47 protein-coding genes (2 of these 47 cut by a window edge) are annotated in these 57,671 nt (G+C 42.4%); 17 read left to right on the top strand and 30 right to left on the bottom strand.

The window, feature by feature from the left end; all coding sequences use genetic code 11:
* The 5 genes from FTU37_RS03525 to FTU37_RS03505 all read right to left on the bottom strand — a co-directional run.
* On the bottom strand, positions 1 to 975 hold the 5' portion of the coding sequence (locus FTU37_RS03525) for a hypothetical protein (protein WP_180089635.1). The gene continues 186 nt to the left of window position 1, outside the view; 975 of the gene's 1,161 nt are visible here — the first part of the coding sequence; it begins with the start codon at positions 973 to 975; the stop codon falls past the left edge of the window.
* A 98-nt stretch (positions 976 to 1,073) separates the two neighbouring features.
* The gene (locus tag FTU37_RS03520) at positions 1,074 to 2,522 is read right to left on the bottom strand and encodes a hypothetical protein (protein ID WP_180089633.1); all 1,449 of its coding nucleotides are present in this window, start codon (positions 2,520 to 2,522) and stop codon (positions 1,074 to 1,076) included.
* 11 nt (positions 2,523 to 2,533) lie between these two features.
* Positions 2,534 to 2,713 carry a hypothetical protein gene (locus FTU37_RS03515; protein WP_078189814.1) on the bottom strand — a complete coding sequence of 60 codons (180 nt, stop codon included), beginning with the start codon at positions 2,711 to 2,713 and terminating at the stop codon, positions 2,534 to 2,536.
* A 351-nt stretch (positions 2,714 to 3,064) separates the two neighbouring features.
* Complete coding sequence (locus FTU37_RS03510; protein ID WP_111885834.1) at positions 3,065 to 3,253, bottom strand: hypothetical protein; 189 nt, start codon at positions 3,251 to 3,253, stop codon at positions 3,065 to 3,067.
* A gap of 234 nt (positions 3,254 to 3,487) precedes the next feature.
* Positions 3,488 to 3,736: a glycine zipper domain-containing protein gene (locus FTU37_RS03505; RefSeq protein WP_218946142.1), complete on the bottom strand. Its 249-nt coding sequence runs from the start codon at positions 3,734 to 3,736 to the stop codon at positions 3,488 to 3,490.
* A gap of 237 nt (positions 3,737 to 3,973) precedes the next feature.
* Here FTU37_RS03505 and FTU37_RS03500 point away from each other — a divergent pair, with 237 nt between their 5' ends.
* On the top strand, positions 3,974 to 4,174 hold the full coding sequence (locus tag FTU37_RS03500; RefSeq protein WP_067761311.1) for a dodecin family protein: 201 nt from the start codon (positions 3,974 to 3,976) through the stop codon (positions 4,172 to 4,174).
* 76 nt (positions 4,175 to 4,250) lie between these two features.
* Here FTU37_RS03500 and FTU37_RS03495 read toward each other — a convergent pair whose 3' ends face one another.
* From FTU37_RS03495 to ompR, 5 genes are all read right to left on the bottom strand, one after another.
* On the bottom strand, positions 4,251 to 4,937 hold the full coding sequence (locus FTU37_RS03495) for a DsbA family protein (RefSeq protein ID WP_111885832.1): 687 nt from the start codon (positions 4,935 to 4,937) through the stop codon (positions 4,251 to 4,253).
* Between the two features lie 148 nt (positions 4,938 to 5,085).
* A complete protein-coding gene (locus FTU37_RS03490; protein WP_180007058.1) occupies positions 5,086 to 5,505 on the bottom strand; it encodes a GNAT family acetyltransferase in 420 nt (139 codons plus the stop codon).
* A 127-nt stretch (positions 5,506 to 5,632) separates the two neighbouring features.
* Positions 5,633 to 7,150 carry an acetyl-CoA hydrolase/transferase family protein gene (locus FTU37_RS03485; protein ID WP_180123789.1) on the bottom strand — a complete coding sequence of 506 codons (1,518 nt, stop codon included), beginning with the start codon at positions 7,148 to 7,150 and terminating at the stop codon, positions 5,633 to 5,635.
* A gap of 206 nt (positions 7,151 to 7,356) precedes the next feature.
* Positions 7,357 to 8,817 (bottom strand): ATP-binding protein, encoded by a 1,461-nt coding sequence (locus tag FTU37_RS03480; protein WP_111885830.1) that lies wholly within the window; start codon positions 8,815 to 8,817, stop codon positions 7,357 to 7,359.
* 285 nt (positions 8,818 to 9,102) lie between these two features.
* Positions 9,103 to 9,867 (bottom strand): two-component system response regulator OmpR, encoded by a 765-nt coding sequence (gene ompR / locus FTU37_RS03475; RefSeq protein ID WP_078189809.1) that lies wholly within the window; start codon positions 9,865 to 9,867, stop codon positions 9,103 to 9,105.
* A gap of 335 nt (positions 9,868 to 10,202) precedes the next feature.
* Here ompR and FTU37_RS03470 point away from each other — a divergent pair, with 335 nt between their 5' ends.
* The 3 genes from FTU37_RS03470 (at position 10,203) to FTU37_RS03460 (ending at position 17,033) form a co-directional block, all read left to right on the top strand.
* Positions 10,203 to 12,563, top strand: a complete 2,361-nt coding sequence (locus tag FTU37_RS03470; protein WP_180007060.1) for a Tex family protein — start codon at positions 10,203 to 10,205, stop codon at positions 12,561 to 12,563.
* Between the two features lie 89 nt (positions 12,564 to 12,652).
* The gene (locus FTU37_RS03465) at positions 12,653 to 14,620 is read left to right on the top strand and encodes a DUF2075 domain-containing protein (RefSeq protein ID WP_180007251.1); all 1,968 of its coding nucleotides are present in this window, start codon (positions 12,653 to 12,655) and stop codon (positions 14,618 to 14,620) included.
* Positions 14,621 to 14,852: 232 nt separating this feature from the next.
* Positions 14,853 to 17,033 (top strand): SulP family inorganic anion transporter, encoded by a 2,181-nt coding sequence (locus tag FTU37_RS03460; protein ID WP_180123788.1) that lies wholly within the window; start codon positions 14,853 to 14,855, stop codon positions 17,031 to 17,033.
* Between the two features lie 70 nt (positions 17,034 to 17,103).
* Here the strand turns inward: FTU37_RS03460 and FTU37_RS03455 are convergent, their stop codons facing one another.
* From FTU37_RS03455 to FTU37_RS03425, 7 genes are all read right to left on the bottom strand, one after another.
* Positions 17,104 to 17,418: a hypothetical protein gene (locus tag FTU37_RS03455; protein WP_078189807.1), complete on the bottom strand. Its 315-nt coding sequence runs from the start codon at positions 17,416 to 17,418 to the stop codon at positions 17,104 to 17,106.
* A gap of 72 nt (positions 17,419 to 17,490) precedes the next feature.
* Positions 17,491 to 18,570: a patatin-like phospholipase family protein gene (locus tag FTU37_RS03450; RefSeq protein ID WP_180048786.1), complete on the bottom strand. Its 1,080-nt coding sequence runs from the start codon at positions 18,568 to 18,570 to the stop codon at positions 17,491 to 17,493.
* Positions 18,571 to 18,676: 106 nt separating this feature from the next.
* Complete coding sequence (locus FTU37_RS03445; RefSeq protein WP_180010239.1) at positions 18,677 to 19,084, bottom strand: hypothetical protein; 408 nt, start codon at positions 19,082 to 19,084, stop codon at positions 18,677 to 18,679.
* A gap of 111 nt (positions 19,085 to 19,195) precedes the next feature.
* Entirely contained in the window at positions 19,196 to 20,815 is a 1,620-nt protein-coding gene (locus FTU37_RS03440; RefSeq protein ID WP_180123782.1) for an AarF/ABC1/UbiB kinase family protein, read from the bottom strand.
* A gap of 18 nt (positions 20,816 to 20,833) precedes the next feature.
* Entirely contained in the window at positions 20,834 to 21,502 is a 669-nt protein-coding gene (locus FTU37_RS03435) for an SCP2 domain-containing protein (protein ID WP_180066180.1), read from the bottom strand.
* A 16-nt stretch (positions 21,503 to 21,518) separates the two neighbouring features.
* Complete coding sequence (gene ubiE, locus FTU37_RS03430) at positions 21,519 to 22,463, bottom strand: bifunctional demethylmenaquinone methyltransferase/2-methoxy-6-polyprenyl-1,4-benzoquinol methylase UbiE (protein WP_078189802.1); 945 nt, start codon at positions 22,461 to 22,463, stop codon at positions 21,519 to 21,521.
* A gap of 225 nt (positions 22,464 to 22,688) precedes the next feature.
* A complete protein-coding gene (locus FTU37_RS03425) occupies positions 22,689 to 23,402 on the bottom strand; it encodes a hypothetical protein (RefSeq protein ID WP_180026789.1) in 714 nt (237 codons plus the stop codon).
* Positions 23,403 to 23,607: 205 nt separating this feature from the next.
* Here FTU37_RS03425 and FTU37_RS03420 point away from each other — a divergent pair, with 205 nt between their 5' ends.
* Positions 23,608 to 25,026, top strand: coding sequence for a phosphate--AMP phosphotransferase (locus FTU37_RS03420; RefSeq protein WP_180123781.1), 1,419 nt, complete (start codon positions 23,608 to 23,610; stop codon positions 25,024 to 25,026).
* A 138-nt stretch (positions 25,027 to 25,164) separates the two neighbouring features.
* Here FTU37_RS03420 and FTU37_RS03415 read toward each other — a convergent pair whose 3' ends face one another.
* Complete coding sequence (locus FTU37_RS03415) at positions 25,165 to 25,686, bottom strand: hypothetical protein (RefSeq protein WP_180024754.1); 522 nt, start codon at positions 25,684 to 25,686, stop codon at positions 25,165 to 25,167.
* A 179-nt stretch (positions 25,687 to 25,865) separates the two neighbouring features.
* On the opposite strand from FTU37_RS03415, the gene FTU37_RS03410 reads away from it, so the two are divergent.
* The 6 genes from FTU37_RS03410 to FTU37_RS03385 all read left to right on the top strand — a co-directional run bounded on the left by FTU37_RS03410 (position 25,866) and on the right by FTU37_RS03385 (position 40,246).
* On the top strand, positions 25,866 to 29,651 hold the full coding sequence (locus tag FTU37_RS03410; protein ID WP_168377971.1) for an exodeoxyribonuclease V subunit gamma: 3,786 nt from the start codon (positions 25,866 to 25,868) through the stop codon (positions 29,649 to 29,651).
* A complete protein-coding gene (locus FTU37_RS03405) occupies positions 29,648 to 33,418 on the top strand; it encodes a UvrD-helicase domain-containing protein (RefSeq protein WP_168377970.1) in 3,771 nt (1,256 codons plus the stop codon). Before FTU37_RS03410 ends, FTU37_RS03405 begins: the two co-directional genes overlap by 4 nt.
* Before the next feature lie 134 nt (positions 33,419 to 33,552).
* On the top strand, positions 33,553 to 35,340 hold the full coding sequence (gene recD, locus FTU37_RS03400; protein WP_373686266.1) for an exodeoxyribonuclease V subunit alpha: 1,788 nt from the start codon (positions 33,553 to 33,555) through the stop codon (positions 35,338 to 35,340).
* An 868-nt stretch (positions 35,341 to 36,208) separates the two neighbouring features.
* Positions 36,209 to 36,478 carry a 30S ribosomal protein S15 gene (gene rpsO / locus FTU37_RS03395; protein ID WP_005007057.1) on the top strand — a complete coding sequence of 90 codons (270 nt, stop codon included), beginning with the start codon at positions 36,209 to 36,211 and terminating at the stop codon, positions 36,476 to 36,478.
* A gap of 273 nt (positions 36,479 to 36,751) precedes the next feature.
* Complete coding sequence (gene pnp, locus FTU37_RS03390; RefSeq protein WP_171262611.1) at positions 36,752 to 38,839, top strand: polyribonucleotide nucleotidyltransferase; 2,088 nt, start codon at positions 36,752 to 36,754, stop codon at positions 38,837 to 38,839.
* A 138-nt stretch (positions 38,840 to 38,977) separates the two neighbouring features.
* Positions 38,978 to 40,246, top strand: coding sequence for a magnesium transporter CorA family protein (locus FTU37_RS03385; RefSeq protein WP_168377969.1), 1,269 nt, complete (start codon positions 38,978 to 38,980; stop codon positions 40,244 to 40,246).
* Positions 40,247 to 40,281: 35 nt separating this feature from the next.
* On the opposite strand, the gene FTU37_RS03380 is transcribed toward FTU37_RS03385, so the two are convergent.
* From FTU37_RS03380 to FTU37_RS03335, 10 genes are all read right to left on the bottom strand, one after another.
* On the bottom strand, positions 40,282 to 40,731 hold the full coding sequence (locus FTU37_RS03380; protein ID WP_168377968.1) for a DUF2147 domain-containing protein: 450 nt from the start codon (positions 40,729 to 40,731) through the stop codon (positions 40,282 to 40,284).
* A 171-nt stretch (positions 40,732 to 40,902) separates the two neighbouring features.
* Positions 40,903 to 41,166, bottom strand: coding sequence for a YdcH family protein (locus tag FTU37_RS03375; RefSeq protein WP_168377967.1), 264 nt, complete (start codon positions 41,164 to 41,166; stop codon positions 40,903 to 40,905).
* A gap of 69 nt (positions 41,167 to 41,235) precedes the next feature.
* The gene (locus FTU37_RS03370) at positions 41,236 to 41,574 is read right to left on the bottom strand and encodes a chaperone modulator CbpM (RefSeq protein ID WP_078189792.1); all 339 of its coding nucleotides are present in this window, start codon (positions 41,572 to 41,574) and stop codon (positions 41,236 to 41,238) included.
* Positions 41,575 to 41,584: 10 nt separating this feature from the next.
* Positions 41,585 to 42,547 (bottom strand): DnaJ C-terminal domain-containing protein, encoded by a 963-nt coding sequence (locus FTU37_RS03365; protein WP_168377966.1) that lies wholly within the window; start codon positions 42,545 to 42,547, stop codon positions 41,585 to 41,587.
* A 141-nt stretch (positions 42,548 to 42,688) separates the two neighbouring features.
* Entirely contained in the window at positions 42,689 to 43,153 is a 465-nt protein-coding gene (locus tag FTU37_RS03360; RefSeq protein WP_168377965.1) for a DUF2147 domain-containing protein, read from the bottom strand.
* Positions 43,154 to 43,341: 188 nt separating this feature from the next.
* Entirely contained in the window at positions 43,342 to 43,806 is a 465-nt protein-coding gene (locus FTU37_RS03355; RefSeq protein WP_168377964.1) for a DUF2147 domain-containing protein, read from the bottom strand.
* Positions 43,807 to 44,090: 284 nt separating this feature from the next.
* Positions 44,091 to 44,543, bottom strand: a complete 453-nt coding sequence (locus FTU37_RS03350) for a DUF2147 domain-containing protein (RefSeq protein WP_168377963.1) — start codon at positions 44,541 to 44,543, stop codon at positions 44,091 to 44,093.
* 245 nt (positions 44,544 to 44,788) lie between these two features.
* Entirely contained in the window at positions 44,789 to 45,664 is an 876-nt protein-coding gene (gene hslO, locus FTU37_RS03345) for an Hsp33 family molecular chaperone HslO (protein WP_168377962.1), read from the bottom strand.
* Positions 45,665 to 45,714: 50 nt separating this feature from the next.
* Positions 45,715 to 47,556, bottom strand: coding sequence for a monovalent cation:proton antiporter-2 (CPA2) family protein (locus tag FTU37_RS03340; RefSeq protein WP_168377961.1), 1,842 nt, complete (start codon positions 47,554 to 47,556; stop codon positions 45,715 to 45,717).
* A 78-nt stretch (positions 47,557 to 47,634) separates the two neighbouring features.
* Positions 47,635 to 49,857, bottom strand: a complete 2,223-nt coding sequence (locus FTU37_RS03335; protein WP_168377960.1) for a primosomal protein N' — start codon at positions 49,855 to 49,857, stop codon at positions 47,635 to 47,637.
* Positions 49,858 to 50,007: 150 nt separating this feature from the next.
* Between FTU37_RS03335 and gspF the strand changes: the two genes are divergently transcribed.
* The 4 genes from gspF (at position 50,008) to FTU37_RS03315 (ending at position 52,866) form a co-directional block, all read left to right on the top strand.
* Positions 50,008 to 51,213: a type II secretion system inner membrane protein GspF gene (gene gspF / locus FTU37_RS03330; protein ID WP_168377959.1), complete on the top strand. Its 1,206-nt coding sequence runs from the start codon at positions 50,008 to 50,010 to the stop codon at positions 51,211 to 51,213.
* 36 nt (positions 51,214 to 51,249) lie between these two features.
* Complete coding sequence (gene gspG, locus FTU37_RS03325) at positions 51,250 to 51,687, top strand: type II secretion system major pseudopilin GspG (protein ID WP_078189784.1); 438 nt, start codon at positions 51,250 to 51,252, stop codon at positions 51,685 to 51,687.
* Positions 51,688 to 51,970: 283 nt separating this feature from the next.
* Positions 51,971 to 52,306: a hypothetical protein gene (locus FTU37_RS03320; RefSeq protein ID WP_168377958.1), complete on the top strand. Its 336-nt coding sequence runs from the start codon at positions 51,971 to 51,973 to the stop codon at positions 52,304 to 52,306.
* A 221-nt stretch (positions 52,307 to 52,527) separates the two neighbouring features.
* On the top strand, positions 52,528 to 52,866 hold the full coding sequence (locus FTU37_RS03315) for a tRNA-binding protein (RefSeq protein WP_111885638.1): 339 nt from the start codon (positions 52,528 to 52,530) through the stop codon (positions 52,864 to 52,866).
* A gap of 83 nt (positions 52,867 to 52,949) precedes the next feature.
* On the opposite strand, the gene lnt is transcribed toward FTU37_RS03315, so the two are convergent.
* Together lnt and FTU37_RS03305 are read right to left on the bottom strand one after the other, a co-directional pair.
* Positions 52,950 to 54,509 carry an apolipoprotein N-acyltransferase gene (gene lnt, locus FTU37_RS03310; protein WP_168377957.1) on the bottom strand — a complete coding sequence of 520 codons (1,560 nt, stop codon included), beginning with the start codon at positions 54,507 to 54,509 and terminating at the stop codon, positions 52,950 to 52,952.
* Entirely contained in the window at positions 54,506 to 55,345 is an 840-nt protein-coding gene (locus FTU37_RS03305) for an HlyC/CorC family transporter (protein WP_078189781.1), read from the bottom strand. The genes lnt and FTU37_RS03305 overlap by 4 nt, the downstream gene beginning before the upstream one ends.
* A gap of 200 nt (positions 55,346 to 55,545) precedes the next feature.
* Here FTU37_RS03305 and tusA point away from each other — a divergent pair, with 200 nt between their 5' ends.
* On the top strand, positions 55,546 to 55,803 hold the full coding sequence (tusA, locus tag FTU37_RS03300) for a sulfurtransferase TusA (RefSeq protein WP_168377956.1): 258 nt from the start codon (positions 55,546 to 55,548) through the stop codon (positions 55,801 to 55,803).
* A 133-nt stretch (positions 55,804 to 55,936) separates the two neighbouring features.
* Positions 55,937 to 57,671: the 5' portion of a type VI secretion system Vgr family protein gene (locus tag FTU37_RS03295; protein WP_168377955.1), read on the top strand. It continues 1,124 nt past the right edge of the window; only the first 1,735 of its 2,859 coding nucleotides appear in the window; its start codon is at positions 55,937 to 55,939; its stop codon lies off the right edge, out of view.

The following is a 57,671-nucleotide window of genomic DNA, read 5'->3' as shown; positions in this document are numbered from 1 at the left end:
TAGGCCATAGCTGAAGCGGTTGCCTTTAAAAAATTGGTGTTGGCGAAAACTGAAGTTATCCCATTTCAAATCATCATCCTGCGTATCGGCATAGGTCAGGTTGAATTGGTTCGAGATAAAGGATTGGCCTGGGCGGGCATGGGTTAATTCTAAATTGGTTCTTAGATAATTTTCACTGTCGATGCCATAGCGATAAATCTGTTCTGCTAAAAAACGAAAGTCATTGTCGAGTTGCCATTTTTTAGCTGCTTTTAAGCGGACATATAGGTCATCACCAGAACGTAAACCGAGATCAACGTCAGTTTCGAAGGGCAGTCGATCTGAAATTTCTGACCAACGTAAAGCCAGTGAACTGTTATCTTCACGGGTTTGCTTATTGTCATAATTTTTATCACTACGCCCCGCAGGGTTTTCATTGGTAATTGCAGCATTATTTTCTAATTCATTATCAAGTGAGTCATCACCAAAGACCACACTCAATTTTTTTTCTAAAGTGGGAAGCTTAATTTTACCGCGAATACGTGGCTTAATTTCGTATTCATCGTGCTTATTCCAACTGTTGTCTAAAATCACCCTAAGGGTAGCATTGGCTGGTTTATCAGGCTCACTTTGCCCAAACCAATTATCCATGCGAACGGCCGTTCGATCTGCCCAATTTCGGACTTTCTTCTGTTGTCGATCGGTCCAGCTATTATTTTCCGTTTGTTCTGTTGTCGGAACAATGGGGTGATCTGATTGTTCAGGTAAGAAGGTCGGTGTTGCATCAATCCAACGTGGAATTTGATCTAAAAAATCATAGGTCTTTGGCGTGATATACGATGAATTTTGGTCAGTTTCAGGCACATCCTGCGAATGTTCACCCTCAGTTTCATTGACGACAGCATCAGTTTCATTGGCCCAAGCAACTTGATACATCAAGCTCATTGATGCGGAAAAAAGCAAAGTCCGAATAAAGTACTGTTGTTTTTTATGCATATGTTTTGGCTCTATTTAATTATCATCTGAGTATCCTGCATCTGTAGTTTTGTTATTTTTGTCGGATAAATGCAAGCCAAACTACAAAATAAATGCAATTAATCTTCGGTCATTTGCTTAAGTGCTTGATAAAGCGAAATCACATCAATGGGTTGAGCCAATTGTTGGATCACATTTTGGATGCTTTGCCAATTTAAACCTTGCTGTCGATGGAGGATCAAATAGGGAAGGGCTTGTTCAGTACGCAAGAGTGCCATGCGTTTTTGACCGTGGATTAAACGTATTTTTTGACGTTCTTGTAATAATAACAGCGGGGTATGTAGCGTCGGTTCAGGTTCATCAAAATGAATGAATTTTTGCGTATGAACTAACTGTACCGGGATAAATGGATAATAGTCGTTTTGCGACCAAATCATTTCAGCATGCTGAGACTGTTGATAGAGCTGATCAGGTGCAGCACAGAGTTGCTCTAGACTGTCCCATGATATGACTTTAATCGCGGCAAGTTCATGTTGATGTTGTTGGCAAAACAGCTGAGAGAGTCGAATGGCTTCCATCTGCGTTTGCGCACCAAACAACAAGAGATATTTGATGAAGCGACCTTCGGTATTGATTTGCTCTGCTAAATACAGTGGCTGGTTTTTCCAATCTGTACCATCTGTTGTATGTAATAGAACATCAAGTTGCGTTGTGAGTTCAGGCTGATCTATAAACTGCAATTCATACAAGGCCAATTGCGCATCGATGTTTTGCAGCGTTTGAACGCGAGCGGTATATTGAGCGATTTGAACCTGTTCAGGAAATTCAACGCCTGCCATTGTCGAGTTGAGATGTTCCTCCGATGGCGCATGTGTTGGCTGCTCAATTAGAACAAGAGGAACGGTATCAGGTGCAGAAAGCTCCGGTTTATTTGTATTTGAGTTATCAAGCAACGTATCCGCTTTATTGATTTGCTTATCGCAATGATCTAGATCAACAGATCCGTCTTTATTTATCGCTTCAATTGGCAGTAGGTTGTCCACACTTGCTGCAACACAGCTTGGCGCTGAGATGATTTCATCCTTTAGGCGTAAGGCATGTAGACGTAGATCGGTATCACTGATTAAACATTTATATAGCTGTTGTTGTTCAATTAACCAATCATAGCATTCGCTAAAATTGCCCCATTCACTGAGTAAAGCCGTGCGCTGTTTGGCTGGAATCATCCACACTTGCCAACCTAATTCATGGTCATGCAGCAAGGCCCAACCCATCTCTGGATATTGATATAAAGCATTTTCAAGTGCAGCATCATGGTTAAAATAGCCACGAAATAACCATGAATATGGCGTTTGTTTGGAAAATTCAGTTGCAGCCATTTGTGGCTTAGTTAATGCGCGATAACTTAATATTTGCTTTTGAAAAATTGGTTCATCGCATAAGGCAAAAATTTCATGAATCCGACGTTTAGAAAGCGCCGTTTCATAAAAACTTAAAGCACGATGTTCAAGTTGATGGGTCAGTACATGGATTTCTTTTATTAATTGTACTTTCTCTTGTAAATTCATTTGTCCGCTTCCTAAAGGACTTTTTGTGCTTTTTCTAAATATTTAGCCAATACAATATTGGTTGCAAGTTCTACTAATTTATATTCAGCCGAATTCGGGTTTCGATATGTATTGGCCAATTCAATCAGGCGTTCAATATCGATGACCTGCGGTGAAATTTTTCCTTGTATCAGTGCCTGAAGTTCTTGCATAGGACAATGTAAATTTAAAAATAAAGAAGTCGATTAGTTCATTTGATTATAGAGATTTCATTAAAAAAAACATGGAAATAAATGTCAGCTTCTACAAATTAAGTGTTGAATATGACAATTAATGCGCATTTTGTTTAAAAATAATACCAAATCATCAGCTTAAAGATACGCTTTGCAAATTTTATCGCGGCATAGTTGGATCAATTTTTTTGAAGTCATCATCAGCGATTGAGCGCTTTTAGATGTTCATTTTTAATGTTAAGTAAAGAATAAAGCCCAAAGTAAAGGCACATAAAATAAAAAACCGATGGTGGGAGCCATCGGTTTTTTTATGGAAAAATCAGCTAAAAATTAAGCTTTTTTTTCTGTGTTTGTGATAACTTCAGTTGTATCAGCAGCTGGAGCTTGGCTCTCTGCATTGGCAGTTTCAGCAGTTACAGCTTTTTTTACTGGAAAATCTGGTACGTAAACGATTTGTGCAGAAACAGTTGCAGAAAGCGCCATCACAGCAACAGCCATAGCATATTTGATTGCGTTCATTTGTGTATTCCTATCAATCATTAGTAACTCAAAAATTGAGTCAGGGAGAAAATTAATCACTTGAATTTATGTGAAAATAATATCAAAAAATAATCAATTAAAAATGATCGATTCGGCAACACAAGATAAATGGTAGGATTTAATATTCATATAAAACAGTCTATTAGAGTTATTGCTCTAGAGTTTTTAGTGGCTGAGTGACAGCGGCGTATCACTCAGATATAGATGAAAAATCTATGAATGTTTGGCACATTTCTTTTCATAGACTTTGCCTGCGATACCACCAATAATGGCACCACTAATCGTACCAAAAACAGGTAATATACTGCCTGCAACAGCTCCGATCGCAGCACCTTTGACGGTCGGAGAAAAACGTGAGAGAAAGCTATTCTTCCCTGTTTGGGACTCGTTGGTGGTTGTTTGAGGGGTTGTATTGGTAGATAGTTCGGTTTCAGCAGAAGTTGCTTGAGGTTCAATAGTCATGACATTACTCCCGAGCATGATCGTTTGAAGAATGAAGCTTTTAGCCTAATCGGTAGTGGCCTTGGCTTAAACAGAAAGCATGTAATAAATGATGGTCAGTTTGTAATCCCTCGAAGTGGAATTCACTCCTGTGTAAGACATGTAATATTTTGCTGTTTTGATGTTTGAAAAATAACCAAAATAAGTGACTTAATCATATGATGAAGATTCAAAATCATAACAATGAGGATAAATACAATGTCTGTTGCTAAAGTCGTTGAAGTAAATGCAAGTAGCACAAAAAGTTTTGAAGATGCCATCCAAACGGGAATTAATAAAGTCACTGAAACCGTAAAGAACGTTCAGGGTGCATGGATTAATGAACAAAAAGTTGTGGTGAAAGACAATAAAATTGCGGAATATCGAGTGAACTTAAAAATCAGCTTCTTGGTGGAATAAGTTTCATTTTATTGATGTTAAAAACTGATCATAAAAAATCCCCGAAGTTCGGGGATTTTTGATTGAACGCGCTGAATTATTTTTCAGGTGTTTCACAGCTTTCATCATTACAGACAGGTGTAGGAGCAAGCTCAGGGAGTTCCGCAGCTTTGTCCATCACTTTTTTAAATACATCTTTCGGTTGAGCGCCTGCTAAAGCAATGCGTTGCTCAAATACAAAGAACGGTACACCCGTAACTTTAAGTTGATCGCGTGCTACTTCTTCGTCGTATTTGACGAAATCGGCAAATTCATCTGAGTCTAATAAGTCATCGACTTCAACAGGGTTTAGACCAATACGAGATGCAACATCTTCTAAGGTTTCACGTTCACCAATGGCCAAGCCTTGCGTCATATAGCTATAGAAGAAAGCTTCTTTGGCTTCACTGCCGAGACCTTTGCTTTGTGCAAGATGAATCAAGCGGTGCGCGTTGAAAGTATTACCTGAATTGGCTTTTTGCCAGTTAAATTCAATACCTTCAGCTTTTGCCATTTCGGCAATATTGCGCTGCATTTCCTCTACTTCTTCAATACTGCGGCCATATTTTTGAGCTAGACGTTCAGTATTAGAAATTTCTAGGCGAGCGGGCGCATCTGCATCAAGTTGATAGCTATGCCAAAACACTTCAAGTTCTACACCCGATTCTTCGGCAGCAGCTTCAAGGCGTTTTTTCGCAATATAACAAAATGGGCAAACCACGTCTGACCAGATATCTACACGCATGGGAAATCTCTTTTCTATGTTCTGGGAAAATGATGGGGGCAAATCCTAAAATTTAAAGCCAAGCAATGCAATCCATTTTTGTTTCGATGGTGCAATGTCGAATTTTTTTTATGTTGCTTCAAGGATTGACCGAAGATTTGTCGGACTATTAATCCGTGATTAAACGTTTACCCAAACAAATCACTTCAACCTCTTCATAGCCCAATTGTTCATAAAAATTTTGTACGTCAATGTTGTCTTGGCGAATCAGTAATTGAAGTTTTGGGCAACCTAAAGCAATTAAGCGTTTTTCTAATTGTTGAATGAGGGCGGTGGCAACGCCATTACGCTGAAAATGTGGATGTACAGCAAGATAATTGACCCAGCCTCGATGTCCATCATAGCCCCCCATCACAGTTGCGATCAATTGATCATCTTTGATAGCCAATAAAAATAATTGATCACGTTGCGCTAGTTTTCGAAATATATCAATTTCAGGGTTATTCCATGGACGGGTCAGATCACACAGTTCCCAAAGTGCAATTACATCATCTAAATCAGATTCGAGATAGGGGCGGATAATAAACATAATTTTTGTTTTAGCATGTATTTTGACCAATTTAGATTAGTCGAGTTTTGCAGACTTGATAAGTCATATTGAAAAATAAAAGCCATAAAAAAACGCTCCGAAGAGCGTTTTCTTATTTCACTGTCAATTAAGCAGTTTTAACTTCTGGTTGAGCAGCTAACATGTGGCCGTTCTCTTCGAAGTTGATGTGCCAAGACAATGCTTCACGTAGAAGGTGAGGTGTTTGACCACCTTTCGCACATGCACGGTCGAAGTAATCATTTAGCGCATCACGGTACATAGGGTGAGCACAGTTGTCGATTACTGCACGAGCACGTTCACGTGGAGCAAGACCACGTAAGTCAGCAAGACCTTGTTCAGTAACTAAGATGTCAACGTCGTGTTCAGCATGGTCAATGTGAGAAGCAAATGGAACAACAGAAGAAATGTCGCCGCCTTTTGCAATTGATTTAGTCACGAAGATCGCCAAGTGTGCATTACGTGCGAAGTCACCTGAACCACCGATACCGTTCATCATTTTTGTACCGCAAACGTGAGTTGAGTTCACGTTACCGTAGATATCAAACTCAAGCGCAGTGTTGATACCGATGATACCTAAACGACGTACAAGTTCTGGATGGTTCGAAATTTCTTGTGGACGTAATACAAGTTTGTCTTTGTATTGTTCAAGGTTATTAAATACTTTTTCGCCATATTTAGCAGAAAGCGTAATAGAAGAACCTGAAGCAAATTTCATTTTGCCTGCGTCGATCAATTCAAATGTACAGTCTTGAAGTACTTCAGAGTACATGATCAAGTCTTCAAAGTTTGAATCTTTAAGACCAGTCAATACTGCGTTTGCAATTGAACCGATACCTGCTTGTAATGGACCAAGGTTTTTCGGTAAACGACCTTCTTCTACTTCTTTTTCAAAGAAAGCGATCAGGTGGTTTGCAATACCTTGAGTTTCATCATCAGGTGCAGTCACTGTAGATGGAGAGTCATGCAATTCGTTGTTAAATACGATACCTACGATTTTTGAAGGATCGATGTTGATTGCATGTGTACCAATACGTTCGTCAACTTGAGTCAATGGAATCGCTTGACGTGTTGGACGATACGTTGGGATATAAATATCGTGTAAGCCTTCGAATGCTGGGCTTAAGTTGGTGTTGATTTCAACAATCACTTTTTCAGCAAAAATTGCGAAGCTTGCAGAGTTACCTACAGAAGTTGTAGGGATGATGCCACCATCTTCAGTGATCGCAACAGCTTCAATAATTGCCACATCAGGCTTTTTAAGCTGAAGGTTACGCATTTGTTCAACTGTTTCAGACAAATGCTGATCGATGAACATCACTTCGCCTTTGTTGATGGCTTTACGTAATGTATTGTCTACTTGGAACGGTAAACGACGAGCAAGAACACCTGCTTCAGTCAATTTTTTGTCCAAATCGTTACCCAAGCTCGCGCCAGTAATTAGGGTAATTTTAAGAGGATTAGCATGAGCCTGTTGAACCAACGCTAAAGGTACAGCTTTCGCTTCACCTGCGCGTGTGAAACCACTCATACCTACCGTCATACCATCCTGAATGAATTCAGCAGCTTTTTCTGCGCTGATAACTTTGTCGTGAAGGGCAGTTAAACGGATGCGATCTAAAGACATCATATACTCTCGTGAAATTCTCAAAACTGATACGGATTGTACCGATCAAAAAAGCCATTTTGCATACCTGTTAGGCTAAGGTCTAATTTTTTGAAAAAATGTGGGTATAAGATTTTATTATGTTTTTTAAACTACTGAATAATAAAGTTAAAAATATCAATGGTTAAAGCTTAAACAAAACTGTTCGTTGCTTTTTTGAACGCTTGTTAAAAGCGTTCAGTTAAACTTTGCTTAATTTTTTCCAATGGGCTGTTGTTTAATATTTCATCATTTTCGAGTTTTTGCAGTGGTAAAGAAATGATCGCTTCGAGTCCACCTTCTGCTCGATTGTGAATTGAAAGTTGACCTTCGTGAATATCCACAATACGTTTTACAATGGCTAAACCGAGTCCACTGCCTTGAATGGTACGTGCATCATTACCACGTACAAAAGGTTGCATCAGGTCTTCAATTTGGTCTTCAGGAATCCCTTCGCCATTATCGGCAACGCGAATTTGAATATGGTCACCTTCATATTCGGTAGACAGTTCAATCGGCTCGGCACCATAGCGTTTTGAGTTATTGATTAAGTTCCCTATTAATCGTTTTAAGGACAGGCTACGTGCTTGAATAATCGGTAAGTCTTGAGGTTCAAAGCGAATATCTAAAGGTTTAAATTGAATCACTAATTCCTGCAATAGCGCATTTAAATCAGTATCTTGCGGAACCTCATCAGAGCCATCTCGCATATACGAAATGAACTGATTCAGAATTGCATCCATATCTTCAACATCGTAAATCAGACCTTCTTTTAGGAAGTCATCATCAGGCATCATTTCTGCGCTGAGTCGAATACGGGTCAGCGGAGTACGCAAATCGTGGGAAATACCGGCCAACATGATGCGGCGATCACGTTCAGTTTGTTCCAGCGTGTAGACCATGTGGTTAAAGGCTTGGTTTACTTCACGGATTTCTTGTGGCCCATGGTTGGTTTCTAAATAAGGTGCAGTGCCGTGTTTACTATAGTTGTTTGCCGCATCTTGTAAACGTTTTAGTGGACGGTTGAGCTGACGAACCAAGGTTAAGATAATGATGCCAGCAATCAGCGGAATACCCAATAACCAGCCTAAAATCAGCTCTGCGCTATAGTTGGCATAGGTTTTTAAAGGCTCGCGAACCCAGTTGCCATTCATTTCTGGAGTTTGAATCCAGATGCGTGGGTCAGGTTTAAATTGGAAATACACGGTCGCATTATCAATGCGCATTTCTTTGGCCAGTTTCTTTTCAATTTGATTGGTAAAGAACTCTGCAATGACTTTGTCTTTGACATTGGGGAATTCTTTCGGATCGGTCACATATTCGATCCCGACACGGTTGCGCATCCAGTCGTCGACATCCACTTCGGCATTGTTATGAAAAATCCGTAAATCAGGATTGTTAATGATTTCAAGCTCGACCGCGAGGTAACGAGCATGTTGTTGAATTTCGGGTAAATAGAGTGTGCGCCAAAAGAACCATAAGGACATAAACAGGCTAAAAAACACCACAAATAAGACCAATACGGTGGTCCGCATGGCTGCAGAGCGGGGTTTGATTTTATCGAGGAAGCGTTCCCAAGGTGTCCGTTTTTTTTCGGAGTAGGTAACGTAGTCGGTAAATTCCTGTGGGTCGATGGGTTCGAGTTTCACGCTATATCCCTAGAGTAAATTTTAGAGTGTGAGATCAATTAACCCTGTTGGATACGCGTTCAGGTCATACGCAACTGTTCGAGGCAGGAAGCATGGAATAGATTATGTTTCTGCGATGATTCTGATATGAAGCAGAAATGAGACGAGTTTTGCGTATGACAATGGTTTTGCTTACTTTTGCCGAAACAAAAGTAAGGCGAACCGCAGGTTATTGGATAAATTTAATGTTCAATGAAAAGACTCCGCCTAATGAACGGCGGAATTTTTTATTACTATTTATTTGGATTATTCAGCACCATCTGGAACAAAGACATAACCCACGCCCCAAACGGTTTGGATATAGCGTGCACGTGCTGGGTTTTCTTCAACCAAACGACGCAGGCGAGAAACCTGAACGTCAATTGAACGCTCCATAGCACCCCATTCACGACCACGAGCAAGATTCATTAACTTGTCGCGTGTCAGTGGTTCACGAGGATGTTGAACTAATGCTTTAAGTACGGCAAATTCACCCGTTGTTAATGTGACGACTTGACCTTCACGGGTTAATGTACGAGTAGACAGGTCGAGTGACCACGGACCAAAAGACACCACTTCCATTTGTTGGCTTGGTGCGCCCGGAACTTCACGCACTTGACGACGTAATACGGCACGAATACGTGCCAAAAGCTCATTCGGGTTGAATGGTTTTGGTAAATAGTCATCTGCACCGGCTTCAAGTCCAGCAATACGGTCTGAATCACTACCACGAGCGGTCAGCATAATGATTGGGGTATCGATGCTAGATTGGCGCAGACGGCGACAAATACTCAAGCCATCTTCAACAGGTAACATAAAGTCGAGCACAATCAGGGAAAAGAGTTCCCGCTGCAACAGACGATCCATCTGAGTCGCATCATGTGCGGTTTTGACCACAAAACCTTTATCTTCTAGGAAGCGTTGTAAGAGGGTGCGTAGACGCACATCATCATCGACAACCAGAATGCGTTCGACTCGGTCGGTTTCGGCTTGTACGGCATCTGTTTTTTCAGCAGGTACAACTAAACTCATGACGTGCTCCTTATTCTTTATTGTCATCGTAAACAAAAAGTCGATTTCACTTGAGTATACGATTCATTTATATAAATTTACTATGCTCTAAAGCAACAAATATTGCAGTTAAAATCAAGACATAGATACCAAATGTATACATGTTGTTCGAATCAGTTTGCTTATCTAAGTCTCGCTAATTTGCTGTTTCATAGTCAGTTTCGTAAAAAAATGTGTATTTGAGATGAACTGGCATTAAAAACCACGAATAAATTTATAAAAACAATTGTGGATTTTATGGTCTTGGTCTTTATAATCATGGCTTTTAGAACTTATCCTTGCAGGGATCTAATACGATGACTGACTTAGTTCAGCAGTTGGCAAAAGAAATTGCCGTACGTCCAAATCAAATTGAAGCTGCCATCAAGCTCATTGATGAAGGTGCCAGTGTTCCATTTATCGCACGTTACCGTAAAGAAGTGACGCAAGGTCTGGACGATACTCAATTACGTCAGCTCGATACACGTCTGACTTACCTGCGTGATTTATTTGAGCGCCGTGAAAAGGTAATCGAATCTCTAAAAGAACAAAACAAGTTATCTGATGACTTACTTGCTCGCGTGAATGCAGCAGAAACGAAAAATGCTTTAGAAGAGATTTACGCACCGTACCGTCCAAAACGTACCAGTAAATCATTTAAAGCCAAAGAAGCGGGTTTAGGCCCAATCGCTGAAAAAATCTTTAATGAAGCGATCGATCCTACGGAAGCTTTGGCAGGCTTTAGCCATGAAGATTATGCAGATGTTGAAAGTCAACTTGATGCGATTCAACACATTTTAATTGATGAATGGGCACAAAATATTGCATTAACCACTGAGCTAAAAGCGACATTTGCGAAAACTGCAGTGTTGAAAAGTTTAGTTGCAAGCGATGAGAAAAAAGAAGTCGGTAAAAAATTCCGTGATTACTTTGATTTCTCTGAAAGCTTAAATAAAGTCCCTTCACACCGTTTATTGGCGATGCTCCGTGGCCGTCAAGAAAATGTCTTGGGCTTAAAAGTCGATGGTGAAGATGATGCACCATTGGCTCGTATTGATACTGAATACAATTTAGAAACAGCACAACCACAAGCGCGTGCAGATTTCTTAAAACAAACTGCAAAATTGTTCTGGCTCGGTAAAGTTCGTCCTGCGATTGAACATTCATTATTGACTGAAAAACGTTTGGCTGCTGAAGCTGAAGCGATGGATGTCTTTGCTGAAAACCTACGTCATTTATTACTTTCTGCTCCTGCAGGCGCACGTTGCACATTGGGTGTAGACCCAGGCATCCGTACGGGTGTGAAATTGGCTGTTGTGAATGCATCAGGTGATGTCCTTGCACATAGCACGATTTACCCATTTGCTCCGAAAGAAGACAAAGCTGGATCAGTGGCTGAACTTGCACGTCTATGCCGTGAGTTTAATGTTGAACTGATTGCCATTGGTAACGGTACTGCAAGCCGTGAAACTGAAGCTGTTGTAGCTGAAATGATGGCAGCAAATACAGACTTGAACTTGATTCGTGTGTCGGTATCTGAAGCAGGCGCGTCGGTTTACTCAGCATCTGAATTGGCGTCAAATGAATTGCCAGATTTAGATGTATCGATCCGCGGTGCTGTATCGATTGCACGTCGTTTACAAGATCCATTGGCTGAACTTGTGAAGATTGATCCTAAATCGATTGGTGTGGGTCAATACCAACATGATGTGAACCAAACCGGTTTGGCAAAAACGCTAGAAGCGGTTGTGGAAGACTGTGTGAACTCAGTAGGTGTTGATGTCAACACAGCATCATCTGCTATTTTGGGTTATATCGCGGGTCTAAATAAATCGATTGCACAGCAAATCGTTGAATTCCGCAAAGAAAATGGTCGTTTTGATAACCGTCAAAGTTTGAAGAAAGTACCTCGTTTAGGCGAACGTACCTTTGAACAAGCAGCAGGTTTCTTACGTATTCAAGATGGTTCTGAACCATTGGATGCATCTGCAGTTCACCCAGAGTCATATGACTTGGTGGCAAAAATTGTGGAAGCAAAAGCGACGACTGTAAAAGATATTATTGGTAATACTGAAATTATCCGTCAGATCGATGCAGCAGCATTTGTAAATGACCAATTTGGTTTACCGACAATTCAAGACGTTTTATCTGAACTTGAAAAACCAGGCCGTGACCCACGTCCAGAGTTCCGCACGGCTAAATTCCGTGAAGACATCACAGAAGTGGCGCAGTTGACTGAAGGTTTACAGCTTGAAGGTGTGGTTACGAATGTAACCAACTTCGGTGCATTCGTGGATGTGGGTGTACACCAAGACGGTTTAGTGCATATTTCTGAACTTGCAAATGAATTTGTTGCAGATCCGCACAAAGTCGTGAAACCAGGTCAAATTGTTCAAGTTCGTGTCTTGAATGTCGATGTTGAACGTAACCGTGTCAACTTGTCTATGCGTGCAGAAGGTGCTGCTGCAGCGAAACCACAACGTCAACCACGTCGTGACAATGCCCAGCAAGAACAACGTGGTGAGCGTAAGCCACATGCGAAACGTCCACAGCATGCCCGTCCGCAAGGCGACCGCCCACAAGGTCATAAAAAACCTCAAGCAGCGAAACCACAAGAAAATAAAATTGGTGGTTTAGGTGCGTTGTTATTACAAGCAGGGATTAAAGGTTCGAAGTAATCTTTAACTGTTAAAAAAACCTCCCATATGGGAGGTTTTTTTATATAAGATTAAAACAATCAAAGCTTAAATAAACTTAGAAGATCATGATGTTACGTAGTTATTATCAGGGTTCAGTGCAACAATTCATACATACAAATGAACAAGAAATTATGGGGGCTTTGGCACTACAGCATGAATTTGCATTGGAAGATTTACAAAAGAACGCTTGGTTAAAACAAATTGAGATTTTAAAACAACAGTTGGATTTTTTAGATGAGGGAGAAATCTTTTTTGAATTCTCTATTCCACGGATGGGTAAGCGCGTAGATAACATTCTTTTGATACGTAATTTAATTTTTGTTATTGAATTTAAAGTAGGTGAAAAGAGTTACCCACAATATGCTAAGACTCAGGTCATAGATTATTGTTTGGATTTGTTGAATTTTCATGAAGGTAGTCATCAGCAAAAGGTCATACCACTTTTAATTTCAACCCAAGCTCAAAGTTGTGAACAGTCATGGTCAGCGGTATCCACTTATCAAGATACTTTATGCTGTAACACCCATAATTTACGGATTGTAATCGAACAAGCGCTTTATCAATTTGCAGGTCTTACGCAACTTAATATCAAACAGTGGGTTGAGTCTCGATATAAACCAACACCCACAATTATTGAAGCAGCTCAGGCGTTATATCAAGGTCATACAGTGGATGAAATTTCTAGAAGTGATGCCGGTGCAAAAAATTTAGCGATCACTTCGAAAAAAATCGAACAAATTATTGAAGATGCAAAATTAACAAATAAAAAAACGATTTGTTTTTTAACGGGTGTACCTGGTGCAGGAAAGACATTGGCCGGTCTTAATATTGCGAACCAGCGTTTAAAAACAAATGAACAAGAACATTCTGTATTTTTATCTGGGAATGGTCCTTTAGTTGATGTTTTACGTGAAGCATTGGTTCGAAATACCGTGGAACTTGCTAAGCAACAAACAGAAAAAAAGACGCGATCTGAGGCAGAACGTGAAGCCAAAGCCTTTATACAAAATATTCATCATTTTAGAGATCATTATTTGAAATCAAATGAGGTGCCAATCGAAAAAGTCGTTATTTTTGATGAAGCTCAAAGGGCCTGGCAAAAGGATCAGGTTTCAAACTTTATGAAACAGAAAAAAGGTATTGATAATTTTTCGATGTCTGAACCAGAGTTTCTCATTAGTGTTATGGATCGCCACGCTGATTGGTGTGTCGTTGTTTGCCTGATTGGTGGTGGGCAGGAGATTAACACTGGAGAAGCAGGTGTTTCTGAATGGCTATCAGCATTAGAACATAAATACCCGAAATGGAAGATCTACTTTTCTAACAAAATTTTGCAGGATAAAGTCTATTTAACTGATCCTAAACAACAATTCTGGGTTCAAAAAAATGGAAAAAATGAGGAAGATTTACATCTTGCTGTTTCTGTCCGGTCATTTCGCAGTGAACAAGTTTCACATTTGATTCAACATGTATTAGATGGTGATGCAAAGTCCGCGAAAGAAACTTACCATATGATGTCCCAAGATTATCCTATTCTGCTTTGTCGTGATTTTAATGTTGCTAAACAGTGGTTAAAAAGAAAGGCTAAGGGTTCAGAGCGCTTTGGGGTTATTGCTAGTTCGGGTGCCAGACGTTTAAAAGCCGAAGGTATTGATGTAAAGAATAAAATAACACCTGCAGATTGGTTTTTGAATTCAAATACAGATGTACGTTCTGCGTATTATTTGGAAGATATTGCAACTGAGTTTGATGTGCAAGGCTTGGAAATAGATTACAGTTGCGTGGCATGGGATATTAATTTTTATTTTGATCAAGATTGGCAATTTCAAGCCTTTAAAGGTAGTCGATGGCAAAATATAAGGCAAACTGAAAAGCAGAAATACCTGTTAAATGCATATCGAGTGCTACTGACTCGGGCGCGACAAGGTATGGTGTTGTATATACCATCTGTAGATGACAGTGACTGGACTCGTCCCAAGAAATATTATGATTCGACGTATAATTTTTTGAAGCAATGTGGTTTCAATACGCTATAAAAAACCTCCCATTTGGGAGGTTTTTTTATTTCTTTTAAGGCCTATCAAAGATAAATGAGCTGAATCTTAAACTTCGCAATAAAGTGTAAAAATCACACAAATCACGTATCAAAACACACTATAGAATCGTTCGATTGTCAGACAATATAAGTCACGCCATAAAGTGGTCACAAACTTTAGGTTTTACATACTTACATCTAATTATTTGATATTTATTATAAACGGTAAAATGATGACATCTAAAATTGAACGACATCGATTTCATATTCACGACTTTTTATCTGGAACAGTGGTATTTCTCGTGGCTTTACCGCTATGCCTAGGCATTGCATTGGCTTCTGGCGCACCGATTCTCTCTGGCATTATTGCCGGCATTGTCGGTGGTATTTTAGTTGGGGCACTGAGTGGCTCACATATCAGTGTTGCAGGGCCAGCAGCAGGTTTAACAGCAGTCATTTTGGTACAGCTTGAACTACTCGGCGGCAACTATGCCGCCTTTTTATTGTGTATTGTTTTTGCCGGTATCTTACAGATTGGATTTGGCATATTTAGGCTCGGTTTCTTTGCCAACTTTATTCCGAACAATGTCATATTGGGTTTATTGGCAGCTATCGGGCTGATCTTGATTGGGAGTCAAATGCCTTATCTGTTTGGCTTGAACCAATTTTCATGGTCAGTGTTGTGGCAGTCACAGCCGCTCAATTTGCAATGGGATGTGGGTGCCATTGTGATCGGTATCGGTAGCCTTGTACTGATGTTGCTTTGGGAGCAGAGCCCATGCAAAAAATGGGTTTTGCCTTCAGCCTTGGTTGCTGTCGTTCTTGCTGCACTATGTAATGCCGTGTTGGTGCTTAGTGGCTCGTCTTTTGCAGTTCATCCATCAAATCTCATCCAACTTCCTAACCTTTGGGATCAGCCACAAAATGTGATGATCTTTCCGGATTGGACCGCTTTAAATAATCCTCTGATTTATACGGGCGCTATCACTTTGGCGGTTGTGGCGTCATTAGAAACTTTATTGAATTTAGAAGCAGCAGATAAATTGGATCCGCATAAGCGCTCTTCACCCCCCAACCGAGAGTTATGGGCGCAAGGCATCGGCAATGTCGTTTCGGGTGCTATAGGCGGGATGCCGCTGACGTCAGTAATTGTTCGTAGTTCGGTCAATGCCAGTGCTGGAGCTAAAAGTAAATGTTCTGCCATCTTTCATGGCGTGTTGCTCCTGTTTGCCGTGCTGTGTTTAGTGCCTTTGATGAACATGATTCCACTTTCAGCATTAGCTGCAATTTTAATCCTCACAGGTTTTAAACTGACGCATCCCAAATTGTTTAAACAGCTTTATTTAAAAGGTTGGAAACAATTTATTCCTTTTATCATTACCTTGTTGGCGATTTTACTCACAGACTTATTGCTCGGAATCTTGATTGGTTTAGCCAGTAGTGCGGCCTTTATTTTATATGCCAATTTTAATAAGGGACTGAAGGTGTATAAAGAGCATCATTTACATGGGGTGATTACACGGATTGAATTGCCTTCACAAGTCAGTTTTCTCAACCGTTCGGCATTAATATCTGCATTGGAACATATCCATCGCGGCGAACAAGTGGTGATTGATGCTACACATGTGAGTGATATGGATGCTGATATTTTCCAGCTTATTCAAGAGTACCAGCAGGAAAAGGCAGCACAGCGTAAAGTGCAAGTGCAGTTGATTGGTTTCAAGACACACTATGCCGATGCGCAGGAGGCGGCATTAGATATAGATATTAGTACAGCAGCTTTACAGCAACGTTTGAACCCAGAGGACGTGCTCGCTTTGCTTAAAGCAGGCAATAAACGTTTTGTACAAAATGAGCGTTTGCAACGAGATATCTATCGGCAACTGCGGGTGACCGCTGAAGAAGGGCAGCATCCGATTGCGGCAGTGTTAGGTTGTATGGATTCTCGTGCGCCGACTGAAATGATCTTTGATGTTGGAATTGGCGATTTATTTAGTTTACGCATTGCGGGGAATGTCGCGGGACAAAAAGTTTTGGGATCATTGGAATTTGCCTGCGAAGCCAAAGGTGCCAAAGTGATCGTGGTGCTTGGTCATACGGACTGTGGTGCGGTTAGCAGTGCTTGTCAGTTGCATTTAGCTGGTCAATCGATTCAGAGCCTGACGCGTATGCCACATATTCAATATGTGCTGGGGCCACTCAATGAGTCTGTATCGCGTGTTGCCGAATTGATGCAACCACAAACGCTGAGTCCGGCATTTTTAGAGCAAGTTACGCAAATGAATGTGCATTACAACATCCGCTATATTTTGCAAAATAGTGAAGTGCTACAGCAGTTGGTGCAAGAAGGTAAAGTGGCGATTGTTGGTGCAGTGTATGATGTAAAAACTGGACGGGTTAATTTCTTCGGATAAATAAAATCCGATGACATAAAAAAGGATCATCATGAACACATGATGATCCTTTTTATTGAACTAAAATACATTAGCGAATCATCGGTACGATCCAACTGGTAATGATCAGCAAAATACCGAAGTGTCCCAATTTACGGGTGACATATACCAATTTAGACGGTTTTTGTTCCAATTGTTTCGCATAGTCTTCGATACTAATGCCTTGTTTTGCATTACTAGTAAATAAAAATACCGCCAAATCGATACAAATTAAAATGGTACCGACATCTGCCACTACTTCCATTAAATCGTATTGGCCGCTGATCAAGGCGGTTGACACTTGATAAACAAGGAAAAGTGCAAAAGCGATGCAGGCATACTGCAAAACAGTTAAAAATATCCGCATAAATCTATACTAAATAAGCTCAAAATTCTGAAACAGGATTATAGCGTCCCTCGCAAGAGATTACTGTAACGCTTAGAGTGCTTGCATGACTGCTGGGAAATGTTGCTTCTCAACCATTTCCAAAAACTCATCGCCCATACGCTGACTTTCAGCCACGCATTGGTTCCACATTTTAATCCGTTGTTGGTTGTCTAAACCTTTGAGGGTAAAATCTTTGCGGTCAGGCAGTCGGCCAAGCGGCAAGCTTGCAAGGTATTCTTGTGAAGGTGATAGTAACAAGGTACGCGCTTGATTGTCTGGATTAGCCTGACGTTTAAATAATTTATCAAACCAACCGGGGGTGATGCTATCTGTGAAATGTGGATATAGTACGATGCCTTGACTTTGGAAGGGCAGGTCAATGTGATAGTCGATTAGGCCGCCATCGCGGTAACTGCCTTGTGGTGCATCAGGGATATCACGGATCGCGGCCATAACACCAGGAATAGATGCAGATGCCATAAGCCACGGCATAACACTATTTTGAGTCAATGCATGGTAATGCGTGGTAAAGCCATCATCCGCCACGGTAAATTGATGACCTGACACAGGCTGACTAATTACACGCTGCATGAAATAACGACTGTGTTTACGTGCGAGCGCTGTCGTTCCCACGATTCCTGCGACAGAGGCTAATAGCGGCAGAGCTTTATCACTTTGGAAAATATGCTGAGCTTTGACTGAAAGCACAGTGAGGTGATAATCCGGGTGATTAACCAGTGCCGCTTCTTGACCTTGAATCAAATCGATCAGCATGCCACGACACACATCGCTGACTTCTTGACGGCTCATCTTTTTATGAAAGCTCAGATTGGTATACAGCTCAGAAAGGCGTTTCGTCCCTTCAATGGCTCCCCAAGCAGCAATACTGGCAAAGCGCCAACTGCCAATCGATGAACCAATTAAAGTACGCTTTTGTTGCGCGCGTGGCAAAAAGTCAGCAAAAATCGCCTGATCTAAACCTTGAATACCAATGCCTTTCGGACCACCCGCAGCACCGGGCAGGATATCCACTTGAGCAGCGTTTAAACCCTCTTGTTCAATCAGTTGGCGGGCTAAATGGCCAGCACGGATATTGAGCGCAGGCGGTCTTTTTTGCAAAATTTGAGTCATGGTAGTCGCTTAAAATACAGTCGTAGAATTATTCTAATGCGTTTTTGCACAGACCCAATGGCTGAAACTTCCGACAAATGACTTCTCAGTCATATCAGGGCGTCTCTCAGGAATGCTGTAATAGTTGTTCGTTATGCCGATGCAATTGAAACAAACTGAGGCAGACGATTGCCCATGTCGCCATTGGAAAGACCGCCCAAGCAAATAGGTTAATGATAAAAATCACGGCCCCAGCTAATAACCAATAATTTAACCCCGCCATCAGCTTTTGCTGTGGCAAACAAAGTAGGAATAAACAGGGAAGTGCATTAAAGAGAATGATCCACCAAAATGTAGCGCTATGCTGCATCCGATACAGGGTGGTGTTGGCTGGCGGTTGCCAGTTTAGAAAAGGCATGTGCATATTTAATTGAACCAACACATCGAGCAGGGTCGAAAAACTATACAGCAAGGCCGTTGCACATGCTCGGAGAGGGTTTCGACCATACAGTACCCCTAAATAACTGTATGACATGGCGTTCAGCCTTATTTAAATTTTTGAATTTTTTGTTTTTATGGCTTTAAGCCTTTTATTGTCAAAAGGCTTAAAGGAGCTATGGATACATCAAGATCATTTAAACACAGATTATTTAAACACACGCCAAATGGCAAGTAAGCTTGAAAGTGCAATTAATACGATGGAAACATACCATGGCGCAATTATCGCGATGGAGAGGAAGATGGCCATAATACTGCCAAAAACCCAACTACGTTTTTGCTGATGTTCCATTTGCAGGCGCATGCTTTGCAGTTCATTCAGTTGTTTGGCATGCCAAGCCGACTGATTTTTTAAACCATTCAGGCTGTCGATCATCAGCGTTGGTAAATCTTGCGCACCTAAAAGTAAGTCTGGAATTTTTTGCCCGAGTTCTTTTAAGTTTTTCTGCGGATTCATTTGCGCTTTAATCCAATCGGTGAGGATTGGTTTTGCCAAACTCCAAATATCCAATTCAGGATAGAGATCAGTTCCTAAACCTTCAACATGGACCAAGGTCTTGAGCAGCAACATCAATTGTGGCGGAATCTCTAAATGGAAACGACGCGCAATATCCATCACTTGAATCAGGATGCCGGCGAAGTCCAATTCATGCATTGGTTTAGAGACCATTGGGCCAACGGTACGACGCATTTCACGTGCTAAGGCATCTTGATCTGTACCCGGTGGAATCCAACCCGCTTGATGCACGATTTGAATCAGTTGCATAAAGTCGCTGTTCATAACCGCAAGCAGCATGCGTGCTACGGTCATTTGGTCGTGCTTTGAAAGCTCACCCATAATCGCGCAGTCCAAGGCAATAAAGCGTGGATTGCTTGGATTAATGGTTTCGACGAAGACATTCCCCGGATGCATATCGGCATGGAAGAAGTTGTCGCGGAACACTTGGGTAAAGAAAATGGTGAGCCCTTTTTCGGCTAAATCTTTACGATCCATGCCCAAGCGATCAAAGGTCGCAATATCTGAAATTGGTACACCCGTAATACGCTCTTCGACCATGACATCACGGCTGTCCATATAGACTTCAGGCACGTACATCATGCTTGAACCGGTGAAGTAATGACGCATACGACGCGTGTTATCCGCTTCTAAAGTCAAATCCAATTCATTGAGAATAATTTGACGGTAGTCTTGAATAATTTCAGACAGATGCAGGGCACGAGCGGCTTCTAGGCGTTTTTCAAGGAACTGACCAAGCCACTCTAATATTTCAAAATCATGCAGAATTTGATTGCGAATATTCGGGCGAGTCACTTTCACTACGACTTCGCGACCATCATGCAGTGCAGCAGTATGCACTTGTGCGATAGATGCTGCGGCTAAAGGCTGCTCGTCAAAGCGTGCAAATAAGGTATTCACATCCGCTTTTAGTGATTCCTGAATGCGCATTTTGGCAACGTCATTTGAAAAAGGTTTTACACGGTCTTGTAAAAGCACCAATTGCTGTAAAACTTCAGGTGGAATCAAGTCACGACGGGTAGACAGTAATTGACCGAGTTTAATGGCCAAAGGTCCCATATCTTCTAAAGCTTGTTTTAGCTTCAGTGGATTTTTACGTTCTTTGCTTAAACGTGCTGCAGGATGTATACGAATGAGGGAAAGAATATGACGGGCTTTTTCCGGTAATTCTTCCGCAGGAAACAACGTGTCGAGTCTATAGTGCGCAGCAATGCGCCAAAGGTCGAGTAAACGTGAAACGTGCGGAATCATATATGCAATTACCTAGTCTTAAGTGTTGTCTTGTAATGAGTCAATTTGGCTGTGCAGCTGCTGAATTTTTGCTTCTGCACGGTCCAGATTTTGATTCAAAATTCGGGTGTCTTGATTCAGATCATCCATTTGCCAGCGTGGGGCAAGCAAGCCTGAATCTTCTTTTAACGCGTCTTCAGCAAAGAACAAATGGCTTTGTAAAGTACGTTTGAGATGTTTGGGTGCAAGTTGTAACTTACCAATTTCATGCGCAAGGCTTGGACCAATCCAAGGGCTTAGATGCGAAGCTAAATCAGGCTCAGCTTGCTGCATAATGCGCTGGATATCCTGCAATAAGTGATAATCACCTTGCAATGGAATATTGCCGACATCTTCAGCCAACAGCAGTTTGAGGAGCTCGACTACTGTTTTGACATGTAAGGTCGCGGTTGCTTCAGTTATGCTTGACTGCTGTTCGAAAGGGCGTTGCTCAAAGATGGATGCAGTTTCAGTATGTCCTGTTGGCGTCGGTTCTAAGCGAACTTTCTGATCGTCAAAAAACACATCCACCGACAACTGTGGTGAGTCGATCACCACACGAAGCATTTTGCCTTGCAATTCATTCAGTTGGATGCGGGTAATCGCATCCAAATCAATGACATGATGAATTAAGCGTTCAACTGCACCAAGTGCGAGAATCGACCACATAGTTCAGCCTGCAGTATTAAAGTTTGAAACCACGGTGTACAGCCACGATACCACCCGTTAAGTTGTGGTAATCACAGTTTTGGAAGCCCGCATTTTCCATCATACCTTTAAGAGTACGTTGGTCTGGGTGCATACGAATTGATTCTGCAAGGTATTTATAGCTTTCAGAGTCATTCGCTACGATTTTACCCATGATCGGTAATGCAGTGAATGAGTATAAGTCATACAGTTTTGAGAAAGGTTCAAATACCGGTTTAGAGAATTCTAAAATCAGTAAACGACCACCTGGCTTAAGTACGCGGTACATGGCAGCTAGTGCAGCATCTTTGTCAGTCACGTTGCGTAGACCAAATGAAATGGTCAATAGGTCAAAACTGTTGTCTGCAAAAGGTTCTAAAGTTTCAGCATTGGCCAAAACGAAATCGACATTGGTACAACCAGCATCAATGAGGCGGTCACGACCGACATTGAGCATCGATTCATTAATGTCTGAAAGCACCACATGACCTGTCGGGCCAACTTCACGGCTAAATACTTTGGCAAGGTCACCAGTACCGCCTGCAATATCTAGGACGTGCTGACCGCGACGTACACCAGACATGTTAATGGCAAAACGTTTCCATAGACGGTGAATACCAAATGACATTAAGTCATTCATGATGTCGTATTTTGCAGCCACTGAGTGGAAAACTTCCGCTACTTTTTGTGCTTTATCTTCGCTGCTCACGGTTTGATAACCAAAGTGCGTGGTTGCCCCAACGTTACCAGTATTCGCGCCACGTGGCAGATTATATTTGGGTACTGAACCTGTCACAGGTGTGTCGGTCAGACGTTGTTCTAAAGATTGTTGCTGACCTTGCGCTGTCCCTTGTGGTAAAGGCTCAGTTAAGAATGGACTCACTTTGTCTGTATTTTGTGCCGACTCAGGTGTAGGGGCAGGCGTTTGATTCTCGTTAGACATTAGAGTCACTCCTAACTTATAAATAGGGTTAATGTTGCTTTGCAAGCATGATGACAGATTCTCTGTTGTTATACAGCAGTCATTTGCATTTGTTGTGAATAATATACAGAAAAAATAAGGGTCTGCTGTAATTGCTTTGCAAATCCCCTATAAAAAATCTGAATTCAGTCTTGCAAGCCCAGTTTGTTTTATATCAAACATGGGCTTTGTGGGATGTGAGTTTTGTTAAGCCGCAGGCTGAAACGGGTTCGGGTCACCGGCATGTACACGGTCAACGATTTGGCGTTCTACAGCGGTAAATTCGCGGACAAATTTTTCTGCTGACTTGAGCGGTTTCATCGCCAAGAAGCCATCTTGCATAAAGTCGTACATCACTTCGAAGTTGTATTTGTTTGCTGCGCCCTTACACATTTTAAAGGCGGTATAGACCATAAACGAGCGCATATATTTATCTAAATTACGACCTAAATCGTCTAACAGTTGCAGTTGCAACATGCGGTCTTTGCCCTGATCGAGCTTGAGATAGGTCTGGCGCATCATTTCATCGGTCAGGGTTGGATTATTTGGATAATCTTCCAGTAATTGAATGGCCACTTGTTCGTCAAGCTGTACGGCCAATATCGCAAGTTGTACGCCCGAAGTGCCGGTCTTAATGGCATTGTCTGGAATTAGTTTTTCTGCTTTATGCGCATAGCGGGTGAGACGTGCAATTTGTGCAGCTAATGCATCAAAATCAGGACCGCCATATAAACGGTTAATAAAATATTCAGACATCAGTACATTGTGTTTTTCAGCAAATTGCACAGCATGCGTACGTTGCATGCGCTGTTTTTGCCACTGTTGGACATCTTGTAAACGCTGTAAAATTTCTGGCTTTTTGTGGTAATTCAACTGGTAATACAGTTCAAGTAAATCATCTAATACCGCAAGTTTGGACATTGAGTGTCTCAATTATTTTTTAGATGTTTGAATCTTAGTGGGTGTTGGAGCTTAGGGCTATGACAAAGTGACGAAATTACAGGTCAATCTGAGTCAGTTTGTTGCAGAAACGGTCATATTTTGCATTTCAGCACATACATGAAAGCATTGTTGTGTGATGAACGGCATGGTTATACTCAAAACAGAATAAAACCAAGGGTCCGCCATGAGCTTAAAAGAAACAGAATTTCAATTGATGGATGAAGAACAACTCTCGGTTGAGCTGATTGAAGCGCAGTATCAACTGAAAAATACCAGCCGTCAGCCCAATGCCAAAAGCATGTTGATTTTAGTGAGTGGAATCGAGCTTGCGGGTAAGGGAGAGGCTGTCAAACAGCTCCGCGAATGGGTCGATCCACGCTACTTAAGGGTGAAAGCGGATGCCCCGATCATGTTTAATCAAAAACAAACGTTTTGGCAGTCTTATGCACGGTTTATTCCTGCCGAAGGGCAAATCATGGTGATGTTTGGAAACTGGTACAGTGATTTGCTCAGTACCGCCATGCATGTGTCGAAGCCTTTGGATGAAACCTTATTTGATGAATATGTCGAGAACATGCGAGCCTATGAACAAGACCTAAAAAATAATCATGTCGATGTGATTAAGGTCTGGTTCGATTTATCTTGGAAATCCTTACAAAAGCGCTTGGATGAAATGGACCCGAGTGAAGCGCGTTGGCATAAATTGCATGGTTTAGATTGGCGCAATAAAAAACAATATGACAACCTACAACGTTTACGTCAGCGTTTTAGTCATGACTGGGTCATCATCGACTGTGAAGATGAGCAAGTCCGTGATCAACAATTTGCACAGCATATTTTACGCACTTTAAAACATTGTCCAGCACATGAAACCACGGCGGTGGGGCGCTGGAAACAAGCCAAAACACCACAGGCGTTATTGGAACCCAGCACTGTCGTGGCTGATGAGGCTGATTATAAAAAAGAATTAAAAAAATTAAGCCGCAAGGTGGCTGAAGCTTTACGTTTTGATTCACGCAATGTGGTGATCGTCTTTGAAGGAATGGATGCCGCAGGAAAGGGCGGGGCAATTAAACGCATCGTCAAAAAGTTGGACCCACGCGAATATGAAATTCATACCATTGCAGCACCCGAAAAATATGAGCTACGCCGTCCATACTTATGGCGCTTTTGGAATAAAATTCTCCCTGAAGAAAAGATCACGATTTTTGACCGCAGTTGGTATGGTCGCGTTTTGGTTGAGAGAATTGAAGGCTTTGCCAATACGGTTGAATGGCAGAGAGCCTATGATGAAATCAACCGTTTTGAAAAGGACTTATATGACAGTCAAACGGTTGTCATCAAGTTCTGGTTAGCCATTGGAAAGGATGAGCAAGCTGCACGGTTTAAAGCCCGAGAAGAAACCGCGCATAAGCGTTTTAAAATTACTCCAGATGACTGGCGGAATCGTGACCGTTGGGATGATTATCTCAAAGCTGCCGCAGATATGTTGCAACGCACGGATACAGAATATGCGCCGTGGCATGTGATCGCCACCAATGACAAGCACAGTGCGCGCTTACAAGTGCTAGAGACGATCTTGGCGCAATTGAAAGCAGATTAAATGCATGAAAAAAGCCACGATATTCGTGGCTTTTTTCATTTTCAAAACTAGCTCATTTTCAGATTTACTTAATCTTTAGATCTATGGTTTAGATCACTTTGATTATTAAATCTTATAGATTTGCTAGACATCGCTCCGTTAACCATTGTTCGGCGTTGGGACAGGTTGGTTCGGAAATTTCTGTTGAATACGTTTCGCTAATTGGTAGCTTTCTTCCACATGGGTTTCAGCGACTTTTTTCATTACGATATAACCCAAACTGGCTGCTACCAATTGCCCACCTAGTGGAATAAATTTGGTCACTTGTTTGGTAATATATTTTGCTGCAATGTTATTCAGCGATTTTTTCATCGCGGTTCGTGCAACCACTAAGCCTGAAAATTCGACACCACGTTTACGCAGTTCCGTCCAATGAATCTGTTTGGTTTTCGGGTCATACACACTAATTTGATCTGGCGCTAAACCAAAACGCGCATTAATTTCTGGAATGAGCTGTGACAAAATTCCGACGTCAATCACCACATCCAAAAATGGCACAGGAATAATAGCTGCACCTGCTGAAAAATAAGCACGTTTTTTGACGAGCTCTAAGCATTCAGCGCGAATAATGTCCAGATTTAAGTTAGGGTCGATGGAATCAGGAATGTTATCAATTTTCATAAGCAGATACCCTTGATACTGGATTGGTTTTTTTCTCATAAAGTATCATTAAGATACTTGTTTAAAAGCATTTTTTGCAATCTATTCTCTTGTCAAAGTCGCATAGACAGCCCAAGATGTATAGTAAATAATCATTGTTGTTTTGTAGTAGTTGGTCACTCAGGCTGTAAAGGTAATCCATGGCAATACATGTAATTCAAAGTCAACGAATCGAAGTTTTGGTGGATTGTCTAATCGAAAAATTGAAATCGAATCAATCGACCAATGCTTTGTCCGTCTTGCAAGAACGACATATCGTGGTGCCCGATCAAGCCATTGCTGCATGGTTAGAAAAACAAATTGCTGAAAAAATCAGTATTAGTGCCAATATTAAGCATCATCGTAAAATTTTAGGGTTGCAGTGGAAAGCCTACGATTGGGCCTTGCCGAATAAACAAGACCGAGAGCGGATTAAAGGTATCAACATGCCGCCGTTGATTATGCAATGGCGTATTTATAATGCTTTAGCGGTTTTTATTGCAGCTGATCAGTTTGATGCAGCACAGATTCCGACAGATGTTCAGCCCTTAGTTCAGCGTATTTTTGACAGCACAGCACAGCTCTCAGATCGAAAAAAACGTGAGCAAAAGCGGCAAGAAATGTTGTACTGGATCGCTGCTCAAGTCACTCGGCTTTTTACCAACTACATGGCCTTTCGTGGCAGTTGTATTCATACCCCAGATGAAGGTGTTGAGCACTGGATTTGTCCACATTGCGATACCGATTGGTTGAAGGCGTGGAGTCACAATCAGCCTTTAAATATCATGCAACTCACAGGTCTGAAACCTGAACAAGCCGATGAATATCTACCGACGCAGGCTCGACAACTGGAGCATTGGCAGCGTTGGTTATGGCATCAAGTATTCCAAAAAGACTTTAATGACCGTCAGGAAATAGACAATAAATTTTGGTTTGCCTTGGCGCGTGCTGAGCAAAATCGGCAGCAGCAGTTTGATTTGGATGCTGAGGATGATGAACGCGATGATGATGAGCGTCATCAAACCTATAACGGTTTGCCTGAACAAATTTTTGTTTTTACGACCTTAGAATTACCACCTGCACAACTGAAATTTTTATATCGCTTGGCGGCGTATACCGAAGTACATTTGTTGTATTTCAACCCATCGCGTGAGTATTGGGCAGACATGGTCGATCCAGTTTGGAAAGATCGTTATAACTTGAAATTACAACAGCGTTATATTGAGCGAAATCCCAATGTCAGCACAGCGCAAATTCAGGCCTATCTGAGTACGACCAATGCCGAATTTCGTGAATCACAGCATTCACTACTGACGCGTTTAGGCAAGCGTGCGCGGGATAACTTTGCATTATTGGTGAATATGTCTGGTGGCGAAGGCTGGGAAGATATTTTTCCAGACACCGAGCCGACAACACTGCTCGCTCAAATTCAATATGACATCATGACCTTAGAAGAACCCGAGCAGCATCAATATGCACTCGCGGGGGCAGATGAATCGATTCAATTTCATGTCTGTCATTCTAGCCTGCGTCAGTTAGAGGTTTTACGTGAACAGTTGGTGCATTGGTTGGCCGATGGCACGGAACAAGAGCCACGCCATCCGAGTGATATCTTGGTCTTGGTGCCAAACTTAAAAGAACTGGAACCGCATATTCGGACGGTCTTTTCGACGACTCGAGGCATGGGTCGCAGTGCTGTGGATTTACCTTATATCCCAGTCAAAATTGCAGGGGTGGTCAGTCAAGATATTCAAAATGCATGGCAAGCCTTTGTTGGACGCATTGAAATTAGTCAAGGTCGTTTTACCGCAGAAGATTTTCATGATTGGCTGAATTTGAATGCGGTGCAAGAACTGTATCAGCTCGACCATGTGCAAATGGAACGTATGATGGAACTGCTGATTCAAGCTGGTTTCCGTCGTGGTTTAGACGAACAGCACATGTTGGCTTATTTGTCCGAGCAAGACCGAGATTATCGTTATACCTTTAAATTTGCATTAGACCGTTTGGCGTTAGGAATTGCGATACCACAACATGCCGTATTTGAGGACACCTTAAGTTTTGCAGGGGTGTCGAGTAGTGATTTTGAGTTGGTTCAAACTTTAATTCAGATCTACCGAGATATCAGTGCGCGTCGAGATTGGCTCAATCCGAATCTCAGCACACAGACTGTCAAAGTGTGGTTGCAACAATTAGATGCAGATTTAAAGCCTTTTGTGGAAGCCAGTGGTCGAGCATTTGAAACCATTCGCAGTGTGATGCGTGCGATGACGCAACGTCTGCATAATGCCCAAAGTGATAAAGTTGAGTCGCTCCCAAACAGCTTTAATTTGCCATTATCTTTGCTGCTCAAAGAAATACAACAAGGCATCGATAGCTCTGCCGATCAGATCGAACCGACAGGATCAGTGACCTTTGCGGACATGGGGAAAATCCGCCAAGTCCCATTTTCATTGGTGGTGTTAATGAACATGGATAGCGGCAAATTTCCGCGTCGTGATCAGCAAGTGCCTTTTGATTTGATGGATGTGTTTAAACCGGTTTTGGGTGATCGCTCTCGTTTGGAAGATGATAAAGGTGCATTTCTAGATGCCTTGTTATTTGCCCGACAGTCCTTGTGGATTTTCTATAATGGCTTTGATGTCAATGATGGTGAAAGTCGGGAGCCATCCTCTGTGATATATGAATTTAGCCAGTTCCTCGCACGGATGATTCAGCCGCAGCAATTGAACCAACCCCATGATGCCATGCTGGATTTGGATGGCTTACGCATTCCACAGCAGCTCGAGCCGCTATACCATATTTATCCTTTGCAGCCTTTTGACCCGATGGGTTTTCAGCAGTCGAAAAACTTACGATATAAAGATCAATGGTTTGCTGTGGCGGAACATATTTTAGATCAGTCGGGACAACGCCAATCGTGGATTAACCGTGATTATCCTGTGCATGATGAGCAAGAAGTACGGGTATTAGATGGTCAGGAATGGATTAAAGATGTGGTGTTTCCTGCCCGTGCATATTTGAAAACGCTTGGCGTGGCCAGTGTCTATACTGGTGACCAATTGCCGCAGCAAGAGCCTTTGTTGCTGGACCGTTTACAGCAATATCATGTCCGTGACTTATTGCAAAAGCATTATGTGCAGCCTGCCTCTCGTGTCGATCAAACAGAGGATCAGAACTCTACGACCTCAGCTGAACCCGATATGGCCTTGTTCCAAGATGTACTGCCTGTGGGACATAGCCAAATAGCGACTTGGAAGCTCAGTTTGCAAGAGCAGGCACAGTTATTAGAGCGTTTAGATGGACGTTGTGTAACCGTGACCACCCTACAAAACCTACAGCTTGAACCGCATTTGATACTGAGCATCACCGTGCCTGAAGACCCTCAGAGTATGCATTGGTTGAGCTGTATGGCGTCAGGGGCAAAGCCTAAGCGTCAGACGCAAACGTGGCTCGAATATCTACTGTGGTTGAGCTATTTAGACTTAGGGGATGAGGGCGCTGCGTATCGTCGTGAAGTGATTTGTAATGATAAAAGCATAGTCTGTTGTGGATTAAGCTCTGCACAAGCCAAGCTGCAGCTCAGTGAGTGGGTGGCGATGTGGAAACATGCACAAAAACGTCCAGTGGTGCTGCCTGCTGCCTTAATTCGCCAAGAAAAATGCACTTGGGTGGAAAATGAAACAGGCCAACTCATGCCAGATAATTTTGCAAAGCTTCAAGAGGAATGGCTGAAAAATCATAGTTTTGGTGGAGTGGAGTTGGAATCGAATGAAGCCAATAGCCACCATCGTGATTGGACTTTTATTTTACAGCAACAAGCGGCAGATGAGCTTCTGGCATTGTCCTGTCGTTATTATGCAGAACGTTTATATCATGTGATGGATACCGAGGCAGATGACGGCCTAAAAAAACTTAATGTCATCAAGCCTGAGGTGAAAAAATGAATATGCCACAGCAAACGATGAAAATGTCCACCAACCCGATTGCAGACATGAGCTTTACGGGGCTGCACTGGATTGAAGCCTCTGCTGGTACTGGTAAAACCTATACGCTTTCCAGTCTGATGGTGCGGATTTTTCTCGATCGTTATATGCCGAATCAGGTCATTGCCACTACCTTTACACGTAAGGCTACAGCGGAACTCAAAGCGCGGGTTCGGCTGCGGATTGAAGAAACCCGTGACTTTATTTATGGCCTGCTCGCGGCATCTCAAGGTGAGTTGGCCGAACTTCAGCAAAGTTTGAGTGACCCTTTGTATCAGCAAGTGCTGAAAGATCATGGGCATCACTTAGATTATGCCTACAATCGTCTGAACGTGGTCTTACAACAATATGAAGAATTGTTTGTTGGGACCTTGGACAGCTTTAGTCAAAAGTTATTACGTGAATTTGCCTTTGAAAGTGGTCGTATTGAACAGGTGCAAATCAGTGATGATGAAGACCTGTATATTGAACGGATCATTCATGATTTATTAAGAGATTGGATCCAGCAGCAACCTGCGCATTTGATTGAATATTTAATGTTGAATCATCAGTTGAAAGGCCCTGAATACTATCTGGGCGTGGTAAAGGAAAGTCTAAATTTCCCATCGGTGGATTTGCGCGTCCCTGAATTACCCGAAAATGCCTTGGCGCATTTTGAAGCGATGTGTCATCAGCTTGCACAAATGCTGCCTGCCGCTCGTGTAGAGCTTGCAGCGTGTTTTGATGCCGCAAGTCATTATAAAAACCTGGTCGACGCTCGACGTTTTAATAAAGGGGCATTTTTTGTCACCTTTAACACACGCATTCCCGAGTTTTTACAGCACTTTGAAGCTGCGGGTAGCCAAGGGGTTTTGACCCAGTCCGACGTGTTACAACCGACGATGAAAGCCATTCGCTCATTGTTTTATGATCCGAATAAAACTGAATTTAAGCCACGTGTCTTTAAAGACAAAGTCGTTGAAGAGCAGCCTGATGTCTCAAAAGCGTTTTATCAACATGCTTTTGTTCAACAACTCCGAGCGGTGCTCAGCGCTTATGAACATATCAATCAAGCAGAACAATACCTGAATTTTTATTTGGCGCAGGAAGTCAAAAAGCGTTTGCCTCAAGTGTTGTCCCACGCTGGGGAAACCACCTTTTCACAACAAATTCGGACCTTATCGGAAGCCTTACAGCAAAGTTCAGCAGCGGGGAAAGATAGTTTTGCTGCCCATGTTTTAGCACGATATCCGCTGATTTTAGTCGATGAATTTCAAGACACCAACCAAGATCAAGATGACATGCTGTCCAGTATTTGGCGGGTCAAGGAGCGCTTACATCAGGGCTGTATGATTATGGTCGGCGACCCGAAACAGGCGATTTATGGATTCCGTGGCGGTGACATGCTGACCTATCGTAAAGCGCGTCATGATATTCAAAGCAAGGGTGGACGTTGTTATACCTTGAACAAAAACCATCGTTCAGTCAAAAACTTGGTTGAAGTGGTGGATGCCTTGTTTCATCGGCAAATGGACTTTGGTGAGCAAGTTGAATACACCCCGATTCAAGCAGGTGAGCGTGAGCATCCGCCGTTGATGGATCATGATCAAGTCAATCCACAACCTCTGCGTTGGTTGGCTTTGGATGAAACGCTGAATGAAGCTGAGCAAGTGGCTTGGCAGATTCAGTCATTGCTCAACCAAGCTCAGCAAGGACATTTATATTTTCAAGACAACAATACCCAGCGAGCACTGACAGCAAACGATATTGCGGTCTTGGGGCAAAACCATTTCGACTTAGAGCAAGTGCAACAATGTTTATTGCAGCTCGGCGTTCCTTGTTATAAAGCATCTCGGGACAGTGTCTATAAAAGTTCCGTCGCACAAGATGTAGCCGCTTTGCTGACCGCGATTTTGAATCCCTATCAAGAAGCCAAGGTGAAACGTGCGCTGCTGAGCCGTTTATTGGGTTTTGATCTGAAACAACTGGTCGCACTCGAACAGCAAGCGGATGGACTCAGCGACATCATCGAAAAACTCGAACAGATTCGACAAATTTGGAATGAGCAAGGATTCCGCAGCGCGTGGAATAGCTGCATGACGGTCTTTCAGGTGTGGACGCGTTTGGTGGCTGGGCAAAGTCGAGATAATGAACGCACAGTGGTGAATTTACGCCATATCGCAGAATTATTAAGTCAGCAAAGTGAACACTACACCGGTGCGCATAAGCTCTATCAATGGTTTATTCGCCAAATCAATTTAGGCATCAATAATGAAAGTACCCAAGAGCGAAAATTGACTGGGCAATTGGGGGTGCAACTGATGACGATTCATGCATCCAAAGGCTTAGAATTTGGTTGTGTGTTTTTATTGGGAGCAAATGCGGGCTTAAGTGAAAAAGGCAATTTGAATTTTTCCCTTAAAGACAATCAGCAAAAAAGCCTTGGGTTAGAACGTGTGATTGCCGTGAAGTCTTCGGACTTACCCGAAGATGATATTCAACAAAATGATGCGCGCAATGAAGCAGAGCATCATCGCTTGTGGTACGTGGCGTTGACCCGTGCCAGTTATCGTGTTTATGCCGTGCTACGTCATCATGAGGTCGAAAAGAAACAATTGGCAGAAGCGCGTTCAGGACTGACTTTTTGGCGTGGAAGCGCACCAGATCTGTTCCAACACGCAGATAGTGTGGATGCCGATGTCTTGCGTGCAGCACCACCGATGTTGACTCAGACTCAGGTTGAAGCTGTTGTGTTAGAGGCGGAAGAAATTCCCAACAGCCATTTTTATCCACGAGAAACCACCAGTTTTACCGCGCTCACGCGCACGGCGCATAAGGCGCACATACAACGTGACCAACTGGCAGCGGCAATGACCGAGCAGGAAGACAGTGCTGCCGATGAAGTTGAACAAGTTGAAATTATTGAAGCAGAAACGGCAGAGAAAATTAGCTGGATTAAACGGCATTTTCCAAAGGGAACCAAGCCCGGAAGTTTCTTGCATAAATTGATGGAAAAAGTTCGATTTAGCACCCCTGAAGAGAAGTTGGCCAAAGCCATCGCATCACGTTTTCATAGTGATGTTGAGTTTGATTCGCCGCAAATGTTGCAAAACTTGATGAAACAGTTTGGTCAAACGGCAAACCCTGAGCAAGATGAAGCTGAACTGATTGAAGAAATGCGGGAATGGTACAGTCAAATTATTCATACACCATTGCATGATGGTTTTAGCCTGCATCAGTTAAACGATGGTGAATATCGTTCAGAAATGGACTTTCATTTAAGTATGGCAGATCGTGCATTGGCGATACGTAAAATACGCATGCTATTTGAAAGCCTAAATGAGCCAGATTTACAGATACAAGATTTGAATGATGTGTTTACGGCACGCTATCTGACGGGGTCGATTGACTTGGTATATTATGATGGTCAGCGTTATCACATTGCCGATTATAAAAGTAATTTCTTAGGCGATCAGACCGCACATTATAATCATGCCTATATTCGAGAAAGTATGAGTCATTCTAGTTACTGGTTGCAGGCGGCTTTATATTTGGTGGCCCTACATCGTTATTTGAAAGCCGTGATGAAAGACTATGACATGACGCAGCATTTGGGTGGGGCGAGTTATTTATATCTTCGCGGTATGGATGGACAGTCCGATCGTGGAGTATATCACTGGAAGCCGGCGGATACATTCATTCAAAACCTCGATGCAATATTGAGCGAAAAGGTTGTGGCTAAAACGTGAATAAGCACGAAAAAGATAAAAATATTCACGCTGAAACAATAAGTTGCATTGTGGATAAGTTTGAGGATAACTGTGTGGAAAATGATCAAAAAGCCTTGTCAGCACAGCCTTTGCATGCGGGACAAGAAAATACTGTGGAAACGCAGGTTTTAGTTCCCCAAAATACCCAAGAAAAAGCTGATTTAGATGAGGTTTTGCCGGATTGGATTGACTATTTAATCCAACATTATTTACCCAATCAGGCCAGTCATCCTGCTGCAAATCAGTTAATTCAACAATTGATGCAAGCCGTGGAAAAAGGCGATAGTTGTATTTTGGCCGAAGATGCGCAGATTCAATGTTTGGCTCAGATGGTTCAGCATGAGCAAGCTGAAAAAACACCTGTTGCGCCTTTTATTTTTGATTCACAGCGACTTTATCTTTATCGCTATTGGGCACTAGAAAATGCTTTAGCCAAGCAAGTTGCACGTTTAAAACAGCAAACAGAGCAAAATCTCAATCAAACGCAGATGCTTAATATTGAAAAGGATTTACTGACCGATCCCCATCAGATCCAAGCACTGCACATGGTGTGTCAGCACAATTTTAATATCATTACCGGTGGGCCTGGGACAGGTAAAACTTATACCTTGGCTCGGATTATTGCCGTGTTGAATGAGCAAAATCCAAATTTAAGAATTGCGATGGCAGCGCCGACAGGAAAAGCGGCGCAGCGAATGGAAGAAGCCTTACAAGCAGCGTTTAAAGATCCTGCATTGCAGCATTATTCGATTATTCACAAACATTTGAAACCCGTAACTTTGCATCGTCTATTGGGTTTAGGGACGCGCGCTATCCCGCGGTTTAATGAGCGCCAACGCTTACCCTATGACGTCATTGTGGTCGATGAAGCCTCCATGTTGGATTTAAGTTTGGCGCAGATGCTATTCGCGGCAATCCCTCAACACAGCAAGCTGATTCTCTTAGGGGATGCAGAACAGTTGGCTTCGGTCGATGTTGGCGCTGTTTTGGCCAACCTTCAGGATGTCGATGCCTTACAAGCCAACCGTACCCATTTACAGACCAGCCGCCGTTTTGTACAGGGTGCAGCCATTGGTGAGTTTGCTCGTTTTATTCAACAACAAGAACAACAGCAAACAACCACTGAAGTTCTGGCGAAATTCGAACATCAGGTGGTATCTGCATCCGAACTTCAGCCGATTCAACTGACACCGAATATGAGCGATGTGATTCAGTTGAAATATCTCCCTGAAGCCACGAACAGTGCGGCACATTGGGCAAAATATTATGATCAACTGATGTATGGTTTTCAGCCCTATGTGGCATGGTTAAAACAATGGCCAGAGCAACCCGCTGAATATGCAAATTGGTTAGCCCAATTGATTCGCTATTTTGATGATTATCGAATTTTATCGGCCATTCGACATGGAAAATTAGGCTTACATGAACTCAATCAGCAGATTGAACTACGGGTCTTAAATGCCTTGGGTGTGTTGAAACAAGGGGATTGGTATGTCGGTCGTCCAGTCATGATGACCTATAACGATTATCAACTTGGACTATCAAATGGTGATATCGGGATTTGCTTAAAACGACCGATGACGGAAAAGTCGCAGTTTGAGGTTTATTTTCCAAGTTTGGATAAATGGGTGGTGGCAACACGGTTACCTAAAAGTATAGAAACCGCCTATGCCTTGACCATACATAAGTCTCAAGGTTCTGAATTTACCCATACGGCGGTAGTTTTGGAAAATCATGCTACCGAAATGATGAGTAAAGAGCTGATTTATACCGCCATCACTCGTGCCAAAAAAGTGGTGAGTTTGCTTGTTGCAAAAGATGCATTGGCAAAAGCGCTTATAAAAAGAACAGCGCGAGTTAGTGGTCTGTTAGAAAAAATTAACAATCACCTACCTTTGTAAAGCCTAGGCAAAATGTACCGTATTTTGTAAGAAATGGCTTACATCGATTCAGGAGATTTGCGCATAGAGCTTTTTAGAGCTTTTTGAGAAGATGACTTCACAGAAAAAGAACTCAACATGGATGGTTGAGTAAAATCGCAAAAGTATAAGAATAACGTCAAAAGACAGCGAACTTACAGTGAAGTAAGGAAATAGGAAACTTACAGCCGCTAAGCCTTGTAGTTTTGGGAGAGACTACAGGGCTTTTTTATGTCTGGAAAATAAGAAATGCCTATACGCTGTAACAGAAAAGAAATAGAGCTTAACTGATGTACGAAAAAGCTTACATATAGATACGAAAAATACGACTTTTATCTAATAGCCGTTGTGGCAAAATCTACCACATAAGGAAGTGCAAGTTAAAACATGGAATGTTTGACATAAGGACGCGGAAAAGCGCCACATAAAACAATAAATAATAAAACAATAACTAAAAAAGAAGAAACTACAGCGCAAAAAAGCCCGAGCCTAGCTCGGGCTTTTTTTTAATCATTCCACTTTGAGTTTTGCATGCTAAACATCGAGTGGCAAAATATATCAAAAAATCAGTTTAAAATTCATTCAATGACATCGCATTCAACATGTTAGAAATATGCGGTTTTGTGTCACATAAAGTATCGAAACATATAAAAAATTTATAATGGAATCGATGTGAAAAAAAAGGCGCTATTATCGTCATGAAAACCTGACGAAGTCGGCCATCTCTTTTTGCAATTGGGACGATTTTCCCTTAATATAATGCACTTGCTGTAGTGATGCACGGCAGTCAGCTGATTTATCAGTTGATTCGTATCAAAAGTTAACTTTATAAGCATCTCGGAGAAATCGAATGGCTTTAACAAACGCAGATCGCGCAGAGATCGTTGCAAAATTCGCTCGCGCTGAAAACGACACTGGTTCACCAGAAGTTCAAGTAGCTCTTTTAACTGCTCAAATCAATGATTTACAAGGTCACTTCAAAGAGCACAAACACGACCACCATAGCCGTCGCGGTCTTATCCGTATGGTTAACCAACGTCGTAAGCTTCTTGACTACCTTAAAGGTAAAGATGCTACTCGTTACAGCGCATTGATTGCTGCTTTAGGTTTACGTCGTTAATTCGATTTAAACTTTTATTTTCGGACTATTGCATGCTTAGTGCTGTATTACTGAAAACTAAAGTCTATCCAACCTTGGTTGGATAATGGGGAAGGGGCGTTGATTCGCTCCTTCTTTGTGTCTCAAATTAGTATTTTTAATTAATGTTTTTAATATCTAGTGAGGTCGGCTTCTAAGCTTTGTCATTTATGTTGCAGCGTTTGGGGCGTTGAGTGAATGCCAAACCTTAGGGGTCTCCACTAGAATAAAATCAGGAAAAAATAAAACATGTCGATGTTTAATATTATTCGTAAAGAATTCCAATACGGTCAGCATCAAGTTGTCCTAGAAACAGGTCGTGTTGCGCGTCAAGCGAACACTGTAATCATCACTATGGGTGGTGTACAAGTTCTTGTTGCCGTTGTTGCTCAACCAACAGCTAAAGCAGGTCAAGACTTCTTCCCATTGACTGTTAACTACCAAGAAAAACAATATGCTGCAGGTCGTATCCCGGGCGGTTACGGTAAACGTGAAGGCCGCGCGTCTGAAGCTGAAACTCTTATTTCACGCTTAATCGACCGTCCAATCCGTCCGTTGTTCCCAGAAGGTTACTACAACGAAATCCAAGTGACTGCGACTGTGATTTCTTCTGACAAAACGATGGATGCTGACATTGCTGCAATGTTAGGTACATCTGCTGCACTTGCAATTGCGGGTACGCCTTTCCGTGGTCCAATCGGTGGTGCGCGCGTTGGTTTAATCAACGGTGAATACATCCTTAACCCGAACCACGAACAGCTTAAAGAATCTGACCTTGACCTTGTGGTTGCAGGTACAGAATCTGCAGTATTGATGGTTGAATCAGAAGCGAAAGAACTTTCTGAAGACCAAATGCTTGGCGCTGTATTGTTCGGTCATGACGAAATGCAAATCGCGATCCAAGCGATTAAAGAATTTGCTGCGGCTGCTGGTGCAACAGAGTCTACTTGGACTGCACCTGCGAAAAACGAAGACCTTCGTGCAAAATTAAAAGAAGCGTTTGAAGCGAAAATCTCTGAAGCATACACAATCGCTGTTAAACACGATCGTTATGCAGCACTTGATGCGCTTCAAGCTGAAGCTGTTGCTCAATTTGTTCCAGAAGAAGACGTTGACGGTATCGCTGACGACTTAGCTGAATTATTCGAAGACCTGAAATACCGTACAGTACGTGACAACATCTTGTCAGGTAAACCACGTATTGATGGCCGTGATACTAAAACAGTTCGTGCGCTTGACGTACAAGTTGGCGTGTTAGACCGTGCTCACGGTTCTGCATTATTCACACGTGGTGAAACTCAGGCGTTGGTAACAACAACTTTGGGTAATACACGTGATGCGTTAATGGTAGATACATTAGCGGGTACGAAAACTGACAACTTCATGTTGCACTACAACTTCCCTGCATACTCTGTAGGTGAAACTGGTCGTGAATCTGGTCCTAAACGTCGTGAAATCGGTCACGGTCGTTTAGCGCGTCGTGGTGTACAAGCTGTACTTCCAGCAGCTGACCGCTTCCCGTACGTGATCCGTATCGTATCGGACATCACTGAATCTAACGGTTCATCTTCAATGGCTTCTGTATGTGGTGCTTCTCTATCACTTATGGACGCAGGTGTTCCACTTAAAGCACCAGTTGCGGGTATCGCAATGGGTCTAGTCAAAGAAGGCGAGCGTTTCGCAGTTCTTTCTGACATCTTGGGTGACGAAGACCACCTTGGTGACATGGACTTTAAAGTAGCAGGTTCTGCAAACGGTATTACGGCACTTCAAATGGACATCAAGATCGAAGGTATTACTGAAGAGATCATGGAAGTTGCATTGAACCAAGCGTATGCAGGTCGTATGCACATCTTAAATGCAATGAACCAAGTGATTTCACGCGCTCGTCCTGAAATCTCTATGCACGCGCCTACATTCCAAGTGATCAACATCAACCCTGATAAGATCCGTGATGTGATTGGTAAAGGCGGCGCAACGATTCGTGCGATCACTGAAGAAACTAAAGCAGCAATCGATATCGAAGATAACGGTACAGTTCGCGTATTTGGTGAAACTAAAGCGGCTGCTTCTGCTGCTGTTGCGAAAATCCAAGCGCTTACTGCTGAAATCGAACCAGGTACAATCTACACTGGTAAAGTGATTCGTATCGTTGAATTTGGTGCGTTTGTAAACATCCTTCCAGGTACTGATGGCTTACTTCACATCTCTCAAATTTCTAACGAACGCATTGCGAACGTTTCAGACGTATTATCTGAAGGTCAAGAGATCAAAGTACAAGTTGCTGATGTCGACAACCGCGGTCGTATCAAATTAACCATGAAAGACATCGAACAAGCTTAATGGTTTGTTGATTCACAGGGTTTCGGCTCTGTGAATGGATTCTAAAAAGCCTTGAGTGCAGTCAGAGTATGAACTTTGACTTGCTCAAGGCTTTTTTTATGGCATCATGCAAAAAGTAAACACAATAATAAATGAGATATGCAAACCTATTATTTTTTTCAGCATCCAACAGCCGCGCATATCTATGTGCAAGACCAAGTGCAATGTGAGCATCATCCTGAACTTGAGCCTGAGTTTATTTGGATTGATTGTACCCGTGAAGATGTCGTCAACCGCCCAGAGCAGTGGCAGAGTGATATTTTTCAGGCATCAGACTTGCGGGTCAATGAATACCATCTGCGGGATATTTTAAATTTAGAGCATCCGTGTGCTTTTGACACACTTGATGATTACGATTTATTAATTTTTAGAAAAATGGTCACACCCGATGACCAAATTGCTGCTGGCGCCGATGCGCTTGAAAAGCATGAGCGGGTCTTTGGTTTGGCGACCACCCCGATCAGTTTTTTGCTCACGCCCCAAGTGCTGATCACGGTGCGCGAAAAAGGCAACAAAGCCATTGAAAGTTATATCCAACGAATTGAAACATTAATTTCTCGGCCGATTGATGAACAAAATAAACCACGAAAATTAGCCCTTACACCCTTAGATTTGGCATTGCGTTTACTGAATAATATGGTGGATGGATACTTGGATTTACGTGTTCCATTGACCCGCCGTGTCGAGTTTTGGCAGCAAGAATTGCTGCAAGGGCATCGGCGCTTTACCAAGTGGCATCAACTGCTGCAGGAAAATATGGCCTTTCAGCAAGTGGAAAATTTGTGTGAAGAGCAAATTGAAGCCTTGCAAGAACTGCGTGATGAAGTTGTGGATAATTACCCACATTTGAAAGGCAAAAAGCGCAGTGAAAAGCAGGATATCATGCTGGTTCGCGTAGATGATTTAACCAGCCATATCGAACGCATTCAAAAACATACCACACGATTACGCAGTGCCGTGCAGGCCGCCATTGATCTGCATTTTTCAGCCGTTGCCAACCAAACCAATGAAAATATGCGTATTTTAGCGATTATTACGGCGATTTTCGCACCATTAACCTTATTAACCGGTATATACGGCATGAACTTTGAGTTCATTCCCGGACTTAAATCGCCAACCGGTTTTTGGATCATGCTCGGCATCATGCTGATGACCACGATTTTACTGCTGTATTATTTTTATCGACGGCATTTGGTGGGGCGTGGTGAAAAAAGCGTGATTGATATGTTGGCGCAGCAGCACGGCGATCAACACATGAATCTGTTTTGGTTTATGGATTATGAACCAATCAAACAGACGGTGAAGGGCACAGTCAAAGGTACGGTTAAAACCATGAAAGAAATTGAGAAGCTGACGAAACTCAAATAATTCGTGTCAGCTTCTCTGATGGATGGGTCTAGTTGTTAATCATTACGAATCCATGTGGTACTACGTCCGAGTGCAGATACGCCAATATAGCCACGCATGGTTAAACGTTTGCCATTCGCACTCAGCTTGGCTTTGCCTTTATAGACATTACCTGAGAGGGGATCGAGCACGGTTCCATTGCTATATTCATTTGGATGTTGTGGGTCTGGCTTAAATCCTTTGATAATTTCGAGGCCCACCAAGGGAGCATTTTTGAGTTTGCCTTTGCATTTTAAGCATACTTCAACCAAGGGTTTGTACGGCAGTGGGCGTATTGCCGTGAGTGTTCCACTATATGTCCCATCGGCATTTTTGACGACGGTGACATCGCCGCGTGAATATCCTGTTTGGTCATCAATGGTTTTCCAAACACCGGTCATATCACTGGCATGCAACAGAGCGCTGAAACTGAGTAATGCCCCAAATAGCACATGATGTATTTGCATGATGAATCCTTTGTCATGATTTTATTGTTTTTAAATTTTGTTTTTAAAAAATCTGCAGTACAACCCGATTTGACCGATCCTTATGGTCCTAGCAATTCAATTGCGTAGCCTCGTAGGTTGTACTGCGAACGACATGCATCATGAAAATTCCCCTATACATGAGTCGATATCTCAAGAGATATCATCATTTTCATTACTTTTCAGCAAGCGGTAAATTTCATCTTTTAGCTTTAATTTCTTGCGTTTAATGGTCTCAATATCTGTGTTGTGGTGATTGACAGGATCTAATTCCAATTGAATGATTTCGCGATCCAACTCATCATGTTCTTCAAAGATCCGCGCAAAATGCGGATTTTCATCACGTAACTGAGTGACCAAATCACGGTACTCAGGAAACATGTTTTTGACTTTTTTATTGCAATCTCGTGTTTTCATGGTTGTCGATCATTTCCTCTACAAGAAAAAAGAAAAACGCCCTGCAGGACAGAGCGTTCACGAATACATTTAGTGCGAATGAAGCTGTTGGTGTTTCACTTGGCGACGTAGTTGTTGGACTTCATCAATCAGGTCGAGCATCATGGCGACCGCAGTAAAACTGGCATCGAAATCTCGTTGAAGCCGATAGGCACGCCGTGCGCGAGATATATCATCGCCAAAAAATTGATGAATCCTGTCTTCTGAACGGCTAGGCAGAATATCGTATTCGAGTAGTTGCAGAACCCATTCTGGACTTTGCCCACAGGCAGAGGCAAAGTGTTGTAGATCAAAACTACTTTTTTCGTCTACGATTTCAGTCTGTTTACATCCGTCACAGACAATTTCACGATAATGAATTGTTGTCATGGTGCTCTCCTTAAGACTGTCGTGGATTAAATGACGGAAAAGCTTGAGCAAAAGCCGCATAAGCTTGTTGCTCTTGTTCTGTTTGTGCAGCTGGTATCACTATATTTAAAATCAGGTAAAGCTGTCCGGGTGTTTTGTTTGGTATCCCTTTGTCCTTTAATCGTAGCTGCTGTCCAGTACGCGCATTTTTAGGAATCTGTAGCTCTAATGTTTTGCCATCAGGACTGGTAAATGCAATTTTTTGACCCAATGCTGCTTCCCATGGACTGATATTCAGTTGTTGGAAAACATCAGCACCTTCTACACGGGTTTGCTCGGTTTGTTTATACAAAATTTCAATGTATAAATCGCCAGCGGCTCCACCGTTATAGCCGGCTTGCCCTTGGCCGGAGAGTCGAATTTGTTGACCTGATTTCATACCTGCAGGAATTTTGACTTGCAGGGTTTTACGTTGCACTTCAGGCTCACCATGCGCATTCAGGCTTGGAATCTGTAAGGTGATATTCTGCGTTGCACCATGAAAGGCAATATCTAAATCCACTTCTAAACTGGCGTGTTGGTCTTCACCACGGAAGCTCTTGGTTTGGCGGTTTGCACGTTGATACTGATAGTCACCGCCACCAAAGCCTTGCCCAAAACGACCAAACAAGTCTTCAAATCCACTAAAGTCCGCATGCTGACCATCACTCGTCGATTGGCGATAAAACTGAGATTGGTCAAAACCATCTTGGTTGCCAGCATTAAACCCAGCAAATCCTTGAGGATGATCGAGTTCAAAATCGTATTGTTTTTTCTTTTCGGCATCACTCAAGGTGTCGTATGCAACATTAATCGCTTGCATACGCGCTTCAGCATCAGCCTCTTTACTGACGTCAGGGTGATATTTACGCGCCAATTTTCGATAGGCTTTTTTAATTTGATCTGCCGAAGCATCTCGGGCGATCCCTAAAGTTTGATAGTGATTGTCTGGCATACTCTCTGTATAAATATTGATTATGTTTTAATCAATATAGAAGGGTTCATCAAACTGTCATAGGGGCAAACTGCAGCTTATTGTTTCAAAACATGACAATAAAAAAGCCTCACGAGGAGGCTTTTAAAAACACATTTAAAATTAATATTTTATCCAAGTGACACTACGACCAATCACAGATACACCAACATACCCACGTATAGTTAAATGTTTTCCTGAAGCACTAAGTCTTGCTTTGCCTTTATAGATTTTTCCACCAATCGGGTCCAGAACTTTACCGTTTTGGAATTCACGTGGATTTTTTGGATCTTGTTTAAAGTCCCAAATAAATGGCAAGCCGATAAAAGGTTTATTTTTCAATTCACCTGGGCAGTTCGAGCAGACGCCCATTTTTTCAGTGCCAGGGACATTGCGTGTGGTGACAATGATGCCTTCATAGCTTCCATCGGCTTTTTTGCGAATTTCAACGTCTGCACGTGAATATCCGGTGCGGTCATCGACAGTTTTCCACTTACCCACTAGCGGATCGGTTTCCGCAGCGATTGACAATCCTGACAAAGTGCTAAGTACTATTCCGGCAAATAATTGTTGATATATTTTTTTCATTTCATCCCCTGAAAATTCAGAATTGTGTTTTTAGAGTAAGTTGCCTAATTTATATATAAAGCCCTACAAAATCAATGTGATGGTTTGTGATGTATTTGGCAGATTTTTTTAAAACACTGCTTTAATATGGAGTTTTTACTCTAATTTTTAAGTTAAAAAAGGCCTTTAATGATTTAAAGGCCTCGTGCTTAGTTTTTGACCCAAGTGACATTGCGTCCAATTGCAGAGCCTTCAGTACGACCATTGATGATCAAATGCTTGCCATTATTCATCAAACGAGCGCGTGCATTGTAGTGCTTGCCTGATTTGGGATCGAGCATCACTCCACCCACAAATTCATTGGGCTTTTCTGGATCAGCGCTTAAGCCGCTTAAAGTGGTTAAACCGACCATGGGTTTATTTTTCTGAGCACCGGTGCATTGCGTGCATGTCGAAACATTTGCTGTTCCGGGTACGCTTCGGCTTTGGATAATGGTGGCCGAATACAGGTCATGCTTATCTTTGCGAATCACCACATCGGCAAGGGAATATCCTGTTCGATCATCAATGGTTTTCCATGTCCCCACTAAGGGGTCAATCGCTGCAAAAGCAGAGGATAAACTGCAGATGGAGAACATGCCGAACAGGATAGAAGGGAGGAATTTAACAGCCATATAATTACCCACATTACACAAAAAGCGGATGCCTAAAACTTAAAGGCATAAAAATATTATGGGTTTAATGTAGCCTGAAATAATATGAATATTCTAGTGATTTTTTAAGAATTGGTATTTATATTTTGAGCCAAAACATGAACGAGTTGGCGCTAAATGAGGTTTATGCTGAACGTCTACGCACTAGTAAAATAGTCGGAATTCATCTCAAAGTAGATTATTATCGGCATGATGAACTCGTCTGGAGTTGAGTTCATCATGCCAATGAAAGCCAAATGGCGACTTTAGTTGACGCGGATCCAGGATACCGTCCGGCCGAGGAGCGTGGTTCCGACATACCCTCGAAGTGTCAGGACATTACCCCGCGCATTTAATTGCCCTTTACCTTGATAGGTATTGCCTGAAAGTGGGTCGATCACCTTGCCATCGGTGTACGCATTCTCTTTTGCATTATGTTTAAAGCCAGAGAAGATCGGTAAACCAATTAAGGGTGCATTTTTGAGTTTACCTTCGCATTTTTCACAAATGGTGGTGACAGGGCGGTTGGGGATGGCATGCACTTTGGTGATTTTACCGCTATAGCTGCCGTCTTTTAATTTGGTGATTTGGACTTCAGCACGTGCATAGCCTGTTTTGTCATCTATGGTTTTCCAGGTCCCGACGAGGTCTGCTGCATGTGCTGTCATTGGGCCAAAGCAGAACATGGCTAAAGGAATAGCGAGTGTTTTGAGTTTCATATTTTATCCAATTTTTTTACATTATTTTTCTATTAAAAATAAAGCTTTGTTGGTTTTTTTGACTTTATTTCTGGCGCGATTCTACTCGAAAAAAAATTGATCGCAAATACAGCTGATCATGTTGATGCTTTATAGTTCGAACCCATTCGACTAAGCGCAAGAAAGTAGCTGGTCTCAATTTTGCGGGGACAATAAAAAAGCACCCCGAGGGATGCTTAGATTTAGGCTTTTAATCATGCAATGATTTAGCTGAGGTGTTGACCAAAAAGGGATAAAGCTTCTTCTGCCGTAAAAGTATATTTTGTATTACAGAATTGGCAGTCCATTTCAATTGGGTTTTGAAACTCTAGAGTTTCACGAACTGCAGCAACACCAATTTGTTCAAGTGCTGTTGCACAGCGTTCTTTTGAACACGTGCAGCCAAATTTTAAGGCTTCAGTTTCAGGTAGACGAACTTCTTCTTCGTTATATAAACGATATAAAATTTCGTTTGCAGATAAAGACGTTAACTCTTCTGCTTTTAATGTCTCGGTCAGCATGGTTAAACGTGGCCATAGATCTTCATCAACTCGGCGTTGTTCTTCTTCGCTATTCCGAGGTAATAACTGAATCAGTAAACCACCTGAACGACTGTTGCTGCTTGCTAAGACGATACGTGTTGGGATTTGTGCAGATAAATCATAATATTGCATCAAGCAACCCGCTAAAGTCGGTTTGTCTAAAGGTACAATCCCTTGATAACGCTCACCAAATTCAGGCTCGATATTAATGAAAAGCACAGGGTTAACCAAGGCTTTGAGTACCGTGCTGCTGTCTTCAGCGGCTTGAAAGTGCGGGTCTTCTTCATAATCTGCAAGTGCGCGAACTTCACCGAGATGATTACATTCCGCCATTGCCCATTTAAATGTGCCTGCTGCTTGAATTTGTAAGCTAATACGACCTTTAATTTTTAAGGTACTGGCCAACAAGGCAGTCGCGCTGAGCATTTCACCCAAGAGAATTTGTACAGCAGGTGCATAGTCACGCTGTGCAAGAATCGTTTGTAGGGCTTCTTCAAGATGAACCACTTCTCCACGAACAGGGCTATCTTCAATAAAAAAGCGTTGGCGTAAATCTGACATAAAATTCTCCATAACCCTGCTTTAATGGTGACGATATTGTAAAACACAAGTCATTCATTATCATCTCTTGTGACATCAATACGATGACGTTGTAAGCTGCGTTGTAAATCAACACCTGTAGGTTTTTCACGGGCTTGCGCATCACTTTCAAACAAATGTTCCAGTTCAGCTAAAGCGTTACGATGCGTTTCATAAATCTTTTGTTCATCGGTATAGATTTGCTGCTGTTGAGTCAGCAGTTTTTCATCATAATCACGGAACAACTCGATACTTTTATAGGCATCTTCATCGCTGATGCCTAAGTCACACAACATGTGATAGGCCATTCCTAAAGAGGATAAATAGGTTTCACGCCAAATATGCTCAATCCCCAAATCACGCAGCAAATGCACTTGATGACGGTCACGCGCACGGACCAATAATTTTAACTGAGGGTAATTCAGGCGAATATGACGCGCCACATTCATCGAGTCTTCAATATCATCAATAGCAAGGACGAACACTTTGGCATGTTCAATGCACGCAGCGCGTAAAATATCTGGTTGTGTGGCATCGCCATAATACAGATGACCACCATAATTACGTACGAAATCGACTTTGTCTAAGTTGCTATCAATAGCGGTAAAAGACAAATGCTGTAAATGCGCCACACGAGCAATGATTTGTCCAAAACGTCCAAAGCCCGCAATAATCACAGGATTATGTTCATCCGGAATGTCGTCATATTCGGGGATGGTTTTTGGATTAAAACGTGGCAAAATTTGTGATTGTATTAACCAGTACAACATAGGGGTCAACACCATCGACAAAGTGACGATGAGGGTTAATGGCTCCAAAATGGCCTGCTGTACGACATTTTCACTTTTCGCCACGCTAAAGACCACAAAGGCAAATTCACCGCCTTGAGCCAAACAGGTTGCCAGTAAAATACTGTTGCGCCATGTATTTTTAAGATAACGCGCAATCGCGGTAAGTGACGCCATTTTGATGAGCATCAGTGCCAACGCACCACCGATAATGAACCACGGCATTTCAACGAATAATGACAGTTCCGTGGTCATTCCCACGGTCATAAAGAACAGCCCAAGTAAAAGCCCTTTAAACGGAGCAATACTGGCTTCGAGTTCATGGCGGAATTCCGAGTCTGCCAATAGCACGCCCGTCAGAAATGCTCCGAGTGTGGTACTGATGCCCAGTACATCCATCAACACCACGACACCCAGCACAATAAATAAGCCAACAGCAGTGATCAGTTCATGCGCGCCACTTTTCGCGACGAAACGGAAAAAAGGCCGCATTAAGTATCGACTAAATAAAAATAAGCCTGAAAAAGTTGCAATGATTGCAGCGAAATAGGCGATTCCGTGATGTGATGATTCTGTTCCTGCGAGCAGGGGGATGACTGCAATCAGGGGAATTGCGGCCATATCTTGAAACAGCAAAATCGAAAAGGATTGTTGCCCATAGGTGGTGTTTAATTGCTGTTTTTCACTCAGCATCTGCAAGACAAAGGCAGTAGAAGAAAGAGCGAGAGCGAAACCGATAACGATACTGGCTGCAATGCCTTGTTGTAAGGCAAAAAAACTGCCTAGCGCTAAAAGCAGACCGGTCAGACCGACTTGTAAACTGCCCATGCCGAAAATAGAACTACGCATACTCCATAGCCGCTGTGGACGCAGTTCGAGGCCGATCAGGAACATCAGTAAGATCACGCCAAACTCAGCGAGCTCTTGGATCGCTTCGGGATCACTGGCAATGTTAAAGACATCGGGGCCGAGCAAAATACCAGTGAACAGATATCCCAAAACCGTTGCAATACCAAAGCGCTTGAGCAAAGGGACAAGCAATAAGGATGCGCCAAGGAAAATTGTGATCTGTAACAGTAGTGACATTTACTCGTCCTAGAGTGGTATTTTTGGTCGAAAGTTGCAATTCAGTATGACTGATTTTTCAGACTGAATTGTACGCGTTTAACTGAGTTCCTGTGGGTCTATATCGAGGCTCAATTTCATATTTGATGGCTTGTTATGCAAGATGTTTTGCCACCAATAACGCAGATAATAATGTAAGCGCGCACGATCTGTAGACAGTAAAACCATGTGGGATTGATAACGTCCGGCTTTGCGCTCCATCGGGGCAGGAATCGGCCCCCAAATGTCAATAATTCCAGCAGAGTCCTGACGCAGCAATTGGGCATGTTGCTGTAAAAATTCAGTATTGAGTTCTTGGTTTTTGGACTCACAGCGCACCAATGCGGCATAGCGAAACGGTGGCATTTGTGCCATTTCCCGTTCTTTCATGGTTTCTTTGGCAAATTTTCGATAGTCCTCATTGACCAAGATATTCAAAAGCGGATGGTCGGGTCTTAGGGTTTGTAAAAACACATCGCCTTTACGTTCACCACGGCCGGCACGCCCAGTGACTTGTACAATGAGCTGTGCAGTACGCTCGATGGCACGGAAGTCCACACTCAGTAGACCTGAATCGATATCTAAAATCGCCACCAAGGTGACGTAAGGGAAATGATGTCCTTTGGCCAGCATTTGTGTACCGAGTAAAATGGCAGGTTCGCTTTTTTGAATCTTGTCATAGATTTTTTGCCAACTGCCGACTCGACTGGTGGAATCACGATCGACCCGTATAACGTCATGCTGCGGAAATAGCTCATTTAGGCTTTCTTCAACCTTCGCTGTACCCATACCCACGGATTTCAGTTCTTGGTGATTACACTGTGGACAATGCTCTGGCATACGGTGAATGGTGCCGCAGTGGTGACAATGTAGGTGTTGATAGGGTGTGCGGTGTACCGTGAAATTGGCATCACAGTGCGGACATTTGGCCTGCCATGCACAGCTTTCACAAATTAAAACCGGGGCATATCCACGACGGTTTAAGAACACTAACACTTGTTCTTTTTTTTCAAGGCGCTTACGGATTTCACCAATTAATAATTGGCTGATTCCATGCTGTTTCTGTGCCACTTTCAGATCAAGGATGTGCATTTTCGGCATGACCGCAGTGCCCGCACGTTGGTTCAATTCCAGTACGGTCATTTTGCCTTGTTTCGCCAGTGCATAGCACTCGATACTAGGCGTGGCAGAACCTAAAATGACAGGGCATTGTTCCAGATGCCCACGGTAAAGTGCGACATCCCGAGCGTGATAGCGAAAGCCTTCTTGTTGTTTAAAGGACAGATCATGCTCTTCATCAATCACAATTAAACCTAGATTCGGCAGTGGGGTATAAATCGCAGAACGCGTGCCTAAGATAATAGACGCCTTGCCCGTTTGCGCCGCTTGCCAAGCTTGCATACGTTTTGAATCGTTCAAACCCGAATGTAGTAGGGCAATATTGCAATGAAAACGTGATTGGAAACGGCTAATGGTCTGTGGGGTGAGTCCAATTTCAGGTACCAAAACCAAGACCTGTTTGCCTTGCTTAAGAACCTCTTGCATGATTTGTAAATAGACTTCGGTTTTACCGCTGCCGGTCAGACCATCAAGTAAAAATGCCTGATATTGATTACGCGCCTTTAACACCCGATCAATGGCTTTCTTTTGCTCAGGATTTGCAGTGAGTGGCATTTGCGCCATGCTCATGGGCATCGGGCTAAAGTCCTGTTCCGCCAAGACACATTGGCAGATACCTTTTTTCTCTAATGCTTTGAGTGTCGCGGTTTCCACACCTGACAAATTTAAAAGATTTTCACCTGTGCCTGTGGGATGTAATTTTAGTATTTTATACGCCTCTTGTTGACGCTCTGAACGTTTAATTTTGGCTTCAGCATTATGGTCAATCAGATTCCATGTCCGTGCCAATAAATTATAGGGCTTTCCTTGGCGTAACAGCGTCGGAAGGGCACTTTGCATCACTTCACCAATCGGAAATTGGTAATACTGTGCAGACCATGTCAATAAATTTAAAACTTTCTCATCTAAAATGGCACGATCATCAAGAAGTTCGGTAATGGCCTTGAGTTTAAAGCTTGAATCGAGTGGTGCATCGGGAGCAATTTTTTCCACGATGATACCGGTCAAATTTTGCCGACCAAAAGATACAGCAACGCGTGCACCTACTTCAGCTTGTTGGTATTGCTCTTGGTTTAAGCTGTAATCGAAGCAGTCGTATAAATATACCGGAACGGCGACTCGAACGCGGTAAATAGGTGTTGCAATGCTCGCTGAATTTGCCATAAAACGTGGATAAGTTCCTGATTAAATTTCGTCGTGATCGTAAAGGAGTTGTGTTAGAGTGAGCTCATATTTTATATCTAAGAATATGAATGATTTTGATGGTCAGACGCAACTGCGCTGATAGAAATTTTGGAAAATTAGAGCATTACAATGCCTGCATATCAGTTTACTGCCATAGACGCTTCAGGGAAGCAGCAGAAGGGTGTACTTGAGGGTGATTCTGCGCGTCAAATTCGTCAACAGCTCAGAGATCAGTCACTCATTCCAGTTGCTGTCGATCCGATAGAGCAAAAAGACAAACACGCGCAGCAGCGCTGGTTTCAAAAAGGGCTGAATGCCTATGACTTGGCTTTATTGACTCGCCAACTTTCAGTTTTGGTTGCCGCTGCAATACCATTAGAAGAAGCGATTCGTGCTGTGGGAAAACAAAACGAAAAAGCCCATGTGCAAAACCTGTTGATGTCGGTGCGTTCTAAAGTTTTGGAAGGACATTCTTTAGCCAACGCACTACAACAAGCGGGACGCTTTCCTGAACTGTATATTGCCACGATTGCAGCAGGTGAGCGTTCAGGTCATCTCGATCTCATTCTCGACCAACTTGCCGATTACACCGAAAATCGCTTCGCCATGCAAAAGAAAGTGCAGGGTGCGATGATTTATCCGGTCATCCTGATGTTAATGTCTTTCGGTATTGTGATGGGACTCATGACCTATGTGGTCCCAGATATTGTTAAAACCTTTGATCAAAGCAAAGATGCCTTACCGTGGATAACGGTCGCTTTAATGAAAGCCAGTGATTTTATTCGAATGGCTTGGCCATTTTTATTGGTCGGTAGCGTAGTCTCGATTTTTCTCTTGGTTCGATTCCTAAGAACAGCAGCGGGACATTATGCCTTTGACCGTTTGACCTTGAAATTACCGTTATTTTCCAAACTGTCTAAAGGCATTAATGCCGCTCGTTTTGCCAGTACTTTATCGATTTTAACCAAGTCTGGTGTGCCTTTGGTCGACGCTTTAAAAATTGGAGCAGCGGTCAGTAATAATTGGGTGATTCGAGATTCGGTCAACCTTGCGGCAGAGAAAGTAACAGAAGGTGGTAATTTAGCAACACAGCTTGAGCGAAGTGGTTATTTCCCACCGATGATGGTACAAATGATCAAAAGTGGTGAAAGTTCAGGCGAATTAGATCGGATGCTCGAACGTGCGTCGACGATGCAAGACCGAGAAGTGACGACCTTAATTTCAACTTTATTGGCGTTACTTGAGCCGCTGATGTTGGTATTTATGGCGAGCATTGTACTAGTGATCGTTATTGCTGTGATGCTGCCAATCGTGAATATGAATAATATGATTTAAAACATTCGAACAATGATGTGAACAGAGATTTGTAACATGCAAGTGAAGACAAAAAATATGAAGCAACAAGGTTTTACTTTAATTGAAGTGATGGTGGTCATTGTCATTTTAGGTGTTTTGGCAGCGCTGATTGTACCGAACGTGATGGGCCGTGGTGAAAAAGCTAAAGTCGATACTACGGCGATTACTTTAAAAAGTGTCGCTGGCTCATTAGATCAATACAAAATGGACAATGGTAAATTCCCTTCAATGCAAGACGGCGGATTAAATGCTTTGGTCACCAAACCAGAGTCTGCTAAAAACTGGTTGCCGGGTGGCTATATCAAAGGCGGCTATCCAAAAGACAGTTGGGACAATGACATTCAATATGTGATTCCAGGTTCTGAAGGCCGTCCTTATGATCTTTATTCATTTGGTGCGGATGGTCAGTCTGGCGGTGAAGAAAATGATGCCGATATTTACTATAAACACTAACTGAGAATAATTATATATTCAGTTTTAATGGAATTAATCACTTCACTTAATAGGATGTTTCAATATTGAGTGAAGTGATAATAAATCTTAATTATAAAATTAATATTAAGTTATTGAATTTACTTTAAATTGCATAATATAAAATATGTGATATTTATAATAAGAATTATTCCCAATTTTATTGATTACAATAATCGCAAAATATGAATAAATATAGGCTTTTCATTTAAATAAAACCGCGCATAATATCTTTTATGGTACTTTTTTAGCCATGGAGGATAGTATGAAAGCATTATTATTAACGGATGAAATTAACCAATTTCATTGGTCTATGCTGAAATCTGTTCTTTTCATTTTAAGTATTCTGCCGATCAGTCAAGGCATTGTGTATTTATGGCAAAGCACTGAGGGCAGTAGCCAAATTATGGTGGGCTTCTTTGCCATGAGCTTAATGAGTTCATTACTGGCTTTAAGTTTTTGGTCTGCATTAAAAGCGACTGTGGCAAATTTAAAACAAGAACATGCATCTGCCATCGAACAAATGGTTGTTCGTCTTTATCGATATATTCCAATGGTGTCTTTAGCTGCCATGCTTTCCTATTTAGTTACTCAGTTATAACCCCAAAATTAACCTTCCAAACTGGGGCTTGCTCCAGTTTTTTTATGTCTCGTGCTAATGAACAGTTAGCCTACATTAATGTGAAACTTGTTCTAAGATGACGTTACTTTGTCCGTTTTGACGCATCGAATGTCTGCTTCACATATCGTCAGCCTGAATCAAATTTTTATAATGCATAGATAGTCAGATGAAGCACAACAAAGAGAAGAAAAGAGGGAAAAATGCAACAGATTGATTGGCAAGATTTTTTGAAAGTTGAATTACGTGTGGGGAAAATTGTACAGGCTGAAGTCTTTGAGCAAGCACGTAAACCCGCGTACATTCTCCATGTGGATTTTGGAGAGGAACTGGGCATTAAAAAGTCCAGTGCACAAATTACACAGCTGTATCAGCCGGAAAATCTAGTGGGAAAATTGGTCGTTGCCGTCGTGAATTTTCCAAAAAAACAAATTGGGCCGATCCAGTCAGAGTGTTTGGTCACAGGTTTTCATAATGCAGAGGGGCATGTTGCTCTTTGTGTGCCTGATGCAGAGATTCCCCTCGGCACTAAGTTGCTTTGAAAAAGTAAGATGAGCTGGCACGTTGAAAGTTTATCAATAAAAAACCGAGCCAAAGCTCGGTTTTTTGATCTTTTGTAGCGGAATTAACGGCGTGATTTAAAAGAAATATCAACTTTACGCGGGCGATAAATCCAACCGAGAACCAATAGCAAGAATGAGAAAATCAACACAGGCCAATCACTTAAGCGAGTGTAAAGCGTTTCGCCTTGCATGGCAGGTAAATCACCACGCAGTACTGCATCTTTATCCATCGGTGCCTGTTTCACAATGTGACCATTATGATCAATAAAGGCGGTAATACCTGTATTGGTTGCACGAATAAACCAACGGCCATTTTCTTTGGCACGCATTTGAACCATTTGTAGGTGCTGATGCGGGCTCGCTGTTCCAGTAAACCATGCATCATTGGAAATAGTCACTAAGTAGTCACTTTGACTGGCATTACGACGGGTTAAGTTGGGATAAGCCACTTCATAGCAAATCGCCGCACCTAAATCATGACCTTTAACATTCAAAGGCTTTTGGTTGTTTGCACCACGTGAAAAGCCACTCATCGACGGGTCATTTTGTAGGGCAGGCAGTACCCAACTTAACATCCCTGAAAGCGGAATGTATTCACCAAAGGGAACTAGACGTTGCTTCTTGTATAGACCTGAAGATTCATCACCAGTAGCCATGATGGTGTTGTAATACATAGGGTGTTGGTTTTGCTGTGATTCTGCCAAGTCCCAATAGGGAATACCTGTCACCCAAGCCGTTCCTGTTTTATTGGCTTGGACTTTCATCGCATCCAAAAACGGCTCTATATCGGTTTGGAACATTGGAATGGAGGATTCAGGCCAAACAATGACATCACGGCCCCATTCGGTCCGACTTAATGATGCATATTTCATTAAGGTTTGAGCTTGGTATTCTGTTAACCATTTTAAATCTTGTGGAATATTGCCTTGAATTAAGGAAACACTCAGCGGTTTTTCATTTTTAGGCTGAACAAATTGCAGTTGCGCTGCACCCCATGCCCCGAGCAAAACAAGGGTAGATGGAACAATCCAAAAGATGCGTTTACGCAGGATTTCAACCAAGGCGCAGGCCAATACAATGACCGCAAAAGATACCCCAAAGATCCCGAATAATGGCGCATAGCCATCGAGGAATCGTTCAGTAAAGGCATAACCTGCAAACAGCCATGGAAAACCGGTAAAGACCCAAGTTTTACTCCACTCGAAAAACACCCACAGTGGCGCAAAGGTCAGTGGGGTTTCTGGAAAGAAGCGGCGGTAGAGCCAACTCTGAACTGCGGTAAACAGCCCCATCACAATCGCCATAATGGCAATCATCAAAACACTCAGTGCTGAATTGGTATCACCATAGACATGGATCGAGGTATAGAGCCAAAAAGCCCCAACAAACCATAAGCCAAAGCCATACGCTAGACCAATGAAAAACGATTGTTTAGGTGCACGTTGACTTAGGCAGGCATACAGAATGGCTGGAGATAAAATTGCCAACCACCAATAATGATAAGGTGCCAGCGACAAGCTGAAGATGGCACCTGAAAATAATGCAATCAGCAAAGGATAGATGAAAGGTAGCTGTTTTTTTTGTTGTGAGTGGTTTAGCAGCTTATCAAAGTAGGTTCTCATTTACGGACAGCTCGGATCAGATGAATAGTACGTGCATCTGCCTCCAAAATGGTAAATTCCCAGTTTTCAAGTTCAATCACTTGACCTTGTAAATCACTGACCAAGCCCATTTCTTGTAGCAGTAAGCCGCCCACAGTTTCTACTTCATCATCTGAAAAATCAGCATCTAAAAGATTGTTAAAGTGTTCAATTGGTGTAAGTGCTTGAACCAACCATGTATTTGCACTTAACGGGTCTTCATCTGGAATGATAAATTGAGCTTCTTCATCAACTTTGTCGTGTTCATCTTCAATTTCACCCACAATTTCTTCAAGAATGTCTTCTAAAGTCACTAAGCCTGAAGTTGTGCCATATTCATCAATCACAACAGCGATATGGGTTTGGGTATTTTTCAACATACGTAAAACTTGGTCAGAACGCGCGCTCTCAGGTACAAATAAGGGTTGGCGCATTAATGCACGAATATCGACTTTGGTGGTCGGTTCTGTCAAAAATGGCAACAAATCTTTGGCCAAGAGAATACCGACGACATTGTCTGGCTGGTCTGAAGAAAAGACAGGGAAACGTGAGTGTGCAGATTCAACAAGTACATGCAAAATATCTAATAACTCATCATCTTCTTGTAAGCTGATCATCGCAGTACGGGGAGTCATGACCTCGCGGATTTTAGTTGCAGGTAAGTCGAGTACCCCTTCGAGCATGGCAACTGTATCGGGTTCTAAGAAGCGACGTGAATCTTGTACCAATTTCAACAGTTCGTCACGGGTTTCTGGTGCAGTGCCCAGCCATTTACGTAAGCCGCGCATGCCCCACGACGGGCCGGATTCCTCTTGCATGATCTTTCCTAAAGACTCTTAATATCTAATAAATGATGATTTTATCATACCGTAGAAAATACAGTTGTCTATTGTTAATGTTGATCTAGATGATGAGCGATGAAGTCATTTTAAGACGTTATCATCTGCATTTTTCAAGCTAACATTCGGTCTTCAGGATTATGCTAAAATAGCGTTAGATTTTAATGCTGAGTTTTCTTATGTCTGAGCCTTCTGTGCCCCCATCAATTCAATTAAACACCCGTGGCTTACGTTGCCCTGAGCCTGTGATGATGTTGCATCAAGCCATTCGTAAATCAAAATCGGGCGATATTGTTGAGGTTTTTGCAACAGATAATTCGACATTTTGGGATATTCCGAAATTTTGTATGCATTTAGGGCATGAGCTTTTGCTTCAAGAAGAACGTCTTGATGAAAATGGAAATAAAGAATTCCATTATTTGGTTCAGAAAGGTTAATTTAAGAGATTGTAAAAAATAATAATTATTAAGATGTTACATTTTTATTAATAAAATAGGCTGGTCAAGTCTGATGGCTAGCCTATATCATTCGCAGCATAATTATACAAAGTTTAAAAAACAGACTTTTAAAATGTTAAATTCGATTGCTCTTATACTTGAAAAATTAGGCTTATCCGCCCAAAAACGTGCCATTCATGTGCAATTTTCCAACCCTGCGTTGAATGACGAGCTTTTTATTCAACGTATTGATGGGGAGCATATCTTAAACCAAGGCGTACAAGCGACTTTGATTTGCCTATCTACCAATGCCCTTATTCCACTAAAACAATTTATTGGCGCACAGGTCGCTGTTGATCAAGTGACAGATCAGGGTGAACTCTTCCGTACCACGGGTATTATTACCGAAGCGACCCAAGGGCAGAGTGACGGTTCACTCACGCTGTATAAACTCACTTTAGAAGATGCAACATCGCTATGGCATAAGCGCCGCAACAGCCGTGTGTTTATGAACAAATCTGTTCGCGATGTCAGTGAAACTCTCTTTAAAGAATGGCAAAGCAAAAGTCCGCTTTTTGCTGCCAGTCTAACGCTAGATCTAAGCGGTTTAGGCCAAAACTATGACGTTCGACCTTTCATCATGCAGTCGAATGAAAGCGATTATGACTTTTTAACCCGACTTTGGCGCAGTGAGGGTATCAACTGGCTCATTGATGAAGCGCAGCTGAAAGTGCCGCATTCTTCAGCGCCAATTGAAAAACAAAAACTTCGCCTGATTGATGACAATAGCCAATATCAAGCACTCAGCCGTCGTAGCATCCGCTTTCATCGCTCTAGCGCCACTGAAAAACAAGACAGCATCACCAGCTTGATCGGTGAGCGTAGCATTCAACCGACTGCGGTCCATGTGCAGCGCTGGCAAGCCGATGGACTGAGCCAAGAAGAAGGTGCAGGTTCAGTTCAAAGCAAACATCAGCATAGCCAAAGCCAAGACAATGCCAGCTTAAGTTTGGAGCAAGCATGGCATATCAGCCCTGCATGGATGCAAGACTTAAAAGGCGAAGATCAAGCTACGGCTTCATCCAATAGCCAAATTGAAAAACTGAATCAAAACCTAACGCGCTATCACGAGCTGCAATCGAAAAAATTTAATGCACAATCGACCGTGCGTGATACACAAGTGGGGTATTGGTTTGAATTGAATGAACACCCTGAAATTGATCAACACAGTGGTGCAGACAAACAATTTTTAATCACAGAAAAGAAATTCTATAACCAAAATAACTTACCCAAAGATCTCACTGAACAGGTCAATCAACTGATTGAACAAAGCCAGTGGAATATTAAACCCATCCATGAACAGGCAGAGCGTCAGGCCAATCAGCTCATATTACAACGCCGCAATATTTCGACTGTTCCTGAATATAACCCACTCGAACACCATCCAAGCACCCATCCGCAACGTGCTAAAGTCGTTGGTCCAAGCGGTGAAGAAATACATGTGGATGAATGGGGACGAATCAAAGTCCGCTTCTTATTTACCCGTGGAGATGACCACAGCCATGATGGCGGTGCAGGCAGCAATGACAATGATACGGACTCTGCATGGGTAGATGTACTGACTCCATGGGCAGGCGAAGGCTATGGTGCACGCTTCTTACCGCGCATTAATGAAATCGTGGTCATCGATTTCTTTGACGGTAATATCGACCGACCATTTGTGGTGGGGCGCATACATGAAGCACAGCGCAGTCCGACGCAATTTGATAGTAAAGGTAAACTGCCAGACACCAAAAAACTGGCTGGAATAAAAAGTAAGGAAGTCCAAGGTGAAGGCTATGGACAACTACGCTTTGATGACACGACTG

The organism is Acinetobacter sp. YH12097 (genome assembly GCF_013419225.1).
Classification (GTDB): Bacteria; Pseudomonadota; Gammaproteobacteria; order Pseudomonadales; family Moraxellaceae; genus Acinetobacter; species Acinetobacter amyesii.
This window is presented reverse-complemented; position numbering and strand designations above follow the sequence as displayed.

Bases quoted from the DNA above. Each gene is read 5' to 3' on its own strand.
- tusA (WP_168377956.1), top strand. From the start codon at position 55,546: ATGTCTGAGCCTTCTGTGCCCCCATCAATTCAATTAAACACCCGTGGC.
- FTU37_RS03315 (WP_111885638.1), top strand. From the start codon at position 52,528: ATGCAACAGATTGATTGGCAAGATTTTTTGAAAGTTGAATTACGTGTG.
- ompR (WP_078189809.1), bottom strand. From the start codon at position 9,867: ATGAGTTTAGTTGTACCTGCTGAAAAAACAGATGCCGTACAAGCCGAA.
- FTU37_RS03515 (WP_078189814.1), bottom strand. From the start codon at position 2,713: ATGCAAGAACTTCAGGCACTGATACAAGGAAAAATTTCACCGCAGGTC.
- FTU37_RS03365 (WP_168377966.1), bottom strand. From the start codon at position 42,547: ATGCCAGACAATCACTATCAAACTTTAGGGATCGCCCGAGATGCTTCG.
- ubiE (WP_078189802.1), bottom strand. From the start codon at position 22,463: ATGTCTAACGAGAATCAAACGCCTGCCCCTACACCTGAGTCGGCACAA.
- FTU37_RS03375 (WP_168377967.1), bottom strand. From the start codon at position 41,166: ATGAAAACACGAGATTGCAATAAAAAAGTCAAAAACATGTTTCCTGAG.
- FTU37_RS03490 (WP_180007058.1), bottom strand. From the start codon at position 5,505: ATGTTTATTATCCGCCCCTATCTCGAATCTGATTTAGATGATGTAATT.
- FTU37_RS03510 (WP_111885834.1), bottom strand. From the start codon at position 3,253: ATGAACGCAATCAAATATGCTATGGCTGTTGCTGTGATGGCGCTTTCT.
- FTU37_RS03360 (WP_168377965.1), bottom strand. From the start codon at position 43,153: ATGAAAAAAATATATCAACAATTATTTGCCGGAATAGTACTTAGCACT.
- FTU37_RS03320 (WP_168377958.1), top strand. From the start codon at position 51,971: ATGAAAGCATTATTATTAACGGATGAAATTAACCAATTTCATTGGTCT.
- FTU37_RS03415 (WP_180024754.1), bottom strand. From the start codon at position 25,686: ATGAAAATTGATAACATTCCTGATTCCATCGACCCTAACTTAAATCTG.
- rpsO (WP_005007057.1), top strand. From the start codon at position 36,209: ATGGCTTTAACAAACGCAGATCGCGCAGAGATCGTTGCAAAATTCGCT.
- FTU37_RS03520 (WP_180089633.1), bottom strand. From the start codon at position 2,522: ATGAATTTACAAGAGAAAGTACAATTAATAAAAGAAATCCATGTACTG.
- FTU37_RS03455 (WP_078189807.1), bottom strand. From the start codon at position 17,418: ATGCGGATATTTTTAACTGTTTTGCAGTATGCCTGCATCGCTTTTGCA.
- FTU37_RS03470 (WP_180007060.1), top strand. From the start codon at position 10,203: ATGACTGACTTAGTTCAGCAGTTGGCAAAAGAAATTGCCGTACGTCCA.
- gspF (WP_168377959.1), top strand. From the start codon at position 50,008: ATGCCTGCATATCAGTTTACTGCCATAGACGCTTCAGGGAAGCAGCAG.
- FTU37_RS03440 (WP_180123782.1), bottom strand. From the start codon at position 20,815: ATGATTCCGCACGTTTCACGTTTACTCGACCTTTGGCGCATTGCTGCG.
- FTU37_RS03335 (WP_168377960.1), bottom strand. From the start codon at position 49,857: ATGGCAAATTCAGCGAGCATTGCAACACCTATTTACCGCGTTCGAGTC.
- FTU37_RS03410 (WP_168377971.1), top strand. From the start codon at position 25,866: ATGGCAATACATGTAATTCAAAGTCAACGAATCGAAGTTTTGGTGGAT.
- FTU37_RS03405 (WP_168377970.1), top strand. From the start codon at position 29,648: ATGAATATGCCACAGCAAACGATGAAAATGTCCACCAACCCGATTGCA.
- FTU37_RS03460 (WP_180123788.1), top strand. From the start codon at position 14,853: ATGACATCTAAAATTGAACGACATCGATTTCATATTCACGACTTTTTA.
- hslO (WP_168377962.1), bottom strand. From the start codon at position 45,664: ATGTCAGATTTACGCCAACGCTTTTTTATTGAAGATAGCCCTGTTCGT.
- FTU37_RS03485 (WP_180123789.1), bottom strand. From the start codon at position 7,150: ATGTCTTTAGATCGCATCCGTTTAACTGCCCTTCACGACAAAGTTATC.
- FTU37_RS03355 (WP_168377964.1), bottom strand. From the start codon at position 43,806: ATGGCTGTTAAATTCCTCCCTTCTATCCTGTTCGGCATGTTCTCCATC.
- FTU37_RS03505 (WP_218946142.1), bottom strand. From the start codon at position 3,736: ATGACTATTGAACCTCAAGCAACTTCTGCTGAAACCGAACTATCTACC.
- FTU37_RS03380 (WP_168377968.1), bottom strand. From the start codon at position 40,731: ATGCAAATACATCATGTGCTATTTGGGGCATTACTCAGTTTCAGCGCT.
- FTU37_RS03385 (WP_168377969.1), top strand. From the start codon at position 38,978: ATGCAAACCTATTATTTTTTTCAGCATCCAACAGCCGCGCATATCTAT.
- FTU37_RS03435 (WP_180066180.1), bottom strand. From the start codon at position 21,502: ATGTGGTCGATTCTCGCACTTGGTGCAGTTGAACGCTTAATTCATCAT.
- FTU37_RS03350 (WP_168377963.1), bottom strand. From the start codon at position 44,543: ATGAAACTCAAAACACTCGCTATTCCTTTAGCCATGTTCTGCTTTGGC.
- FTU37_RS03445 (WP_180010239.1), bottom strand. From the start codon at position 19,084: ATGTCATACAGTTATTTAGGGGTACTGTATGGTCGAAACCCTCTCCGA.
- FTU37_RS03425 (WP_180026789.1), bottom strand. From the start codon at position 23,402: ATGTCCAAACTTGCGGTATTAGATGATTTACTTGAACTGTATTACCAG.
- FTU37_RS03500 (WP_067761311.1), top strand. From the start codon at position 3,974: ATGTCTGTTGCTAAAGTCGTTGAAGTAAATGCAAGTAGCACAAAAAGT.
- lnt (WP_168377957.1), bottom strand. From the start codon at position 54,509: ATGAGAACCTACTTTGATAAGCTGCTAAACCACTCACAACAAAAAAAA.
- gspG (WP_078189784.1), top strand. From the start codon at position 51,250: ATGCAAGTGAAGACAAAAAATATGAAGCAACAAGGTTTTACTTTAATT.
- FTU37_RS03420 (WP_180123781.1), top strand. From the start codon at position 23,608: ATGAGCTTAAAAGAAACAGAATTTCAATTGATGGATGAAGAACAACTC.
- FTU37_RS03495 (WP_111885832.1), bottom strand. From the start codon at position 4,937: ATGCGTGTAGATATCTGGTCAGACGTGGTTTGCCCATTTTGTTATATT.
- FTU37_RS03340 (WP_168377961.1), bottom strand. From the start codon at position 47,556: ATGTCACTACTGTTACAGATCACAATTTTCCTTGGCGCATCCTTATTG.
- pnp (WP_171262611.1), top strand. From the start codon at position 36,752: ATGTTTAATATTATTCGTAAAGAATTCCAATACGGTCAGCATCAAGTT.
- FTU37_RS03305 (WP_078189781.1), bottom strand. From the start codon at position 55,345: ATGCAAGAGGAATCCGGCCCGTCGTGGGGCATGCGCGGCTTACGTAAA.
- FTU37_RS03450 (WP_180048786.1), bottom strand. From the start codon at position 18,570: ATGACTCAAATTTTGCAAAAAAGACCGCCTGCGCTCAATATCCGTGCT.
- FTU37_RS03465 (WP_180007251.1), top strand. From the start codon at position 12,653: ATGTTACGTAGTTATTATCAGGGTTCAGTGCAACAATTCATACATACA.
- FTU37_RS03370 (WP_078189792.1), bottom strand. From the start codon at position 41,574: ATGACAACAATTCATTATCGTGAAATTGTCTGTGACGGATGTAAACAG.